Raw genomic sequence first — 57,671 nt, 5'->3', positions numbered from 1 at the left:
CCTGCCACATCGCCGCCACGTTGCTGTAGGCGTACGCCGACTGGGAGATCGGCCCCTCGTCGTCCCAGTCATCTAGAAAGTCCCCGGTACCGTGGACGACGCCGCCGCTCGCGCTTGCGTGGGCGGGCATGGCAGACAGGCCGAGACTGCCGAGGACGAGAAGTGCCGCCAGTGCGGCACTCTTCATACGCAGTGACATCCCTGATCCCCTCTCCGTGACGGTAGGCAACCGGCCAGCGGGGTCGCGGCTCGGTGATGACCAGGTTGCCGGCCGACGACCAGGGAGTCATTGACGTTGGGTGCGCCGAACATGACGATGCGTGCACGACGACGGACGGTCAGAGGCGGGTGATCCGTACGGCGTCGGCGATGACGTAGCCGGTGGTGGCGGTCCAGCGGCTCACCCCGACCACCTGGCGGGTGCCGGCGGCCAGGGAGTAGTCGCCCAGCGTCCGCCACTGGCCGCCGCCGCTGCGCTGGTCGACGGTGACCGTGACGTTGCCGGTGCTGGTGGCCACCAGGTGCGGGGTGGCGCTGTTGTAGCCGGGGTCGGCCGGGTACCAGACCTCGACCCGGTAGGTGCCGGTGGCCGGGATCGTCGCGCTGAACCAGGCCACGTCGCTGACCGACTGCGGGTTGGCGAACCGGTAGTTCGTGCCGTGCCGGCTGGTCAGGAAGGTCGAGGTGCCCCAGTTGGCGCTGGCGGTGAAGCCGCCCGTGGTGGCGTTGTCGACGATCACACTGAACGTGCCGCTGCCGTCGCCGGGCACCGTGCGGGCCGCGCTCGGCGTGCTCTCGTGGTGCAGGCGGTGCAGCGCGGTGACCAGGTAGCGGTAGGTGTTGCCGGTCGCCGCCGTGGTGTCGAGCCAGGTGCCGGTGGCTCCGGAGGCGCGGACGGTCGCGATCAGGTGCCGGCCGTCAGTCAGGGCGCAGGCGTCCACCGGGCCGTCGCCGGGGAGCCGGTACACCGCGTATCCGGTGGTGGTGCCGGCGGTCGGGCGCTGCCAGGTCAGGGTGACCCCGCCACCGGCCCGCGTCGCGGAGGTCAGGGTGGGCGTGCCGGGCGCGGATCCGCCCCGGGCCGGCGGTACGGGCAGCAGCGCCGGTCGGCTGTAGTGGTCGGCGGCCACCCGGGCCATCGCGCCGATCCGGTTGGCGCGGACGTCCTTGGCGCTGAAGTGGATGTCCCCGACCACCTGCGGGTGGCTGCGGTTGAGGGTGAGGTGGCTGGTCAGTTCGTCGGCGTCCTGCCAGGCCGCGTCCTGGCCGGACGCGCCGGAGCGGTAGGTGGCCTGCCCGACGACGAGTTGCACGTTGGTCCCGGTGGTCACCTGCGACCACCAGCGGACGAGTTCGGCGTAGTCGGCGGCGGGGTGCCCGATGTGCCAGTAGATCTGCGGGGCGATGTAGTCGACCCAGTTCTGCTTGACCCAGCGCCGGGTGTCGGCGTAGATCGCGTCGTAGGACTGGAGGCCGCTGGTGCGGGAGCCGAGCGGGTCGGTGCCGGCGTTGCGCCAGATGCCGAACGGGCTGATCCCGAAGCTGACCCAGGACTTCGCGGCGTGGATCTTCTGGCTCATCTCCTGCACCAGCAGGTTCACGTTGTTGCGCCGCCAGTCGTGGATGTTGCCGAATCCGGCGCCGTACTGGGCGAAGGTGTCCTGGTCGGGGAAGCTCACCCCGCTGACCGGGTACGGGTAGAAGTAGTCGTCCCAGTGCACGCCGTCGATGTCGTAGCGGCGGACGGCGTCCATCATGGCGTCCTGCACGAAGGCCCGTACCGCAGGGATGCCGGGGTTGTAGTAGAGCTGGCCGCCGTAGCTCTCCACCCAGCTCGGGTTGCGCCGGGCCGGGTGGGTGCTCACCAGCCGGCTCAGGTCGGCGTGGTTGGCGACCCGGTACGGGTTGAACCAGGCGTGGAACTCCAGGTTGCGGGCGTGCGCCTCGGCGACCATGAACGCGAGGGGGTCATAGCCCGGGTCCCGACCCTGGATGCCGGTGAGCCAGTGCGACCACGGCTCGTGCGGCGACGGCCAGAACGCGTCGGCGGTGGGCCGGATCTGCACGACGACCGCGTTCATCCGGTTGCGGACCGCCAGGTCGAGCCAGGACCGGTACTCGGCCTTCTGGTCGGCGACGGTGAGGCCGGTGCGGCTGGGCCAGTCCACGTTGGCGACGCTGGCGATCCACATGCCCCGGAACTGCCGCTTCGGGGTGGCCGGGTCGACGGGGCAGGCCGCCTGCGCGGCCACCGGGACGACGGGGGTCGGCGTGGACGACGGCTGGGGTGCCTGCGCGAGCAGACCCGCGCCGACGAGCAGCGCCGCCACCAGCGCGGTACGGACGAGGGTCGGGATGCGCGGAGCCACCATGAAGAAGATGTTCATCTATGCCGCACGGTTGCGCAAGTATCCTTCAGTCCCTCTCGCAAACGCACACGTCCTGCGCGCTCCCACGACCCGACTACATCCGGCCCGCTTCGTGAGCGTCGTCCCGAGCGAACATCACGACGAAGATGGCCGCAAATCCGTAATTCATCACGGCACGTCGCTTCTCCCGGCTCAGTCCTCTCCGTCTGGCCACGAGCCAGGCGAGGAGCATCCCGAGGGGCCAGCCCAGCAACACGGTCCAGAGGTTGCTCCGATCGATGACCACCAGAAACGGAAATACGATCTCGCAAGCCATTCCGGTAACCGCGAGCAGCCAGGTCACCGCGTGAGACGCCCGTAGGCCATCAACCGTGACGGCGTCTCCACCCACGGACATGTGTCGTCCTTCTTCGAAGTCAGACCAGGCCGGTCTCGCGGAGCAGCTTCCACAGCCCCGCGCCGTCCGGCGCGGAGAGCCACTTCTGCCCCACCGGCCCGGACGACGACTCATGCCCGGCCAGCGGCGCCGGGAGCGTACCGGCGAGCACCGACTGGGTGGGCGAGAGGCGGCGGATCGCCACGCCCGCCACGTTGGCCGGGTGCCCGGCGGCGAACTCCCGGTAGATCTCCGGGTCGTGCTGGCCGTCGTCGCCGACCAGCAGCCACTGCACGTCGGGGAACTCGCTCGCCAGCCGGGCCAGGGTGGCCCGCTTGTGCTCCATGCCGCTGCGGAACCACCGGTCGTGGGTGGGCCCCCAGTCGGTCAGCAGCAGCGGTCCGGCCGGGTAGAGGTGCCGGGAGAGGAACCGGGTCAGCGTCGGCGCGACGTTCCACGCGCCGGTGGAGAGGTAGAAGACCGGCGCGCCGGGATGCGCGGTGACCAGGCGTTCGTAGAGCACCGCCATGCCGGGCACGGCGGTGCGGGCGTGCTCGTCGAGGACGAAGGTGTTCCACGCGGCGAGCAGCGGTCGGGGCAGCGCGGTGACCATCACCGTGTCGTCGATGTCGGAGATGATGCCGAACCGGACCTGCGGGTCGAGGATGCGCACCGGTGCCTCCACCGGCTCGGCGTCGGGCATGCTCAGCCGCACCGAACCCCACCCCGGGGGCAGGTCGGCCTTGACCACCGTGTTGACGAAGCCGCTGCGGTCGGCACACGTCTCGTGACGGACTCCCCCGGCCTCGATCGTGACGGTCACCCGCTTCGCCGGCAGGGTGGCGAAGCTGCGCCAACCGCGCACCTTCTCCAGCCGTCCCCGCTTGCGGTTGTCCGCCCGGCCGAGCAGCACCCGGCACATCACCCGCACCCAGCCCGGGGCGCCGTACCCGGTGTAGGCGATGATGTTGGTCTGCCAGCCGGTGCGACGCAGCCGGCGTTCCACCAACCGGTGCACGGCGTCTTCGATCCGGGCGGCACGGTGCAGGGCGGGTACGGCGAGCTGGCCGGCGGGTGGCGTGGACACGCTGCCACCCTGCCACACCCGCCGGGACACGGCCACGCGAGCGATCAACAACTCTGCCACCTGCGCCGATCCGCCTCCCCCGCCCCGGCGGGCGTGAAACACTTTCCGTCGCAGGGCGGCGACGGGGGCGTTCGGCGATGGCGCGAGGCGTACGACGGTGGGTTCCGGCGCTGGACCGGCCGGCGCTGGTCGCCCTCCTGCTCGGTGCCGCCGGGGTGGTCTACCGACTGGTGCTGACCCTGCACACCGTCCCCGCCGGCAACAGCGACGAGGCGACCTTCGGTCTGGTCGCGTTGCACGTCGCACAGGGCCGCGCGCACCCGGTCTTCCTCTACGGGCAGCGGTACATGGGGGTGCTGGAGTCGTACCTGGCCGCGCCCCTGGTCGCCGTGGCCGGGCCGTCCTGGACGGCGCTGCGGCTGCCCCTGCTGGCGCTCTACGCCGTGTTCGTCTGGCTGATGTACCGGTTGACCCGGCGGGCCTTCTCGCCCTGGTTCGCGGTGCTGGTGGTCGGTCTGCTGGCGCTCGGCACGGAACGGGTGGTCCGGGACCAGATGACCGCGGTGGGTGGACGGCCCGAGGTGAAGGTGGCGGTGGCGGCGATGCTGCTGGTCGCGGTCGGGCTCGCCGAGCGCACGGTCCGCCACCGCCGGCTCGCCGTGGGCCTGTTCGGGCTGCTGGCCGGGGTGGCCACCTGGTCGGACTGGTTGATCGTGCCGTACCTGGCGGTGGCCGGCCTGACCCTGGTGTACGCGCTGCGCCGGGAGCTGTTCGGGTGGGCGGCGGTGCTGCTGGCGGCCGGGTTCGCCGTCGGGGTGTTCCCGATGCTCTGGGACAACCTCACCGCCCCGCCGGGGCAGGACTCGCTCTCGGTGTTCCGCCAGGTCGACGCGACCGGCGGTCCCCCCGGCCCGCTGGTCGGCCGCATCGTCGGCGGGTTCACCGAGGGGGTGCCGCTGGCCGGTGGGCTCTGCCCGGCGGGGGGCTGCGCCCGCTGGCAGGAGTGGTTCGGCCTGCTCTACCCGGTGCTGCTCGCGCTCGCCGCCGGGCTCGCGCTGGTCGCGCTGCGCCGCCGGGCCGCCCATCCGGTCCGGCCGGTCGTGCAGCTCGCCCTGGTCGCCGGGGCGGCGTTGACCCTCGTCGGGTACGTGCGCAGTCCGCTGGCCGCCGCCGACCCCCTGGCCAGCGCCCGGTACCTGTCGGTGCTCCAACTGTCGCTGCCGGCCGTGCTCTGGCCGCTGTGGGTGGCGGCGGTGGGCTGCTGGCGGGGCACGGCGGGGGCCCTCGGGCGGCTCGCCGGGGCCACCGCCACCGCCGTGCTGGCCGCGCTGACCGCCACCGCGATGGTGGCGACCGGCCTGTTCGCGGTCGGCACCGCCGACATCCGCGCCGAGGAACGGCAGGCCCGCCGGATCGCCGAGGTGCTGCGCGGCAGCGGCCCCCGCCACGTGTACGGCGACTACTGGACCTGCCACCGGCTGACCTTCACCACCGCCGAGGAGGTGCTCTGCGGGGTGCTCGACGACCGGCTGCACCCGGGGCAGAACCGCTACCCGGCGTACTGGCGGGCGGTGGGGCAGGCCGAGCGGCCCGGGTACGTGCTGCGGGCCGGCTCGGCGGCCGAGCGGCGGCTGACCGAGCTGCTCGCCGGGAACGCCATCCCGGCCACGGTCACCGAGGTCGGCGACTACCGGGTGTACCACCCGGCCACTGCGGTGCGTCCCTGGCGATGAGCGCCCGGGTGGTCGCCGCGCCGGTGCGCTGCCACGCAGAGGTGCCCCGGTGCGCCGCTGTCCGTCGCCGCCGGCGAGCGCCCGGATAGGCTCGCCCGGCCAGCGTCCCACCGGCCCGCAAGGGGTGCCTTCCGATGCTCATCCTGTTGCCGCCCTCCGAGCGCAAGGCCGACGTCCGTGCCGGGCGGCGGCTCGACCTGACCCGGCTCAGCCTGCCCGAGCTGAACCCGGCCCGGGAGAGGGTGCTGGACGCGCTGGTCGCCGTCGCCGGCACGCCGGACACCGACGTCGTGCGGGAGGTGCTGCTCACCAGCGCACAGCGGGACGACATCGCCCGGAACGCGCGACTGCGCCGGGCCGCCACCGCCCCGGCGGCGGCGCTCTACACCGGGGTGCTCTACGAGGCGCTGGACCTGGCCACGCTCCCCGCGCCGGCGCTGCGGGCGGCCCGCCGGCAGGTGCTGGTCTCGTCCGGGCTCTGGGGCGCGGTACGCCTCACCGACCGCATCCCGCCGTACAAGTGCCCGCTGCCGCTGACCCTGCCGGGCCCGGGGGCGCTGGGCGCGTACTGGAAGCGGGCGCTGGCGCCGGTGCTGGAGCCGGCGGCGGCCGACGGCCCGATCCTCGACCTGCGCTCCGCCGCGTACGCCGCGACCTGGACGCCCCGGGGCGACCTGGCCGGACGGACGGTGACCGTGCGGGTGCTGCACGAGCGGGAGGTCGGCGGGGTGGTGACCCGTTCCGTGGTGAGCCACTTCAACAAGGCGACCAAGGGCCGGCTGGTCCGTGACCTGCTCACCGCCGGCATCCGGCCGAGGAACGCGGACGACCTGGTGACCGCCTTGCGCGACCTGAAGTACACGGTGCTGGAGGAGGAGCCGGGGGCCGCCGGACGGCCGCGCCGCCTGGACGTGGTGGTCACCGCCCTCTAGCGACGCGGCCGTCCTCCGGGTCAGTGGGCTACTCCCGGGCGCCGGGGCGTCAGCCGACCCGGATCAACTGCCACTGCTGGTTCGTCCCGTTCCAGTCGGTGTACTGCACGACGGCGCCCCCGTCCGCGGTCGACGCGCCCTGGATCTCCATGGCCTTGCCACTGTTACGGTTGATCAACTTGACGTAGCCGGTGACGTCGACCACCCGGAACTGCTGGTTCGTCCCGTTGAGGTCGCTCCACTGCACGATCGCGGCGCTGTCGGCGGTCGAGAAGTTGTGCACGTCCAGCACCTTGTTGGAGTGCCGGGCCCGCAGCCGGTAGTAGCCCCCGCCGGAGTCGACGAACTGCCACTGCTGGTTCGTCCCGCCCGACCGGGCGTACTGCTGGACGCAGGTGCCGTCGGCCGTCGAGAGCCCGCACACGTCCAGCCGCTTGCCGCTGTTGCGGTTGACCACCTCGTACCACGCGGTCGTGTCGATGGGACCGGAGGTGGGCGGCGGCGTGGTGGGCGTGGCCGTGGGGGACGGCGCGACGCTGTTCAGCGCGCTCAGGGTCGCGTCGTACGCCTGCTTCTTGTTGCCGTTGCCGTCGAAGAGCAGCGGGGTGCCGCTGGCCCGCCAGGAGTCGGTGTCCCGGATGCCCCAGACGGTGATGCCGGTGCACCGGGCGACGGCGAGGCAGTCGTTGACCACGTTGCGGTAGGTGGTGGCCTGGCTGCTGCCGGAGCCCTCGATGTCCAGCTCGGTGATCTGGACGTCGACGCCGAGCGCGGCGAAGCTCGACAGCGTGGTGCGGTAGTTGCTCGGGTACGGCGAGCCGCTGTTGAAGTGCGACTGGAGACCGACGCAGTCGATCGGCACGCCACGGTTCTTGAAGTCCTGGACCAGCCGGTAGACGGCCTGGGTCTTGGCGTGCGTCCAGTTGTCGGTGTTGTAGTCGTTGTAGCAGAGCTTGGCGGTCGGGTCGGCGGCCCGGGCGGCCCGGAACGCCGCCTCGATCCAGTCGTTGCCGGTGCGCTGGAGGTTGGAGTTGCGGCGGGCGCCGCTGGACCCGTCCTCGAACGCCTCGTTCACCACGTCCCAGGCGACGACCTTGCCCCGGTAGTAGGTGGCCACCCGGGTGACGTGGTTGAGCATCGCCTGGCGCAGCGCGCTGCCCTCCATGGCCTGCATCCAGCCGGGCTGCTGGGAGTGCCAGGCCAGGGTGTGGCCGCGTACCTTCATGCCCCGGTTCAGGGCGTGGTTGACGATCCGGTCCGCGTTGCCGAAGGTGAACTGGTTCTGCTGCGGCTCGGTCGCGTCGATCTTCATCTCGTTCTCGGGGGTGACCGAGGTGAACTCGCGGTTGAGGATGGTGGTGTACACGCCGTCGCTCAGCTTGTTCGCGGCCACGGCCGCTCCGAAGTAGCGGCCGGACTGGGCGGCGGCCGCACCGAGGGTGCTCTCGGCGGCGTGGGCGGAGTTCGGCAGCAACGACATGAGGAGGGCTGCCGAGACGGCAGCGGCTCCGGTGGCCACGAGGGCGGCCAGCCGACGTCTGACGGGACGGTGCTGGGAGATCATCCGATCCTCCAACGGTTGGGGGCGGGTGGCATCACGGTTCGGGGTGGGATGTCGTCCGGCCGACCAGCCGGCAGGGCCGGGCACCGGACGCGGAGGTCGAGGTCGGCGTGGCGCCACGCCGGGATTCGCATCGACCGACATAGATTCACAAAAGATTCCGGACAAGGCAAGCGATAGTTTCGACCGATAGTTTCGGAACCGCTGCGGCCCGCCGTCGGCCCATTGCCCTCCGGCCCGCCCCGTCGCCCCGGTCGGCCGGACCGACGGCCCACGGGTCGGCCGGCAACGCAAATTTTGCTCAAGGCTTGCGCCGATCGGTACCGCGCGGGCCCCGCACCGTCCACGGTAGGGATACCCCGACGAGTGGAGGAGCGGTCCCCGATGGAAACCACCCTGCTCGACCGGCCCCGGACCACGGCGCACCCGCCGCCGCTGGACTGGCCGACCGTGGCCGACGCCTTCGAGGTCGCCTGCCTGCTGCGCTGCATGCCCCTGCCGGCGGGCCCCCGGGGCCGGCATCCCGGTGAGCCGTACCGGAGCACCGTCGAGTTCAACCGTGAGGACGCCGCGCTGCGCATGCGGCAGTTGCTCGGCCGGCTCGGCGTCCCGGTCGAACACGAGATCACCGTCGGCGGGTTGCGCCGCCGCTTCGAGCTGCACCGGCTGCGGGTGCCCGCGTCGGGCCGGACCGCGTACCTGACGCTGCTCGACAGCGGCTGGCGGCAGGGCCGGCGGGAACTGCTCGGCGGGCTGGTGCCCGGCGCCTCGGCGGCCCGGCGGGTGTGGCGGTCCCGGCTGGCCACCGCCGCCTGGCGGTCCGCCCTGCTGGCCGGTGGCCGGCACGTCCGCCGGCACATCCTCGGGGTGCGTCTCACCGACCGGGAGCTGGCCGCCGTCCTGGTCCGGGGCGCCGCCCTGCTGGAGGTTCCGGCCACGCTCCGCCCCGGCGCCGGCTGCTTCGTGGTGAGCGTCGCCGACGGGGCGGACCGCAACCGGATCCTGGAGAGCGCCAGCCTGAACCCCGCCCCGACCGGGGAGGCCTCCTAGCGGCCCGGCCCCGGCCCCGCCGGTCGCCGTCGCGGTGGCGCCCGACGCCCTGGAGCCGCCCTGACGGGAGTGGTGTGTGCGGCGGCGGGTTGCCAACCGGGGGTGCCCGGGCGCAGAGTTCAGCCTGTGAACGGCGTGCCCTCCACCTCCGGTCGACGGCCGGCCGTCGCCCTCGCGCTGCTGGCCGTGCTGGTCGGAGCGGCCATGCCGGCGTTGGTCGCCTGCCGCGACGAGAAGGTCGAGCCGATCCGCATCCGGATCGCCACCGGCAGCCCCACCGCCGTCTACCACGCCTTCGGCGAGTCGCTGGCGACCATCCTGAACCGGGAACTGCCCGGGGTGCAGGCCAGCGTGGTGGTGACCGCCGCGTCGGCGGAGAACGTCCACCTGGTCGCGACGGGCTCGGCAGAACTCGGTTTCACCCAGGCCGACGTCCTCTCCGGGGCTCCGAACGCCCACCCCGGCGTGGTGGCGGTGGCCCGGGTCTACGACGACCTGCTGCACCTGGTCACCACCGCCGGCTCGCCGGTCCGGACCCTGGCCGACCTGCGCGGCCGGCGGGTGTCGGTGGGTGCCCCCGGCTCCGGCACCGGGATCACCGCCGGCCGGCTGCTCGACGTGGCGGGGCTGGACGGCGGCGTGGTGCAGCGGGAACGGCTCGGCCTGGACGACTCGGTGGCCGCCCTGCGGGAGGGACGGCTCGACGCGTTCTTCTTCTCCGGCGGCCTGCCGGTACGGGCGATCGAGCAGCTCGCCGGCGCCACCGGCATCCGCCTGGTGGACCTGGGCGAGTGGACCGAGCCGCTGCGCCGCAGCCACCGGGAGGTCTACGTATCCCGGGACATCCCCAGTTCGGCGTACGGCGCGGACCCGGTGACCACGGTGGCGAACCCGAACTACCTGGTGGTCGGGGCGGACGTGCCGGAGGCGCTGGTACGGGAGGTGACCCGGCTGCTGATGGAACGCCGGGAGGAACTGGCCGCCGCGCATCCGGCCGCCGGCCGGATGAGTGCCCGTTCGGCCATCGCCACCGTCCCGCTGCCCCTGCACCCGGGCGCGGCCGCCTGGTACCGCGAGAACAAGCCCTGACCGGGCCGCAGCCGGGTCCGGAGGGCAGGCTCAGGTCGCCGCCGGTTTCCGGAGGCCCGGTCGGCCCTCGACGTCCGGCAGGCGGTCCCCAGCCGGCGGGCCTTCCCCAGCCGGGTGGTCGTCCCCCGCCGGGTGGCCGTCGCCGGACGGCGCGGCCGGGAACCACAGTTCCGCGACCAGGCCCCGGGGATCGCCCCGACGCATGGTGAGATGCCCACCGGAGGCGTCCACCAGCACGGCCACGATGGTCAGCCCGAGCCCGGCCCCCTCGACGTTCTGGGCGTCCGGGGCCCGCCAGAACCGTTCGGTCGCCTGTTCGAGCTGGCTGTCGGTCATGCCCGGACCGGTGTCGCCGACCACCACGGTCACCCCGTCCTCGTCCGGCTCGACGTCCACCGTCACCGCGCCGCCGGGACCGCTGAACTTCACCGCGTTGTCGATCAACGCGTCCAGGGCCTGGTCGATGGCGGTCGGCACGGTGAGGGCGTACCGGGGCGCGGAGGCGGCGGTCAGGCGCAGCGTGACCGCCCGGCGGCGGGCCAGCGGCTCCCACGCGGTCACCCGGGAGGCGGCCACCGCCACCGCGTCGACGGTGACCAGGCGGTTCTCCTCCCGCTCGGCGCGGGCCAGGGTGAGCAGCGCGTCGAGCACCTGGGCCAGCCGGTCGGTCTCCTCCAGGGCGAGCCGGTGCTCGGCCCGCCCCTCCGGGTCGGTCAGGCTCGGCCCCAGCTCCTCCACCCGCAGCCGCAGCGCGGTGAGCGGGTTGCGGAGCTGGTGGCTGGCGTGCGCGACGAAGGCCCGCTGGCGGTCCATCACGTCGGAGACCACGTCGGCCATGTGGTTGAAACCGGCGGCGAGACGACGCAGCTCCGGCGGGCCGAGCCGGTGCTGCACCCGGGCGGTGCGGTCCCCCTCGGCGATCTCGTGGGTCACCGCGTCCAACTCGGTGACCGGACGCAGCACCCAACCGGCCAGCCCGAACGCGGTCAGCACGCAGGCCAGCACGGCGAGCAGCCCGATCACCGCGAGCGCGAGCCACCAGGTGGTGACCGCACGGCGTACCGCGTCGACCGGACTGGTGGTGACCACCGCGCCCAGCACCTCGCCGCCGTCGTTGATCGGCACCGCCACCACGATCGGCCCGTCCACCCAGGGCCAGACCGACTCGGTGCCGGTGAACTGCTGACCGGAGAGCGCCACCCGCAACGCCAGCTCGGTGTCCGGCGACGACCGGTAGCCGGCGGAGACCGCCACCGTCCGCTGTTCCCGGTCGACCACGGCCGCGTTGATGCCGTACAGCTTCTCGTAGCTGGCGAGTTCGCCGTCGAGCTGCCCGGTGCCGCCGCCCCGCAGGGCCGGACCGGCGAGCGAGGCGAACCGGGTGGCGTCGGCGAGCCGGTCCGCGCGGACCCGGTCGGTCTCCCGGTTCGCCAGGGTCACCGCGAGCGGGGTCTCCAGCGCCACCAGCACCAACGCCATCAGCAGCAGGTAACTGATGACCAGCCGACGGCGCACCGGAACCTCACTCGCCCCGGAGCCGGTAGCCGACCCCGCGCACGGTCTCCACCAGGCGCGAGTCGCCCAACTTGCTCCGCAACGACCCGACGTGCACCTCGACGGTGTGCCGGTCGGCCCAGGTGGTGCCCCAGACGTCGAGCAGGATCCGCTCGCGTGGCACCACCGTGCCGGGCTGGCGGGCCAGCGAGACGAGGATGTCGAACTCCTTGCGGGTCAGGGCGACCGGCCGGTCGTCGACGGTGACCGTACGGGCGGCCACGTCGATCCGGAGCCCACCGGCGGTGATCCGGTCCGGTTCCGGGGCGGCCCGGGCGGCCCGGCGCAGCACCGCCTCGATGCGCGCCTGCAACTCGACCATGGAGAAGGGCTTCACCACGTAGTCGTCCGCGCCGAGGCGGAGCCCGAGCACCCGGTCCCGCTCCTCGCCCCGGGCGGTGACCGCGATGATGCCGATCTGCGCGCTGCGCCGCCGCAGTTCCCGGCACAGTTCGGTGCCGTCCCCGTCCGGCAGGGTCAGGTCGAGCAGCACCAGGTCGCACGGCGCGGCGGCCAGGGCCGCCGCCACGGTCGCGGCGTGCTCGACCTGGTAGCCCCGCCGGCCCAACGCCGACGACAGGGCCGCCGCCACCCGGCGGTCGTCCTCCACCAGCAGGACCCGCACCCGCACCCCCTCCGCCGTTGAGCCCCCGGTCAGCGAATGGTGCCAGACCGGCTGGCCCGGCGACACCCCTGGCCGGGAGGGCACCGGGCCGGTGGTCGGCGAGCGGGCCGCACCGGCGGTGGTGGCACGGCCGGTGGGGCCGCACCGGCGGTGGTGGCACGGCCGGTGAGGCCGCACCGATGGTGGAGGAACGGCCGGCGGGGCGGCCGGTCGCCCGCGTACCGCCGGGACACTCCGCCGGGGCGGCCGTGCGGGTAAGCGTCCGGAGTGGGCGGGGCCGCCGGTTATGCTTCCGGCTGCCGTGGTGCTCCCTGGCGTCCCGCCGGGACCGCGGTGACCGAGCACGCGCGACGACGCCGGGCGGGGTCCGTCCCGCCGGCCGCCGGACGTGCGTCACACCGGCGCGCCCCGCGCCCTGCGAACACTGTGAGTGGAGCTCATGAGCCAAGGAACCGACCAGGTCTTCGTGCACCCGTCCGCCGACGTCGAGGAGGGCGCCCGGATCGGGGACGGCACGAAGGTCTGGCACCTGGCGCACGTCCGGTCCACCGCCCGGATCGGCGGCGGCTGCGTGATCGGCCGCAACGTCTACGTCGACAGCAACGTGGTGATCGGGGACCTCTGCAAGGTCCAGAACAACGTCTCGGTGTACCAGGGGGTGACCCTGGAGGACGAGGTCTTCGTCGGCCCGTGCGCCGTGTTCACCAACGACTTCCGGCCCCGGGCGCAGAACCCGGACTGGCAGATCACCCCGACCCTGGTGCGTCGGGGCGCCTCCATCGGCGCGAACGCGACCCTGGTCTGCGGGATCGAGGTCGGCGAGTACGCGATGATCGCCGCCGGCTCGGTGGTGACCCGGGACGTCGCCCCGTACCAGCTCGTCGCCGGCAACCCGGCCCGGCCGAAGGGCTGGGTGAACGAGAAGGGCGAGGTCGTCTCCCGCGACCCGGCCAATCCGCCCGCCCGCGCCTGAGGTGGTAGCAGGGGCCCCCTGTTACCGCTTTTTGTCGTGCAGGGGGCCCCTGCTACCACCCGGCGCGAGCGTGCACCGGCGAGCAGTGGGCACGTGAGCGTCGTGCGGTACGTGGCGGCTGACGCGTGCGGGCCGCAGACGACACGGACGGACCCCGACCGGAATCGGTCGGGGTCCGTGTCGACCTCGGGCGCGGCGCGGCGGGCCGCTGCGGCTCAGCCGCCGATGACGACGCGCCGGACGTCGGCCCAGCGGGCCGGGTCGGTCACCCGCCGGCCGTCGACCAGCACCCGCACGTCGGGCAGGTCGCTGGCGGCCAGCGAACGGTACTCGGCGTGGTCGGCCTGCACGACCGCGGCGGTGACCCGCTCACCGTTGTAGGCGGGCAGCCCGTGCGCGGTCAGCTCCTCGGCGGTGTACATCGGGTCCGAGACGTACGGCCGGGCACCCCGGGCGCGCAGCGCCTCCACCGTCGGGAAGACCCCGGAGAAGGCGGTCTCCTTCACCCCGCCCCGGTAGGCGGCACCGAGCACCAGCACCTCCGCGCCGGTGAGGTCGCCGTACGCGGCGGCGAGCAGGTCGACGGCGTAGTCCGGCATCGCCGCGTTCGCCTCACGGGCGGACCGGACCACGGTGGCGGCCGGGTCGTTCCAGAGGTACATCCGGGGGTAGATCGGGATGCAGTGCCCGCCGACGGCGATGCCCGGCGAGTGGATGTGGCTGTACGGCTGGCTGTTGCAGGCCGCGATGACCTTGAGCACGTCCACGCCGACGGTGTCGGCGAAGCGGGCGAACTGGTTGGCCAGCCCGATGTTGACGTCCCGGTAGGTGGTCTCGGCGAGCTTGGCCAGCTCGGACGCCTCGGCGGAGCCGAGGTCCCAGACGCCGTTGGGCTGGTCGAGGTCGGCGCGCTCGTCGAAGTCGAGGACCGACTCGTAGAAGCTCACGCCGTGCGCCGCGGACGCCTCGTCGATGCCGCCGACCAGCTTCGGGTAGCGGCGCAGGTCGGCGAAGACCCGGCCGGTGAGCACCCGCTCGGGGCTGAACACCAGGTGGAAGTCCTTGCCGGCGGTGAGCCCGGAGCCCTGCTCCAGCATGGGCGCCCAGCGGTTGCGGGTGGTGCCGACCGGCAGAGTGGTCTCGTAGCTGACCAGGGTGCCCGGCTTCAGTCCGGCGGCGATGGCCCGGGTGGCGTCGTCCATCCAGCCGAAGTCCGGCACGCCCTCGGCGTCGACGAACAGCGGTACGACCACCACGACGGCCTCGCTGTCGGCCACCGCGGCGGCGGTGTCGGTGGTGGCCGAGAGGAGACCGGCCGAGACCACCTCCTTGAGCTTGACGTCCAGATCGGTTTCCCCGGGGAACGGCACCGCACCGTCGTTGACCAGGCTGACCACCCGCTCGGAGACGTCGGCACCGAGAACCCGGTGCCCCTTCGTCGCGAACTGCACGGCCAGCGGCAGTCCGATCTTCCCGAGGGCGACGACGCAGATGTTCATGTCTACTACTTTCCTCCTAGTGGGAGCCTGCGCCGCAGGCGGGCCATCACCCGGCGTGGCGTCACAGGTGCTACGGCGACGATCAGTTGACCCTTGTGGTTGATGGTGGCGGTCAGGACGTGCAGACGCGCGCCCCGGCGGACCACCACACGCTGGGGCACCGCCCGACGGGGACCGCGCAGGGGGGCCGTCCCGGTCGTACCGAACGCGTCGATCCGCGCCTGGATGAGTCGAAGCTTACCGCCGGGGGCCAGGTCGGTGAGGAGAGCGGGCAACAGAATGCGGGCCCGGATGGTGGTGCCGGTGATGTCCGGAACCAGTTCGGTCGTCTCCGCCGGCACCTCGCCCGCCATCACCTTCAACGCGGAGGCCAGGTGCGGCAGGTCGGGACGGGGGCTGCGGGCGGTCACCAGGAGGGTGCGGGAGCCCTCGAAGGCGACCTGGACGGTGTCGAGCCGGGCGATCCACTCCGCGGCGTTGCCGGTGATCTCGAACCAGTGGTCCGAGATGCCGAGGCGGGGGTCACGGAAGCCGGGGTAGTCGGCGTACCACCGGTCGTCCTCGACCACCGTCGGCGGGTTGCCCTGGTCGGCGTCCAGCCGGATCACCGCGAGCAGGTCGTCCAGCTCGCCGTGCCAGGCCAGGGCGAGCCGGACCCGGGTTTCGATGCCGAGCTGGTCGCGGATGGTGTCGGTGAGGTACCGCTCGGCCAACGACCGCACCCCGGCCTGGACGCTGGCCTGGGTGGGCCGGTCCAACCCCAGGAAGTCGTTCTCCAGCAGCCGGGCGACCTCCCAGGCGAAGTGGCGCAGCAGCACGGCGTCCCGGCGTGGGCCGGCCTCGATCAGCCCGCCCACGAAGTCCATGATCGACTCGGCGCAGTGCAGCCGTTCCAGGTGCCGGCTCTTGTAGGTGATGTTGTGCGCGTTGAACCGGCGCACCGCGAAGTAGTAGTCGTAGTCGGCGAGCACGGAGACCCGCCGGGCCCGGTAGCAGGCCTCGATGGTGAACGGCTGGTCGCTGCCGACCGGCATGTCCTCCGGGTAGCGCAGCTTGTGCCGCTCGACCAGGTCACGCCGGAACAGTTTGGTGTTCGACAGCGAGAACGGCAGCGGCGAGGTGAACAGGTCGACGTCCGACTGGGTCGACTCGAAGATCGCCTGGTGGATGTACCGGCTGTTCACCCCGACCATCCGCCCGAGCACCACGTCGGCGTCCTGCCGGTCGGCGGCGGCGACGAGCCGTTCCAGCGCCTCCGGGCCGAGGTAGTCGTCCGATCCGATGAAGAAGACGTACCGGCCGGTGGCGATCTCCAACGCGCGGTTGCTCGGGTTCGCCGGGCCACCGGAGTTCGCCTGGTGGATCACCTTCACCGTGCCCGGGTACGCCTTGGCGAACCGGTCCAGCTCCCGGCCGCTGCCGTCGGTGGAGCCGTCGTCCACCGCGACGACCTCCAGCCGGTCGAGCCCGATCGTCTGCTCCAGCACCGACGTCAGACACCGGGTGAGGTAGGGCATGGTGTTGTAGACGGCGGTGATGACGGTCACGTCGGGGACGGTCACGCGCCGGCCCCCACCGCCGGCCAGTCGGCCGCTGGGTCCACGGCCGGGGCCGGGTGCGTCCCGGGCGGTGTCGGGCCGGGCCGGCCCGGCAGGAGCCGGCGGTAGACGGCGTCCAGCACCTCGGCCTGCGCCTCCCAGGTCCAGCTCTCCAGCAGGCCGGGACGGTCGTAGGCGGCCCGGTAGCGCTCGGGGTCGGCGAGCACCGCTCTGACGGCCCGGACGTAGTCGGCCACGTCCTCGGCGCGGAACACCTCGCCCTGGCCGGTGGAGCGCACCGTACCGGCCATCGTCTTCACGTCGCTGACCACCATCGGCAACCGGGCGTGCGAGTACTCGAAGAACTTCGTGATCAGCGCGATCTCGTGGTTGGGCCAGTGGTGGATCGGGATCACCCCGGCGTCCGCCCCGGAGAGGAAGGGCACCACCTGCCAGTGCGCCACGTACGGCAGGGCGTGCACCCGGTCGGCGACGCCGAGCCGCGCCGCGCGGGCGAGCACCCCGGTCACGTACGGACCGGCGGGCTTGTTGACCACCAGCGCGACGTGCACGCCGGGCAGTTGCGGCAGCGCGTCGACCATGACGTCGAGGCCACGCTGCTTCGCCGCCGCCCCGCTGTACACCAGCAACGGCACGTCCGGGCCGACTCCACAGAGGGCACGCAGGTCGGGCGCGGGCGCGTCCGGGACCAACTCGCCGTGGTCCGCCGCCGGGGCGTTGAGCACCACGTCCGGCATGGACGCCAGTCCGTGTTCGCGGCGCAGCAGCTCGGCCAGGCCGTCGGAGACGGTCATCACCGCGTCGGCGTAGGGGGCGTACTCCCGCTCGTGGGCCCGGTGCGCGGGCAGCCACCGGGCGTTGTCCTGCCACGGCTTCAGTCCGGGCAGGAACTCGTGCGCGTCCCAGACCACCTTGATCTCACGCCCCTGGGCGGCGGCACGGATCTTGGCACGGGCGGCGACCCCGAGCATCCGGAAGTCGTTGGCGTGGATCAGGTCGGGCCGCAGTTCGTCGATCACCGGCCCGTAGGCCAGCTCGTAGTCCCACAGGCCCGGCTCCAGCCGCCGCCACGCGCCGTCGCCCTTCACCGTCTGCCAGAACTTGGTGTACGCGCGGTCCCAGGGGTTACGGAAGCGGCGCCGGGTACGGGCCTGGGTCAGCATCCAGTACCGCCCCGAGACCCAGGTGCGGGTCAGCTTCGCCGCGAACTCCTCGGCCTTCAGCGCCCGGCGGCGCAGCGCCAGGCGGGGCGTGGCCGGATCGGCGACGGCGAGCTGCGCGGCCCGGACGGTCAGATCGGCACGCCACGCCTTCACGGCCTGTGCGCGGTGGGCGGCGATCCCGCTCGGCGGGTACGCCAGCGGCCAGCGCAGCCAGGCCCGGCGGAACTCGTGCCGGCGGCGGGCCAGCGGGGCCGGCATGGCGAGCAGGCGGACCTGCGCGTCGCCCAGCAGCCAGGTGCGCTCCTGGTCCACCGGGGAACGGCCGAGCAGGATGACCTCCCAGCCGGCCTCGGCGGCCGAGCGGGCGGCCTTTTGCACCCGCGAGTCACCATTGACACCGTTGTCCACGAGCATGACAACCCGTCCACGGAACTGCGTGGCACCGTCGAATGCCATTCTGCCGTTCTCTGCCTCTCTGCGGACTGCATGGTGGGCGAAGGGCCCGCGCGGCGAGCACGGCCGGCCGGCACGCCGGGAATCCGCCCATTGGCCCTGGCGAGTCTACGGTAGGCCGTCCGGCTCCGACCGCCACCTCGCCTCGGGTCGGACCGCCCGCCAGCGCCCCTGTTCCGAGCTGGGCATCTGTCCGTCGGCGGGCGATCGGACCGGTCAGGGAAGGTCCCGGGGTGCCTTCTCCGCCGAGCGGTTGAGCGCCGCGTCCACCACGGCGGCGACCAGCAGCACCAGAACGATCCGGAGGTAGATCGCCTCCTGGATGCCGAAGCGGCTGTACTCGCCGGCCGAGAACATCAGGCTGGCCAGGACGCTGACCAGACTGACCGGAATGAGGACGACCCCCGCGACCATGAGCCAGCGCCGACGCCGCCAGGCCCCGCCCCACAGGCCCAGGACGACCGCCAGCAGAGCCACCGCCGCGCCCAACGGGAGCACCAGGTCCCGGGCCGGGAAGTAGACCGCCCGTACGGGCGCGGGGAGCAGCGGCACGGTCGTGCCGTAGGCGTTCGGGAGCGGGCCGTTGAGCGCCTCGGGCAGGATCCGGCCGGTGATGGCGAGGTAGTGCCCGGGGTCGGCCAGGACGTACCGGTACCCCGAGGAGAACTTGTACTTGTCCGCCCAGGCCACGAGGTCCGGGCAGTTCTCGTAGGCGTTCCTCATCGAGGAGATCTGGTAGCGGACCCGGGAGCCCACCATCTCGGCGCCCGGGCAGACCGGCATGCCGAGTTCCTCGTAGTAGGTCGCGCGCATCTTGGGGTCGTCCATGATCTGGGCCGTCAACCGGTAGAGGAAGGTCTCCTCGGTCTGCGGCAGGCCCGAGGCGCTCCACTTCTGGAAGGCCCCGTCGGTGCGGTCCAAAATCACGGCGTTGCCGGCCAGCGCCACGAGCAGCACGGCCAGGCTGGCCAGCGCGAGCCGCCGACGTTCCCGGCTGCGCCAGGCCAACCCGGCGAGCACCAGCAGGAGGATCCCGACGAAGACCAGCACGTCCTGTCGAGTGAAGATCCACCACACCGTGCTCGCCGTCATCGCGACCAGGGCGATCCGGGACCCGGTCCGCAGCCAGAGCACCAGCAGACCGGCGGTGAGCAGCCCCAGGTTGATGGAGAGCGCTTCGGAGAGCAGCGCGTGGTCCCAGAGGTAGACCGGGGGCGTGAGCGCCAGCCCGAAGAGGGCGACAGCCATCACCACGCGGGGCAGCAGGCTGCGCAGACAGACCCAGAGCGCGACCACCAGCACCACCCACGCGACGATCGCCACCAGCGTCTGGAGGACGATCCGGGTCCGGTCCGAGTCGGCCAGCGAGTAGAGCAACGGCGTGCCCCAGAGTCTCGGCGACCTGCCGGTGAACGACAACGTGGCGGTCGGGTCCGACTGGTCCAGCCGGCCCGCGTAGGAGCCCGAGTCGTAGGCCCGGTAGGGGGCGCCGCGCGTCAGGAGGAACAGACGGGCGAGCACGTACGCGGCGACGAGAGAGGTGAGGACGATGCCCGAGGGGCGACGGAGGGCGGCCAGCCGGTGCCGGCGCGACGCCGTCGGGGCGTCTTCCTGGGGCTGATCGCTGACAAGCGGAGGACGCGTCGCCACGAGCTTCCTAAGTGGTTGTTTCCTCGGCGATTCGGCTGGTCCGAGGGCTGGGCTGGAGGAAGTTAGGGTCGATGGTAGACCGGCCGCGACCACCGGACCGGGTCAGGGAAGTTGCCGGGGCGTGACCAGAGGCAGGTCACGCCCCGACACCGGTCGTCAGCTCCGGGACTCCGGCGGTACGAGTGACGTGGTCACCGTCATGCCGGGTCGCCGCCGGGCCAACTGCCACCCGATGGTCACCCCGTAGACGCCGGCGACCACGACCCGTTCGGTGGCGGGCAGGTCGAGCTTCGGCAGCACGTCGCGCTGCACGATCCGCCACAGCACCTTGGGCCGTACCAGGCGGTAGCCGGCGTAGAAGACGGAGGTGTGGAACGACTTGGCCATCTTGCCGTGGGTGCGCTGGAGGTTGGAGACGACCAGCTCCGGCCAGAGGGTCTCGCTGCTGCGGGCCCGCTTCTTGGCCACCGAGAAGACCTTTCCGGGAACCCGGAAGACGACCAACCGCTCGGCCCGGAGCAGTGGCCGACGCCGCTCCGCGGCGTCCAACGGGAGGAGCCGCACCCGCTCGTCGACGTCGGACCGGCGCCACTGCTCCGGATCGTTGGTGATCACGTCGACGCCGTACCCCCGTTCGAGGACCCGGTCGACGTACTCGCGGACGAGCTTGAACTGCGGCGGACTGATCGCCACCAGCACCACCCGGGCCGCCTGCGCGTCGGTCACCCGGGCCGGCGCGGACGGGGTGGTGGCGACCAGAGCGGTGGCCGGGGCGGCCGGGGTGACGTCGCCCGCCGGCCCGGCCTCCGGAGCCGTGAACACCTCCTGGAGCCGGGCCCGGACGCTGGCCCGGCCGTACCGCTCGACCAGGACGGCCCGGGCGGCCGGCAGATCCAGCTCGTGCCGGCGTCCACGGAGCGTCCGGAAGCCGTCCACGAGGACCGCCGGGTCGTCGCTGACCTCGACGAGGAGGCCCGCCCGGCCGTTCAGCCCGCTCAGGGTCTCCTGTGGGCCCTGGCTCCCCGCCACCAGCACCGGCGTACCCGATGCCACGGCCTCCACCACCGTCATGCCGAACGTCTCCGCCGGACTGGCGTGCACCAGCAGGTCGTGCGTCCGCATGAGCGCGGGGACCTCGGCCGGTGGCACCGCGGCGCGCAGGTCGATCCGACCGGCGAGGTCGCTGCGCCCGGCGAGCTCACGCACCCGCTCCACCAGCGGCCCCGAGCCGACCAGGGTGAGCGTGGCGCGCGGTTCCTCGGCCGCGACCGCCGTGAACGCGGAGAGCAGGATGTGCACGCCCTTCTGCTCGCTCAACCGCCCCACGTAGAGCCAGCGGAGCAGGTCCTGCGGCGGGTCCGGGCGCATCGCGAAGCCGTCGAAGTCGATCGCGTTCGGCACCACGCGCACCTTGTGGGCGTGGTGCGGGAACTGGTCGCAGACCTCGTCGCGCAGGTGCTGGCTGACGCAGAGGAAGACGTCCGCGCGCTGCAACGCCTCCTCGTAGAGACGACGTGCCGCCGCCTGCTGGAAGATCGGTCGCAGGAAGCTGGCGTGCTCGGTGACGACGACCCGCGCCTCCGGCCGGGCGAGACGGGCGGCGACCACCCCGCCGTAGATGCCGGTGTGCGCGTGCACGACCGGAGCCTCGATCCGGCCGGTCGGCAGGGCCTGCCGCATCGCCGCGACGTGGGCGAGCGCCCACGTCGCGTACTCCCGGCGGGAGGAGATCGGCACCGGCACCCGGGTCAACTCACCAGCGGGGGTGTCACGCACCCCGGGTCCGGCCAGCCGGCCCGTCAGTCGCTCCGCCGCCACCCTGATCGCCTCGGCGGTCGGGACGTCGTAGCGGTAGGGCCAGTCCTCGGTGTGCAGGATGGAGATCCGTGGGTGGTCTCCGCGCACGGCGCCGATCGTGGCCTCGACGAACGCCCCGGCCAGGGGGTTGTTCGGCGACGGGTACCAGGGCGTGACGACGGCGAGGTCCGCGGGGGCGGGACGGCGTCCCGGCTCCGCCACCGGTTCGAGGGCGACGACGAGGTCCCGGCGGGCGGCCTCCCAGACCGCCGGGAAGGCGTAGGCGTCACCAGCGACCACGAGGTCCGCGTCCCGCAGCGGCCCGTCCGAGGCGCGCAGCAGGTGCCGGGCCGCCCGCGAGGTGGCACGCGCGTCCGCGCCGCCGACGCGGTGCACCGGCACGCCCGCCGGCAGGTCGACGTCGGCCCACTCGGGCAGGTCGGGGGCGACGAGCACGACCTGCGTACCGGCGGCCACGAGTTCGGCGGTCTGCCGTTCGGCCGCCCGCACCCGGTGCGGACCGAGCGCCACGTAGACGGCCTTGCGGGGGTTCGCGCTCAACGGGTCTCCTTCACCAGCGCCCGAAGGCGGGCCTCCCAGGGCCCGAGCGTCGCGCTCCGGGTGTATCTCTCGGCATGTTCCTGGGCGGCGGCGTGCCGGGACTCGTCGCCCTCCCGGGCCGCCTTGGCGGCGCGGACGAACGAGTCGGCCACGGAGTCCGCGTCCAACCGGGCGCCGGCGAACCAGAGCGGGTAACCCTCCAGCACCTCGGTCGCGGCGATGTCCGGCCGGTGCACGGAGACGATCGGCTTACCGGACGCCATGTACTCGAAGACCTTGCCCGACGTGACGTACTTCGCGCCGGGCACGCAGAAGACCAGCGCGTCGGTCTCCTCGTACACCCGGGCGACGTCGGCTTTGCCGAACGGGCCCCGGTACCGGACGCCGACGCTCTCGTGCCGCGTCAGCTGGTCCCGCAGCGACTCGGCGTACTGGGCGAAGAAGCCCAGGTGGCCGTGGATGTGCAGTTCCGCATCGGCCAGCAGGGGGTTGGTACGGGCCCGCCGCCAGCCCTCGAAGAGCACGTCCATCGGCAGGTAGGGGGTCACGGTGCCGAGGTAACCGAAGCGCAGCGGACGGTCCGGCTCCGGTGGCTGGAACGCGGGGCGGCCGACGAACTCCGGTTCCCACCCGTTGGGCACCACGGTCATCCGGTCCGCGGCGAAGGGGTACCGCTCGGCGTGCCACTGCCGCATGCCGTCGTTGACGAAGACCACCTCGGCCGCGTCCCGCAGCACCCGGGCCTCCCAGGCCGCCGTCCGGGTGCCCTCGCCGAACCGCACCTGTTCGGTGAACTGGTTGAACGTCCACGCGTCCCGGTAGTCGACCACGTACGGCACCCGCCACGCCCGGCCCAGCGCCCAGGCCGCGGCGAACGAGACGAACGGGTTGCCGGTGGCGACGACGAGGTCGAAGCGACGCCGGGCGTGCAGCTTGAACGCGCGACTCAGCAGCCCGGGAATCCACCCGACGTAGTGCTCGGGGAGGAACGTGCTCTGGATCCGGCGGTAGATCCGGTCGGTCAGCACCGGGAACGACCTGCGCAGCCGGTTGAACCGACGGACGTCGTTCTCCCAGTGGTAGGTGTTCATCGGCGGTCGCTCGACCCGTACCCGGGGGTCGACGGTCGCCTCCAGGGTCTCGTCACCGCCCCCCTCCAGGTGGTAGCTGAAGAACTCGCGGGGTGCGGTGATCACGGTCACGTCCCAGCCCGCCTCGGCGAAGTGGTTGGCCGTGGCCCGACCGCGGAAGACACCACTCGCCCGGCTCGGCGGGAAGAAGAACGACAGGTAGAGCACCCGCAGCGGCCGCCCGCCGGGCTTGTCGACGGCGGCCGCTCCGGCCGGGGATCCACTCGATCCGGTGGGGTCGGTCGACTTGATGTCTTGTCGCATCGTGCTTTCTTCTGTTGAGGGTCGCGGCCCCGCCCGATGCCGGGGCCGTTGGCGCCAGGGAGAAGCGTCCGGCCGCGACTCCCACCATCACCATCGTGACAGCAGGTCGGTCTCACCCGACCTGCGCGAAGGGTCCGGCGCCGACGGTGGGGCCGGCCGGCTCGGTCGGACCGGCGCCGCCGGACGGGCGGGCGGCACCGGGGAGGAGGCGGGTGTAGACGTCGTCCAGCACCTTCGCCTGCGCCTCCCAGGTCCAACTCTCCAGCAGACCCGGCCGGTCGTACGCCGCCCGGTGACGCTGCCGGTCGGCGAGCACCGCCCGGACGGCCCGGACGTAGTCCGCCACGTCCTCGGCCCGGAACACCTCGCCCTGTCCGGTCGAACGGACAGTCTCCGCCATGGTCCGGACGTCACTGACGACCAGCGGCAGTCGCGCATGCGAATACTCGAAGAACTTCGTGATCAGCGCGATCTCGTGGTTGGGCCAGTGGTGGATCGGGATCACCCCGACGTCCGCGCTCGCCAGGAACGGCACCACCTGCCAGTGCGCCACGTACGGCAGGACGTGCACCCGGTCGACGACGCCGAGTTCCGCGGCCCGGGCCCGCAGTCCCTGGAGGTAGGGGCTGTCCGGCTTGTTGACCACGAAGGCGACGTGCACACCGTCGAGCTGCGGCAACGCCTCCACCATCGTGGCGAGCCCGCGCTGTTCCGCCGCCGCCCCGCTGTAGACCAGCAACGGCGTCTCCGGTCGCACCCCGCAGCGGGCGCGCAGGTCGGGCGTGGACTCCGCCCCGACCGGCTCACCGTGGTCGGCCGCCGGGGCGTTCAACACGACGTCCGGCTGCTCGGCGAGACCGTGGGTCGTCCGCAGGAGGTCCGCCAGCGACTCCGAGACGGTCATCACCGCGTCGGCGTACGGGGCGTACTCGCGCTCGTGCGCGACGTGCGCCGGCAGCCACCGGGCGTTGTGCCGGACCGGGCGTACCCCCGGCAGGAACTCGTGCGCGTCCCAGACCACCTTCACCGGGCGGCCCCGCGCCGCGGCCCGCGTCTTCGCCCGCGCCGCCACGCCCAGCATGCGGAAGTCGTTGGCGTGGATCAGGTCGGGCTTCAACGCGTCGACCGTCGGCCCGAACGCGAGTTCCCAGTCCCACAGCCCCGGGGCCAGCCGCCGCCATGCGCGATCACCGAGCAGCCGCTGCCAGAACGCCGTGCACGCCCGGTCCCAGGGACCGTGCAGGGTGCGCGGCGAGCGGCCCTGCTGGGCCACCCGGAAGGCGACCCACCGCTCCAGCAGGCCCGCCGCGGTCTCCTCGGCCCGGAGCCGGGGTGACGATCCCCGTTGGGCGCTCCGTACGGCGAGGTCCGCCCGCCAGGCCCGCACCCACTGAGTCCGGTGTGCCGCCAGGCCGCCGGGCGGGTACGCCAACGGTGCCCGCAGCCAGCGCCGGCGGTACTGGTGACGGTGCTTGGCCAGGTTGGCGGGCACCGGAAGCAGCCGCACCTGGGCGTCCCCCAGCGACCAGCTCTCCGGCAGACCGGACGGTGACCGGCCGAGCAGGACCACGTCCCAGCCGGCGGCAGCGGCCGACCTTGCGGTCTTCTGCACCCGGGAGTCACCGTTGACGCCATTGTCCACCAGCATGACGATTCGTCCACGTGCGCGATGGACGTCGCCGGTAACCTCGGACACCATCTAGCTACGCGCCCCTCCGTCGTCTGCGCCTTCGCCGGGCCTGGCGAGTCTACGGTAGTGACCTGATGACACTGGCTAGACTCCCCTACGTCGGGTCTCGGCCGGCCAGGCCCCGGTCGGCCCGTCCACGCTGGCGGTCCGGTGCCCGACCCGGCATCCGGTCGGCGCCTCCCCCATCAACCTGGAGTACAGCCTCGTGAAGGTCGTTAGCATCGTCGGCGCCCGACCCCAGCTGGTGAAACTGGCCCCGATCGCCGGCGCCTTCGCCGGAACCGGACACCAGCACGTGATCGTGCACACCGGCCAGCACTACGACGCCGACCTCTCCGACGTCTTCTTCACCGGGCTGGGCATCCCGGCCCCCGACGTGCACCTGGGCATCGGCTCGGGCAGTCACGGGGCACAGACCGGGCAGGCCCTCGCCGCGCTCGACCCGGTGCTGGCGGCCGAGCGCCCCGACTGGGTGCTGGTCTACGGCGACACCAACTCGACACTCGCCGGCGCCCTGTCGGCCGTGAAGCAGCACCTCCGGGTGGCGCACCTGGAGGCCGGCCTCCGTTCCTACAACCGGCGGATGCCCGAGGAGCACAACCGGGTCCTCACCGACCACGCCGCCGACCTGCTCCTCGCGCCGACCGAGGAGGCCATGCGGCACCTGGCCGGTGAAGGGCTGGCCGACCGGTCGGTGCTGGTCGGCGATGTCATGGTCGACGTCTGCCGGACCGTACGGGACACGGTGCTCGCCGGCGGGCAGCCGCCGCCGGACCTTCCCGAGGAGATCGACCGGGCCGAACCGTACCTGGTCGCCACCCTGCACCGGGCGGAGAACACCGACGACCCCGACCGGCTGGCCGCCCTGGTCGACGCGCTGGCCGGGCTCCCCCTCCCGGTGGCCCTGCTCGCCCATCCACGGCTGCGGGCCCGTGCCGAGGAGCACGGCGTCAAGCTGGACCGGGGCGCGCTGCGGGTGGGGCGGCCACTGCCGTACGCGGGAATGGTGGCGGCGGTGCTCGGCTCGGCGGGGGTGGTGACCGACTCGGGTGGCCTGCAGAAGGAGGCCTACCTGCTCGCCCGGCCGTGCACCACGGTGCGGGCGCAGACCGAGTGGCCCGAGACCCTCGACGGCGACTGGAACCGGCTCGTGCCCGACCCGCACGACCTCGGTGCCGCCAACTGGGCGGCCATCGCCACCCGGAGCGCGCCGACCGCGTCACGTGGCGAGCCGTACGGCGACGGACGCGCCGCGCAACGGGTGGTCCGCGTCCTGGCCGACGCTCTCGCCTGACCTGTCGGGGCACCGACACCGCAGTTCCCCCTCACCCTGCCGAAGAGGTCAGCAACAGGATGCAGAAACGACTCCCCCTCTCCCTCGCCCGCCTCGGGCGGGGCGGTCGTGGCCGGCCCCGCCGGGGCGCCCGTCCGCACGTGATCTACCTGGCCATCGGCTTCCCACCGGCGGCGAAGAGTTCGGCCTACCGGATGCGGGAGACCGCCAACCAGTTCGCCGCCCGGGGCTGGGACGTCACCGTCATCACCCTCGCCGACGAGTCCTGGGAACGCGAGTACGGTCTCGACCGGACCCTCTCCGCCGGGGTCGATCCGCGGATCCGGATCGTCGGACTGCCCCTGGCCCGGACCGACCTGGAGACCGACATCCGGGCCTTCTCCGAGGCGCGGTCGCTGCGGCCCCAGCAGTGGATCGACGAGCAGCGCAGGCAGGAGCTGAAGGTCTTCCCGGAGCCGGTCTTCGGCGGCTGGCGTCCGGAGCTGGAGAAGGCGGTGCTGCGGGTGCACCAGGAACACGCCGCCGACCTGCTGATGACCACCTGCGCCCCCTACGTCAACCTCGCCGCGACCTGGCGGTTGTGGCAGGAACACCGGGTGCCGTACGTGGTGGACTTCCGGGACGGCTGGTCCGTGGACGTGATCGGCGGCGGGGCCGCGTTCGCGCCGGACTCCCCGGCCGGCCGTTGGGAGCAGCGGGTGCTGGCCGAGGCGCGGGCGGTCTGGTGTGTCAACGAGCCGATCGCCCAGTTCTACCGGGAACGCCATCCGGCGGTGGCCGACCGGGTCCGGGTGGTGCGCAACGGTTACGACGAGGACTGCGTGCCGGCCACGGCGCACCGGCCGGATCCGGAGGCGGGGCTCACCTTCGGCTACCTTGGCTCGATCAACTTCGCGCCGGCGCTGCTGGACTCGGTGCTCACCGCCTGGCGGATGGCCCGGCGGGAGGAGCCGCTGCTCGCCCGGAGCCGGTTCGAGGTGCGGGGCCACATCGGCGCGGGTGCGCTGCGGGAGGCGAACGCCCACATGGAGCTGCTGCGGGCCGCCGCGGCCGACGACGTGGTCTTCGGCGGGCCGGTGCCGAAGGCCGAGGTCGCGGCCACCTACGGCCGGTGGGACGCGCTGGTGCTGATGCTGGTCGGCGGCCGGTTCGTCACCTCCGGGAAGGTGTACGAGTACGCGGCGAGCGGGCTGCCCGTGCTCTCCGCGCACGAGGTGGACCACGACGCGAGCACGGTGCTCGCCGGCCACCCGCTCTGGACCGGGGCGGTGGGACTGGCCCCGCGTCGGCTCGCGGCCTCGTTCACGGAGGCCGCCCGGTTGGCAGTCAAGGCCACCGACGCGGACCGGGCCGAGGCCCGGGCGAACGCCCGACGGTACGCCCGGGGCGCGCAGCTCGCCCCGGCCGTCGCCGAGGCGATCGAGACGACCGTCGGCACGGCGACCACGGCCGGACCGAACGACAACTCCAGCACCGAGGGCGGGCAGGCATGATCAACGTGCTCATCGTGGTCGGTGACCGGCCGCAGCAGGAAGCGGTACTCGTCGAGGCGTTGCACCGCTTCCACGGGTGGGGTGCCACCGTCGGCGTGGTCGGCGACTTCCCGGCGGACGCGCTCCGGGTCGACCCCGGGATCGCCGAGGTGCGTCCGCTGGCCACCGATGCGCAGGACCCCCGGCTGCGCCGGGCGCTGGCCCGGACCCCGCAACCGTCCCGGGCCCTCTGGCTACGCGCCTGGCGCGACCCCTGGGTGCGCCGCCGGGTGCGGCAGGCCGACGTCCTCGTCGCGGTGGACGGCACGGCGGTGCACACGGTGTGGGAGATGGCCCAGCGGCAGCCCCGGGCGGACGCCTGCCACGGCCTCGGCGCGGCGAGCAAGGTGGTGCGTGCGCGGCACGAGGGCACGTACCGTCCCGCCTCCCGGGCCGCCTGGAGCGGGGTGTCGGCCCGGGCCGGCATCCTGACCCGGAGTGCCCGTCGGGCGGCGGTGACCGGCGTGAAGGAGTCCCTGGAGGCGACCATGGCCCCGGCGGTGCTGCGCAGCCGGGCCGGCGGGCACCTCTGGCGCTCGGTGGTCGGCGCTCCCGCGCTGCCCGAGCGGGTGCGCGGCGCGCTCGCCTACCGGGTGCACGTACGCTCGGTGCAGGCCGGCCGGCCGGGCCTGGCGGTGGCCGCGTCCACCGCGGCCGCGGCACGGATGGACCGTCGCAACCGGGCGTCGTTGCTGACCCGTGAGGCGAACGGTGAGCTGGACCTGGGCCGGGTGCCGGTCTGCCTGACCGAGGCGGTCACCGCCGAACTGGCGGTCGCCGACGACTTCCTGGCCCGGAAGAACACCCGCAAGTCCGCCCAGTCGCTCTACCGCGCGATGCGCCTGCTGTTCCACCGCGTCATCCACTTCGACCAGCTCACGTCGCCGCTGGCCGACCGGCCGGCGGAGTTCCTGGCACCGTTGCGGGCCAGCGCGGCCGCACAGCGGGTGACCGCGCCCCGGGGCCGGGTCACCCCCGCCGCCGCGCCACCGGCGGACCGGCCGCTGCGGCTGCTGATCATGACGAACGGCAGCGCGCACTTCCTCACCGAGATCCGGCAGCGGTACGCCGACCTGCCCGGGGTGGAGCTGCGCTACCTGCACCTGGCCGACGACCCGGTGGCGGCCCCGCTGACCCGCAACGCCGGCGGCATCGTCGAGCACCTCCTGGCCGGCCAGAGCGAGTACGGCAACCGGGTCGAGGAGTGGCTGCGACCGCACCTGGACTGGGCGGACACGCTCTTCGTGGACTGGTGCGTGGCCGCCGCGGCGATCACGACCTGCGTCGATCCCGGGGACACCCGGGTGGTGATGCGGCTGCACAGCTTCGAGACGTTCAGCTTCTGGCCGCACCTGATCGACTTCTCCCGGGTCGACGAGCTGGTCTTCGTCTCCGACCACCTGCGCGAGTTGACCTGCGAGGTGGTCCCGACGTTGACCGGGGAGCAGGCGCCCCGGCTCCGGGTCGTCCCGAACGCGATGGGCCTGTCCGGTTACCGGCGTCCGAAGGACCCCGAGGCGCGGTTCACGCTGGGCCTGGTCGGCGTCAGCGCGGTCGCCAAGGATCCCCGGTGGGCCATCGAGGTGCTGCGGCGGCTCCGCGTCGAGGACGAACGGTACCGGTTGCTCCTGGTCGGCGGCGGGCTCGACGCCCAGGCCAGCGAATCGGTCCGCCAGTACCAGAAGGCGCTCACGGCCGATCTGGCGGAGCTGGAACCCACCGGCGCGGTGACCCGGGTCGGCCAGACCGACGACGTTCCCGGGATGCTGACCAGGATCGGGGTCATCCTGAGCACCTCGGTCCGGGAGAGTTTCCACTGCGCGCTGGTCGAGGGGGCCGCCAGCGGCGCCGTCCCGGTGGTCCGGGACTGGCCCTTCTTCGCCCGTCGCGCCACCGGGGCCAGGACGCTCTTCCCGGCCGAGTGGGTCGTCGGCACCCCGGAGGAGGCGGCGGCCCGGATCCGGGCCGCCACGGCCGACGAGGAGACCTGGCGGGCGGCGGGGGCGGCGGCGGCCACCCACGCGACGGAGACCTGGGACTGGCCGGTCGTCCAGCACGGCTTCGACGAGGTCTTCCTGCCGCACCCCCGCTGAACTAGACGACGGGGCCGGTCCACCTCCGTGCGGAGGTGGACCGGCCCCGTCGTCGGCAGGAACCTGCCGGGCCGCGCGGCGGCGACGTGGGACGGCAGCCGCCGAAGCGGCCGCCCCGGTCAGCCGGAGACGGCGGCGACGGCGGCGCGGTCGCCCGGAGAGACGGAGAGGTCGGGGCGGAGCCGCCGGTAGACGCCCTCCAACACCTCGGCCTGCGCCTCCCAGGTCCAGCTCTCCAACAGTCCCGGCCGGTCGTACGCGGCGCGGTACCGGCCCGGGTCGGCGAGCACCGCCCGGACCGCGCGCACGTAGTCGGCGACGTCCTCGGCGCGGAACACCTCGCCCTGGCCGGTCTCCCGCACGGTCTCCGCCATGGTGCGTACGTCGCTGACCACGATCGGCAACCGGGCGTGCGAGTACTCCAGGAACTTGGTGATCAGGGCGAGCTCGTGGTTGGGCTTGTGGTGGATCGGGATGACCCCGGCGTCCGCGCTGGCCAGGAACGCCGCGACCTGCCAGTGCGGCACGTACGGCAGCAGGTGCACCCGGTCGGCGACGCCGGCGGCGGCCGCGCGGGCCCGCAGCGCCTCGGAGGCCGCGTTGTTGGCGGTCGGGTGCAACGTCACCAGCGCGACGTGCACGTCGGTCAGGTGTGCCAGGGCGTCGATCATCAGGTCGACGCCACGGGACGGGTTCACCCCACCGCAGTAGACGAGCAGCGGGGTCGTCGGCCCGACGCCGCACCGCGCGCGGACGTCCAGCGAGCCGTCGGCCGGGTCGACCACCGGTCGGGGCGGGGCGTTGAGCACCACCTCCGGGCGTACCGGCAGTCGGTGCGTGCGCTGGAGCAGCTCGGCCAGGGTCGCGGAGACCGTGACGACCGCGTCGGCCGCGCCGACGTACTCCTCGACGTGGGCGATCTGGGCGGGGAGCCAACGGGGGTTGTCCGCCCGGCCGAGCACGCCCGCGACGAACTCGTGGGCGTCCCAGACCAGCCGGGTGTTCCGCCCACGGGCCCGGGCCCGGCGGGTGGCGCGTACGCCGACCCCGATCATCCGGAAGTCGTTGGCGTGGATGATGTCCGGCCGCAACTCGTCGATGACCGGACCGAAGGCGAGCTCGTAGTCCCACAGTCCACGGTCCAGCCGGCGCCAGCTACGCGGCCCGAGGAGCCGCTGCCAGAACCGGATGGAGGCCCGGGTGAGGAGGGCGTCCGGATTCTGCTGGTGCTTGTGCAGCCGGCGCAGTTCGCCGGCCCGGAACCTCGTCCACAGCCCGAGCGCCCGCGCGGTGAGCTGGGCGGGCGTCAGCAGCAGCCCGCCGACCCGCTGGCTCAGGGACCCGCCACGGCGGACGGCCGCCGCCGTCCGCCGCTCGGCGATGTCGGCCTGCCAGGCCTTCATCCGCTGCACCCGGTAGCCGGCGTGCCGCCCCGGCGGGTACGCGAGCGGACGGCGCAGCGACCGGTGGAACTGGGTCGGATGCTGGCCCAGTGGACGGGGCACCCGGACCAGGCGCACCGTGGCGTCCCCGATCGACCAGGTGTCGGGCCCGCCGGTGGCGCCGAGGATGCCGAGCAGGACCACGTCCCAGCCGGCGGCCGCGGCCGAACGGGCCGTCTTCTGGACCCGCGAGTCGCCGTGCACCCCGTTGTCCACCAGCATGACGATCCGCCCCCGGGTGGCCCGGGGAGAGGTGTTGCCAGGATCCATGACTGTTCTCTCCAGTCGGGGGAACGCCGGTCAGGACGGAACTGCGGCCTGCCGGGGGCTGCCGGTCCCGGTCGGCACGTCGGTGACGTTGACGGTGACGCCCGCAGCGGCCGATTCGAGCAGCGCGGCCGCGACCTGGACGGTGCGCAGGCCCTGCCGGAGGGTGACGATGTCGCTCTCCTTCCCCTCGACCGCGTCCCGGAAGCGCTCGTGCTCGACCAGCAGCGGCTCGCGCTTCGGGATGGCGTACCGGACCATGTCGCCGGTGGCGACGCCCCGGAAGGTACGCAGCGCCTCCCACTCCATGTCGATGGCGGCGTTGGCGTAGAAGGTCAGGTCGGCGGTGAGCGTGTCGGCGATGAAACAGCCCCGGTCACCGGTGATCACCGTGGACCGTTCCTTGAGCGGGCTGAGCCAGTTGACCAGGTGGTTGACCATCGTGCCGTCCTGGAGCTGCCCGATCGCCGAGACCATGTCCTCGTGCAGCCGGCCGCTCCGGGAGACCGTCCGGGCCGAGACCGAGGTGTACTCCTGACCGGTCACCCAACTGGTCAGGTCGATGTCGTGGGTGGCCAGGTCCATCACCACGCCGACGTCGGCGATCCGGTGCGGGAACGGCCCCTGCCGCCGGGTGACCACCTGGAACACCTCGCCCAGCTCGCCGGCCTCCAGCCGGACGCGGAGGTTCTGCAGGGCCGGGTTGTACCGCTCGATGTGGCCGACGCCGGCGACCAGGCCGGCCGACTCGAACGCCTCGACCAGGCGCAGCGCGGCCGCCTCCGACTGGGCCAGCGGCTTCTCGATCAGCGCGCAGACGCCGTGCGCGGCGAGCTCCAGACCGATGCCCTCGTGCAGGGCGGTGGGGCAGGCGACCACGGCGTAGTCGACCTTGAGGGCGAGAAGCTCCTCCAGGGTGGGGAGCACCGGGGCGCGCAGCTGCCCGGTCGGGTCGCCGGCCGGGTCGACGATGCCGACCAGCTCCACGCCGTCCAGGGTGGAGAGTACGCGGGCGTGGTTACGCCCCATCGCGCCCAGCCCGATCAGCCCGGCGCGGAGCTGCTTACCGGCGCCCATCAGAGACCACCGGCCAGGTTCGCGCCCTCGGCGATGCGCTCCAGGTCGCCCTCGGAGAGCGACGGGTGCACCGGCAGGGAGAGCACCTCGGCGGCGGCCCGCTCGGTCTCCGGCAGGTCCCACGGTCCGGGGGTGCCGTCCTCGGAGAGGTAGGGCGTGAGCCGGTGGATCGGGGTCGGGTAGTAGACGGCGTTGCCGATGCCCAGCTCGGTGAGGCGACGCTGGGCGGCGTCCCGGTCACCGGTCACCCGCACCGTGTACTGGTGGTAGACGTGCCGGGCGTCGTCGGCGACCGGCGGTACGACCATGCCGGTGATCCGGGAGTCGAGGAACTTGGCGTTGGCGCGACGCTGTTCGGTCCACTCCGCCAACTGGCCCAGCTGCACCCGGCCGATGGCGGCGGCGACGTCGGTCATCCGCATGTTCGCCCCGACGATCTCGTTGGCGTACCGCTGCTCCATGCCCTGGTTCCGCAGCAGCCGCAGGGTGCGCGCGAGCTGCGGGTCACCGGTGGTGATCATGCCGCCTTCGAGGCTGTGCATGTTCTTGGTCGGGTAGAAGCTGAAGCAACCGGCGGTGCCGAAGGAGCCGACCGGCCGGCCGGCCAGGGCGGCGCCGTGCGCCTGCGCGGCGTCCTCGACGACGGCGAGCTGGTGCCGCTCGGCGATCTCCATGATCCGGTCCATGGCCGCCGGGTGACCGTAGAGGTGCACCGGCATGATGCCGACGGTGCGCGGTCCGATCGCGGCTTCCACGGCGGCCGGGTCCACGCAGAAGCTGCCCGGCTCGATGTCGACGAAGACCGGCTCGGCGCCGACCAGGCGGACCGCGTTGGCGCTGGCCGCGAAGGAGAAGGACGGCACGATGACCTGGTCGCCGGGGCCGAAGCCGAGCGCCATCAGGGTGAGCTGCAGAGCCGACGTCCCGGAGTTGACGGCGACACAGTGCCGCCCGGCGACGAGGTCGGCGAACTCCTGCTCGAAGGCGGCCACCTCGGGGCCCTGGACCACCATGCCGCTGCGCAACACCCGCACAGCCGCCTCGATCTCGGCCTCACCGATCACCGGTCGGGCTGGGGGGATGAACTCTGCACTGGGCCCAGACATGGGCTTCCTCCTGTCGGTTGGAGCTCGTCCGGCCGCGATGCTAGCCGGTATGGATACGGGTGGTTCGTGCGGTATCGAGATCACACTCGTCCGTTTGGTCGTTTACGCCTTCGTAACGAGGTCGACGCCCCGTTCATCCGATACCGGCGCGCCGCACGCCACCCGGAGGGCGCTCTCCACCGCGGCGGCCAGCCGGGGCAGCTCCGCGGGGTGGAACGGGGCCCGCGCGACGGCCAACCGCCAGTAGAGTGGGCCCACGATCAGATCGACCGCCGTCTCGGCGGCGGCCGTGGCGGGCAACTCGCCGCGTTCCACCGCCCGGCCGATGAGCACGTCGCTCATCGCCTGCTGGTTGACGCGGAGCACGCCCTGGAGCGTCTGCGCGATCTGCGGGTTCCGGGCCGCCTCGGCGAGCAGATCGGGGATGATTTGGGAGGCGAGCTTGTGTCGCAACGCTCGTGACATGATCAGGAAGAGCGCTTCGAGGTCGCTGCGGAGACCTCCGGTGTCGGGCAGGAGGAGGCGCTGCCCGGCGACCGCCGCGACGATCTCCAGAACCAGGTCGAGCTTGGAGTTCCACCGACGGTAGACCGCGGCCTTGCTCACGCCCGCCCGACGGGCGACCGCCTCGATCGACATCCGGCTGTAGCCCACCGCGGCGAGCTCGTGCATGACGGCCCCACGGATCGCGGTGGTTATCTCGTCACGGAGCACCGCCGCGCCCGCGGGAGCACGCCTCTTCTCGGTGGTCACGTGGAACAATGTAGCGCAACGACGGGACGGTTGCGTCGCGACGTGGTTTGCACTACCTTCCTCGCCAGCGAGGAGGCTGGCGGCGCACGACGGGCGCCCCTACTCCGCAGTCGCGCGCATCCCGTAACAGTTGGAAGATCGGAGCGCCTACTCATGGCCAACACGGCGGTGGCCGATCCGGATTCAGGACTGACGCAGGCGCAGCTCGCCGCGCGTTACGGCCTGAGCGTCGCCGGAGCGAGGCCCACCCTGCCGGCGTACACCCGGCAGTTGTGGTCCTACCGGCACTTCATCACGGCCTACGCGAACGCCAAGCTGGTGGCGTCGTTCAGCACCGCTCGGCTGGGCCGAATCTGGCAGGTGCTGACGCCGCTGACAAACGCGGCCGTCTACTACCTGATCTTCGGTGTCATCCTCGGCACCGAGAAGGGCGTCGACAACTTCATCGCCTACCTCTGCGTGGGCCTCTTCGTGTACAACTTCACCTCCTCCGCGGTCTCCGGCGGGGTGCAGGCGGTCAGCGGCAACCTGGGGCTGATCCGGGCCCTGCACTTCCCCCGCGCCTGCCTCCCGCTCGCGGTCACCCTGACCCAGCTCCAGCATCTGATCTCGGCGATGGTGGTGCTGGTCGGGATCGTCCTGGTCACCGGGGAACCGGTGACCCTGGAATGGCTGCTGGTGGTGCCCGCGGTGCTGCTCCAGTCGCTCTTCAACGCCGGGCTGGCGCTGGGCATGGCCCGACTCGGGGCCAAGATCACTGACCTCAAGCAGCTCGTGCCGTTCATCCTGCGCACCTGGATGTACGGGTCGGGCGTGCTCTACAGCGTGGACGTCTTCACCGAGAACGTCGACAACTCGGCGCTGGTCGCCGTGATCCACGCGAACCCCCTGCTGATCTACATCGAGCTGGTCCGGCACGCGCTGATGGAGAACGCTCCGCTCACCTCCTCGGCGCCTCAGCTGTGGCTGCTCGCCACCGCCTGGACCATCGTGATGGCCGTCGGCGGTTACCTCTACTTCTGGCGCGGCGAACAGGAGTACGGCCGTGGCTGACACCAGCACCGCACCCGTCTCGGCGGCGGTCACCGCCGACGGCGCCCGAATCCCCACCGTGGTCGTCGACGACGTGCACGTGGTCTACCGGGTCCACGGCGCCGGCGCCGCCGGCAGCCACAGTCCGGTCGCCGCCTTCAAGCGGCTGGTCTCCCGGACCCAGGCACCCACCGTGCGCGAGGTGCACGCGGTCAAGGGGGTCACCTTCACCGCGTACCGGGGCGAGGCGGTGGGCCTGATCGGCAGCAACGGCTCCGGCAAGTCCACCCTGCTGAGGACCATCGCCGGACTGCTCCCGGTCAACAAGGGCGCCGTCTACACGCAGGGCCAGCCCTCGCTCCTCGGGGTCAACGCGGCGCTGCTCAACGACCTCTCCGGCGAGCGCAACGTGACCCTCGGCTGCCTGGCGATGGGAATGCCACCGGAGGAGGTGCGCCGCCGCACCCCCGAGATCATCGAGTTCTCCGGGATCAACGAGCGCGGCGACTTCGCCTCGTTGCCGATGCGCACCTACTCCTCCGGCATGTCGGCCCGCCTGCGCTTCGCGATCTCGTCGGCGAAGAACCACGACGTCCTCCTCATCGACGAGGCGCTCGCGACCGGTGACCGGCGGTTCCGGCGGCGCAGCGAGCAGCGGGTCCGGGAGCTGCGCGCAGGCGCCGGGACGGTCTTCCTGGTCAGCCACCAGATCGGCACCATCCGGGAGACCTGTGAACGGACGATCTGGCTGGAGTCGGGCGTGATCCGCGCCGACGGCCCGACCGCCGACGTGGTCGCGGAGTACGAGGCACACATGGGCGGTAAGTGACCGGAGGCGGACTATCCGTCACCCAGCGGGGTCGTCCGCTGTCGGCTTCGGTCCGGCCGGGCGCTATGGTCTTTACGACCGTGCGCCCGGCCGTCAACCGTGCGGTACCCGGCCGTTCACCCGCACCGGCCCCGCGGCTTCCGACGCCCTATGACTTCCCGTGCCCCTAGTGAGGATTCGGCAATGACGCAGGACCACCCCAACGGAGCCGGCACCGGTACGGAGGCCCCGGCCCCGTGGCGCCCCTCGCGGACCGTGGCGGTGGTGCTGGCCGGCGGGACGGGCTCCCGGGTCGGCCTGGGCATCCCGAAGCAACTCGTCAAGATCGCCGGTAAGCCGATCATCGAACACACCGTCGCGGTCTTCGAGGCGGCTCCCGAGATCGACGACATCCTCGTGCTGATGGCTCCCGGCTACGTCGACGACGCCCGCGCCATCGTCGAAGCGGCCGGCTTCCGCAAGGTCCGCCAGGTCCTCCCCGGCGGTGGGACGCGCAGCGACACCACCCGGCTGGCGCTGGAGGCCATCGGCCCGGACGACTGCAACATCCTCTTCCACGACGCGGTCCGTCCCCTGCTCAGCGGGCGGATCGTCCGGGAGTGCGTGAACGCGCTCTGGACCTACCAGGCGGTGGACGTGGCGATCCCCTCGGCGGACACCATCGTCGAGGTGGGCGAGGACGAGTGCATCACCGGTATCCCGGTGCGGTCCCGGCTGCGGCGCGGGCAGACCCCGCAGGCGTTCCGCTCCGGCACCATCCGCGAGGCGTACCGGCGGGCGGCCGACGACCCGAACTTCGCCGCCACCGACGACTGCGGCGTGGTGCTGCGTTACCTGCCCGAGGTGCCGATCAGGGTGATCGACGGCTCGGACGAGAACATCAAGGTCACCCACCCGGTCGACGTGCACCTGGTGGACAAGCTCTTCCAGCTCGCCGCCGCGCGGGCTCCCCGTCCGGTGGACGAGCACCGGTACACCGAGGAGCTGACCGGCCGGACGCTGGTGGTCTTCGGCGGCAGCTACGGCATCGGTCACGAGCTGGCCGAACTGGCCCGCCGCTACGGCGCGCAGGTCTTCCCGGTCAGCCGCTCCACCACCGGCACCCACGTCGAGCGGGACGCCGACGTGCAGGCGGCGTTGCGGACCGCGTTCGAGGCCACCGGCCGGATCGACCACGTGGTGGTGACCGCCGGGATCCTGGAGAAGGGCGCCCTGGCCGAGATGGACGAGGCGACCATGGACCGCCTCCTCCAGGTCAACTTCGTCGGGCCGGTGACCGTCGCCCGGCACGCGCTGCCGTACCTGCGCCAGACCAAGGGGCAGCTGCTGCTCTACACCTCCAGCTCGTACACCCGGGGCCGGGCCCGGTACGCGCTCTACTCGGCGACCAAGGCTGCGCTGGTCAACCTCACCCAGGCCCTCGCCGACGAGTGGGCCGAGTTCGACGTCCGGGTCAACTGCGTCAACCCGGAACGCACCGCCACCCCGATGCGCACCCGCGCGTTCGGCGCGGAACCGGAACACACCCTGCTCGCCGCCACGACGGTGGCCCGGGCCTCGCTGGACGTGCTGTTGTCCGACCTCACCGGCCAGGTGATCGACGTCCGCCGCTCGGCCGACGATCCGGTGGTGCCGGCCCAGGCCGGACCGGCCCCCACTGCCGGACCCGCACCCTCCGCCGGACCGGCATCGTCGGCCGCGCCGTCGGCCCGCTGAATTCGCGCCCCCACACCCCACGCGACAGGCAGGAGAGTCAGCGAAATGCGTGGCACCCTGGTCCGGAAACTACTCGCCCGGTGCCTCACCGTGGGCCTGGCGGTGCTGGCCTTCCTCCTGGTCGCGCTCACCGGGGCGACCCTGCCCGGACTGGTGCTCGCGGTCGCCGCGCTGGCCGCCGGAGTGTGGGAGCGCCGGGTCCGTCCGGGCGCGGACGTGGTGGCCGAGTCCGTCCTGGTCGCCGCCGGCGTCCTGGTCGGGTACGCCCGCCGTCTCGACACCGGCTTCGACCCCGCCCTGGTGGCGACCGCGTTGGTGCTGCTCGCGCTCGTGCTGCTCGACGGCCCGCTGCGGGACGCCGGGGGGCTGGAGATCCGCACCGCCAACCTGCCGGTACGGCCCGGACTGACCACCACCCACGTCGGCACGGCGATCCCGGTGCTGCTCGGCGCGGTCGCGCTCGGCGCGCTGCTCGCCCTGCCGAGCTGGTACGCCCTGGTGGTCAGCCTGCTCGTCGGCGGACTGGCCGGGGTGGTCGGCCTGCGCCTGGCCCGACGGCGGTTCCGCCCGTCGACCGCGGCCAGCCCGGTGGCCCGCGCGCTGGCCCGGCACCAGCCGGAGTTCCTGCTCTACTTCTCCGCCCCGCCCGGCTCGGAGTACCAGGTCACCATGTGGCTGCCGTACCTGGAGCGGATCGGGCGGCCGTTCCTGGTGCTGCTGCGCGAGCCGGAGTTCCTGGCCCCGATCGCGGCGGCCACCCGCGCGCCGGTGGTGTACTGCCCCACGCTGAAGGCGATCGACGAGGCGCTGGTGCCCAGCCTGCGGGTGGCGTTCTACGTCAACCACGGGGCGAAGAACGCCCACTGCATCCGGTTCACCCAGCTCACCCACATCCAGATCCACCACGGCGACAGCGACAAGGCGCCGAGCGCCAACCCGGTCTCGGCGATCTTCGACCGGAACTTCGTGGCCGGGCAGGCGGCGATCGACCGGTACGCCCGCGCCGGGGTGCACATTCCGGCGGAGAAGTTCGTCGTCGTCGGCCGCCCCCAGGTGGAGGCGATCGGGGTACGCCGTCCGCCGGTGCCGATGCCGGCCCAGCCGACCGTGCTCTACACCCCCACCTGGACCGGGCACCACGCGGACGCGAACTACTGCTCGCTGCCGGTGGCCGAGGCGGTGGTGGGGCGGCTGCTGGCCCGGGGCGCGACGGTGATCCTGCGGGCCCACCCGTACACCGCGCAGAACCCGGAGTCGGCGCGGCAGCTCGCCCGGGTGGAGGAGTTGCTCGCGGCGGACCGTGCCCGCACCGGCCGGCAGCACGTCTGGGGCACCGACGCCAGCCGGGCGATGAGTCTCGTCGACTGCGTCAACCGCTCCGACGCGCTGATCTCGGACGTCTCCGGGGTGATCTCCGACTACCTCTACTCCGGCAAGCCGTACGTGGTGACGGACATGGGCGCGGACGGCGACGCGTTCACCGAGCGCTTCCCGCTGGCCCGCTCCGGCTACGTGCTGCGCCGGGACCTGGCCGACGTCGACACCGTGCTGGAGCAGCTGCTCGGCACCGACCCGCTGGCCGAGGCGCGCTGGGCGATGCGCACCCACTACCTGGGTGATTTCCCGGTCGAGTCGTACGCCGAGGGTTTCCTGTCGGCGGCCCGGGCGCACCTCGCGCCGGCTGCCGTTCCGGCCACCCGCCCCGGCCAGGCGGACCAGCCGGTCAGCGCGTAGCTGCGGTGGTAGCAGGGGTCCCCTGTTACTCAAAAAGGAGTAACAGGGGACCCCTGCTACCAACCACCCCAACCGGCGCGGCGGTTGCTCCCGCGCGAGGGCTCAGGCGGAGTAGCCCCGGGTGGCGGCCCAGTGCGCCAGGCCGATGGTGGTCATCCAGTACGAGCCCGCGGCGGCGTTCGCCGGGTCCGCGATCTTGACGGTCCGGCCGTCGTCCCGGTAGCCGACCACGGTCAGGTAGTGCCCGCCGGGGTAGGAGTGCCAGCCACCGGCGACGTCGGTGGCGGATCCGGCGATGTTGACGACGACGGCGTACCCGTTGCCGACGGCCCGCACCACGTCGGCCTGGAGCCGGTCCATCTGGGCCGGGGTGGCCGCGTTACCGGGGATCGTCCTGGTCCGGTAGACGTCCCGGCCGACCAGGTCGTTGAGGACCCGGGTGGTGTCCTCGGCGGAGTTGGTGCCGGCCTGGGTGGTGTTGAGCCGCTGGGCGAGGTCGTCCTGGCTGCGGACGACGTCCCGGGCGGTCAGCGCGATCCGGGTGGCGGCCGGGCCGCAGTAGTAGAAGGTGGTCTGCTCCTGGTACTGGATGTCGAGCACCTTCGACGCGGGCGGCTTCGGCGGGGTGGGGCTGGCCGTCAGGTCCGGGTTCGACGAGCCGGTGGCGGTGGGCGACGCGGACGGCTTGGCCGGCGGGGTGGTGGCGACGGCCGACGGGCTGGCCGGGGACGCGGTGGCACGGTCGTGCTGCCGGGACGCGGCGGTCGACCGGTCCGGCTCGGCCGCCGTGGCGACGGTGTCCTCGCGGTGCGTCGGCGTGCCGGGGTCGACGAGCAGGACGCCGGCGGTGGACGCCGCCACCAGCACCGCCGCCGAGGCGGCGACCTGGTACGACCGGCGGACGGGGAAAAGATTGAACGGTCGCGGGACCGGGTACTTCACGGATTCCTCCACGGAAGACAGGGGTGGAGAGCGGCGCACCCGGTCGACGCACGGTGGACCGTGCGTGGGGTCGACGTCGGTGTGGGGTGCCCGCCCGGACGGCGTCCGAGGGTGGACGACGGGGTCAGTGCCGGCGGCGCGGACGGACGGCCGGCGGCACCGGGGCACCGTGGAGGAGCCGGGTAACGGGGGCGAACGGCACGAGGTACTCCTTCCGATACCGCCTACCGGGTTAGCTGACGGATTCGGGCGGGAAGATCGCCCTACCACGGGTCGGCCCCGCGGATTCACCCCGGACGTACGTGGGTCCCCGGCTCGTTGCGCACGATTAGGCGGGCCGGCGCGGTGTCGCCCTTTGCGACCTACGACCGCACCAGACGGGCCGACACTACTGACGCCGCAATCCACTGCCAACCCCCGCGAGCTGGGCAAACAGCACAGCACACCCGGAAGTCGGGTACGTTCGTGCCGCTGACGTCGCTCAATGGGACGACCGGTTTTCCGAGTACCGTCGGGCGATTTCCGGACGGCATCGGCACAACCACCTCGGCGCAGTCGACGCGGAACGGGACGACCGGGGTCGAAGGTGCGGGGAGAACGGCCGTGGTCCGGGTCACGTCACGATCCGGTCACGCTCGCGGCGGGGGTGCGCATCCCGTGCGCCCCGGCGGTCATCCCACCCGCGCCGGCCGCCACCGGGAGGCGAGGCGAATCGCACCGGGCAGCCGCCGGGTCGCGACGACGGTCCGGGTGCTCGCCCGGAGACGTTCCGCCGCGAGGGACGCCTCCGCCGCCAGGGACCGGGCTGCCGTCGCCGCGACCTCCGCCTGCCGCCAGGCCACCCGTTCCCGCTCGGCCGCCGTCCGGTACTCCACCCGCCGCAGGTCACGGACCACCCGGTGCAGAATCGCCTCCTGCACGACGGGGTGCAGCCGCGGATCCCACCCGTTACGGCGGGCGAACACGTCGCTGAGCTGCCGCACCGACAGGTCGCCCCGCCAGTAGGCGGCCATCGCGGCCCGGTGCAGGAAGCGTTCCCGGGCGACGTACTCGGCCGGGGTGCGGGGGGTCCGGGGGGCGGGCAGGGCGGTGGCCCCGGCGAAGCGACGGGCGGTGGTCTCCGCCTCGTCGTACGCCCGCCAGGCCTGCTCGACCCGTTCCTGCGCGGTGAGCCACCGCTCCCGGCGACGGCGGGCGGTCTGGGCGGCACCGGCCGCCGCGACCGCCACCTCCTCGGCGTACCGGCGCAGGTCCGCCGGGTCGGGGGCGGCGGGGTCGGAGGTGGCGGCCGGCGGGGAGAGCGTCGCCTCCCGCTCGGGGCGGGCCACCAGGACGGTGAGCACGGTCAGGGCGAGCACGAGCAGGGCGGACCAGATGGCGGCCGCCCGGGGCACGTCGACCAGGAACTCGTAGAGAACGACGTCCACGTCGGCACCTCACGGGACACGGGAGCGGGTGGGGCCGCACGCCTCGGACGCCGGATCCGCTGGCGGTGGAGCCACCGGGACCGCCGTCGGCGGGTGCGGGGTGAGGTTCGTCGGATCAGCTTCGCCCCGAGGGCGGGACACCCGGGGTGGACGGATCAGCGATGTGGTGGGGCCCGGGAACCGCTCACGCCGGCGTCGGTCGCGGCCATCGGCCGGACCGGCCGGTGTCCGGTCGGCGCCGACCCGGCCGGCGGGGCATCGGTCGCGGCGACCGGACCGGTGGCGACGAGCGGCGTCTCGTGGCGGGTGTCCGGGCCGGCGGCGCGGACCGTGGTGCTGTCGGCGACCGGGCCGGAGAGCGGGGACGAAACCAACACGCCGTGGGCGAGCGGGGACGTGCCCGGCACGCTGTGGGCGACCTGCTCCGTGGCGACGGGTGCGCCCCGGTCGACGGGGAACCACTCGGCCGGGGCGGGCGGACTCCCGGTGGAGAGGCCCCCGGCGAGGCCGCCGCTCAGCGCGAGGGCGACCGCCACGGCGAGGCTGGTGAACACCCGCAACGCCCGGCGCACCGACCACCAACGGGGGCAGCCGAGCACGACGGGAGGCACGGAGAGCAGGTTACCCCGATCGTCGGGTACCCGCGTCGATGCCGGCCCGGTCGGATTCCCCGGCCTGGTCACCGGGCGGAACGTCGGCGTGTCCCGCCCGGTCGACGCCGGCGGCTCGCGGGCGCGGCGCGACGGTCGCCGGCCGTCCCCCGGTCGCGGAGGGTCGCCCGGCCGCCGTGTCGGGACTCCCGGTGGGGGCGCGCTTCCGGCTCGGGGCGAGCAGCCGCATCATCGGGGTCTCCACCCACCGGTACAGCAGCCAGGCCAGCAGCAGGTTCAGCAGCAGGAAACCGACCGCCACCAGGGGGCCCGTCCAGCCGGTGAAGCCCACGCCGTGGTCGCCGGTGAGCCGGAGAATGGTGACCATCACGAAGACGTGCACCAGGTAGAAGGCGAAGGAGACCTCGCCGAGCCAGACCAGCGGCCGGGAGCGCCACGGCGAGGGCAGGCCCCGCACGTCGGCCCGGGCCGCCGAGGTGATCACCAGGATGTACGCGGCGGACAGCAGCGCCGCCCAGAACTCGGCGCGGATCCACTCGCCGGCCACCGCCCAGGTGACCACGAAGATCAGGCTGGCCAGGGGCAGGCCGGGGCCGCGCCAGTGGCCGCGTCGCATCAGCTCTGCCGCGGCGACGCCCATCCAGAACTCGGTGGAACGCACCAGCGGGAAGATCTGGGTGAACCACCACCGGCTCTCCTCCGGCACCAGGAGCTGCCCCGGCCAGAGCGCAAGGATCACCAGTGGCACCGCCACGACGACGGCCCAGAGCGCCGCCGACGGCGTCCGGCGCAACGCCGGCAGCACGAACGGCAGGCAGAAGTAGAAGAACAGCTCGCAGGAGAGCGACCAGCTCACCGTGTTGACGCTGTAGAAGTAGCCGGGCGTGGGGTTCCAGGCCTGCACGAGCAGGAGGTTCTGCACCGCCGCCGAGGGGTTCACCGGGTCGGCGAACCAGAGCCCGACCAGCAGCACCACCCCCCACATCAGCAGGTGGTTCGGGTAGATCTTGGCCAGCCGGCGGCGCCAGAACGCCCACTTCGTGTCCTGCTCACGGGCCGACCAGACCAGCACGAACCCACTGAGCACGAAGAAGAACTGCACCCCGGAGAGACCCAGGGTGAACAACTGGTCCACCACGGCCTTGAACTCCGGCTCGACGATGATCCGCATCGTCCCGACGTGGAAGCCGAAGACCAGCATCGCCGCGATCCACCGCAGTCCGGTCAGGGACGGCAGGCGGGACAGGGACCGGTCGGCCCCGGGCGTCGGGGTGAGGCTGGTCATGACACCGCCCGCGGATACGGCTCGCGGATCGGCATGCGGGTTCTCCCGTCGGTCGGCCGGCGTACGCCGGGATTGGTCACATAGGGCGGAACCGGTCGTTGCCGCCCCGCCGGGCACCCTACCCCGACCACCCGCCTCTCGTACGTGTGTACGACAGGTGGGTAGGATCAGCCGCGTGGCCGACATCGTGTACCAGCCCTCGATGCTGGACCTCACGGACCAGGGCCCCGCCCTGGAGCCGCTCGCCGGACGGGTGCGTCGGCACGAGTTGGGCCGGGGCGCCTGGGTCGACCACCTGCCCGGCTGGGTACGGGGCTCCGACCCGGTCCTCGCCACGCTCCTGCAGGACGTGCCCTGGCGGGCCGAGCGCCGCCGGATGTACGACGCCGAGGTCGACGTACCCCGGCTGCTCTGCTGGTACGCCGCCGGCCGACCCCTGCCCCATCCCGTGCTGACCGAGGCCCTTGCGACGCTCAACCGGCACTACGCCGCCGAGCTCGGTGAGGAGTTCGTCACCGCCGGCATGTGCCTCTACCGCTCCGGCCGGGACAGCGTCGCCTGGCACGGCGACACCATCGGTCGGGGCGCGCACGCGGACACCATGGTGGCGATCGTCTCGTTCGGCACACCCCGCCCGCTGCTGCTGCGCCCGCGCGGCGGCGGAACCGGCCCGCGCTTCCCGCTCGGCCACGGCGACCTGGTCGTCATGGGCGGCTCCTGCCAGCGCACCTGGGAGCACGCCGTCCCGAAGACCAGCCGCCCGGTCGGCCCCCGGGTGAGCGTGCAGTTCCGTCCCACCGGCGTCGCCTGAGCCGCGTCCACGCGGGCGGACCCGTCGCGGAGACCACGGCTGGCAGGCGTCCGGCCCCCGCCGGCGAACCCGTCCGCGCCGCCCGGTTCCGGTCCGGCGGACCGGCCGCCACCGGCACTCTGTTAGAAACGTCCAGGGTCGCCACCGCCCCACCAGGTCCCACCGACGTGAAGGGCACGCCATGACCCCACCCCCCACCACCGCGACGCCGCGCCGGACACCCTGGCGGTTGCACGGCGACGGCCGCGCGGTACGCCCCGGCGACGTGGTCGCCCCGGACGAACGCCTCTCCTGGCCGCGCACCGTCGGGGTCGGCGTGCAGCACGTGGTGGCCATGTTCGGCGCGACCTTCACGGTGCCACTGATCACCGGCTTCCCGCCGGCCACCACGCTGTTCTTCTCCGGGCTGGGCACGCTGCTGTTCCTGGTGGTCACCGGTAACCGGCTGCCGTCGTACCTCGGCTCGTCGTTCGCCTTCATCGCGCCGGTGATGGCGGCGAAGGCCGGCGGTGACATCGGTCCGGCGCTCGGCGGCATCGTGGTCGCGGGCGCGGCGCTGGCCCTGGTCGGCCTGGTCGTCCAGGTGGCCGGGACACGGTGGATCGACGCGCTGATGCCGCCGGCGGTGACCGGCGCGATCGTCGCGCTGATCGGGCTCAACCTCGCCCCGGTGGCCTGGGACGGCAACGGCAGCGGCACCGGCGTCAAGGCGCAGCCGCTGGTCGCGGCGGTCACCCTGGCCGCCATCCTGCTCACCACGGTGGCCTTCCGGGGCTTCGCGGGCCGGCTGTCGATCCTGCTCGGCGTGGTGATCGGCTGGCTGTTCGCGGCCGCGACGAACGGGCTCGACCTGGCCACCCTCACCCGGCTGCGCGAGGCGGCCTGGGTGGGACTGCCCGAGTTCCACGCGCCCAGCTTCAGCGTCCAGGCGGCGGTCCTGGTCATCCCGGTGGTCCTGGTGCTGATCGCGGAGAACGCCGGCCACGTGAAGGCGGTGGCCGCGATGACCGGCCGCAACCTGGACCGGGACATGGGCCGGGCGTTCCTGGGCGACGGGATCGCCACCGCGCTCGCCGGCTCGGCCGGCGGCTCCGGCACCACCACGTACGCGGAGAACATCGGCGTGATGGCGGCGACCCGGGTCTACTCCACCGCCGCGTACTGGGTGGCCGGGGCGGCGGCGGTGCTGCTCGGGCTCAGCCCGAAGTTCGGAGCGTTGATCCTGACCGTGCCCGCGGGGGTGCTCGGCGGCGCGACCACCGTCCTGTACGGGCTGATCGCCGTCCTCGGCGCACGGATCTGGATCGAGAACCGGGTCGACTTCCACAACCCGGTGAACCTCTTCACCGCCGCGGTCGCCCTGATCATCGGAGCCGCCGACTACACCCTCACCGTCGGCGACCTCTCCTTCAACGGCATCGCCCTGGGCACCGCCGCCGCCCTGGTCACCTACCACGTCATGCGCGCCGTCGCGCGCCTGCGCTCCCCCCGCGTCCCGACCTGACACCGTCCGGTTCCTCCGGGGTCCGGCCGGCGTACGGTCGGCCCCCGGAGGAACGGTCACTCGCGGGTCTGGTGGTGGCCCAGCAGGGTGGGACCGAGCATCACCGCGAAGCCGGACCCGTCCCGGCGGGGATCCTCCGCCGGCAGCTCGACCGGCTCGCCGGTGGCGGTGGAACCCACCGGCCGGGAGCCGACCCAGGCCACCACCAGGTCCGTCTCCCCCTTGAGAAGACGCTGGGCCCGCACCCCGCCGGTCGCCCGTCCCTTGGCCGGGTACGCCGCGAAGGGCGTCACCTTGACCGTGGCGCCGGTCGAGGTCACCACCATCGGCTCCCCGTGCACCGGGTCGTCGGTGCGCACCGCGCCGAAGAAGACCACCCGTGCCCCGTCCGGCACGTTGATGCCGGCCATGCCGCCGCCCCGGATGCCCTGCGGCCGGACCAGACCGGCGGCGAAGCGCAGCAGCGACGCCTCCGAGGTGACGAAGGTCAGCGTCTCCGCCCCGTCGGTCAGCCAGGTCCCGCCGATCACCTCGTCCCCCTCCCGCAGGGAGATCACCTCGAACTCGTCCGAGCGGACCGGCCACTCCGGCGCGCAGACCTTGACCACGCCCTGCCGGGTGCCCAGGGCCAGGCCGGGCGACCCCTCGGCGGTCGGGCCGAGCGGGGCCAGCGTGACCACGGACTCCCCCGGCTCCAGCGGCACCAGCTCGGTGACGGACATCCCGCCGCTGAGCGACACCGTGCCGGACTGCTGTGGCAGGACGGGCAGCGGCAGCACGTCGACCTTGAACGCCCGCCCGGCGCTGGTCACCACCAGCACCCGCCCCCGGGCGGTGGAGTGCACCAGCGCGCGTACCGCGTCGTGCTTGACCCGGCCGCGCCGGCCGCGCCCCTCGGCGGCCTCCTCCGACTCGGCCGCGGTCCGGGCGATCAGCCCGGTGGCGGAGAGAATCACCTGGCACGGGTCGTCGGCGACCTCCAGCGGCCCGGCCGGCACGGACGCCGCCAGCACCTCCTTCAGGTCACCGTCGACCAGGGTGGTCCGGCGGGGAGCGCCGGACTGCTTCGCCACCGCGCCCAGCTCGTCGGAGACCAGCTTCTTCAGCACCTTCTCGTCGTCGAGGATCCGGGACAGCTCGGCGATCTCACCGCGCAGCTTCTCCTGCTCGGCTTCCAACTCCAGCCGGTCGTACTTCGTCAACCGGCGCAGCGGAGTGTCCAGGATGTAGGTGGCCTGGATCTCGGAGAGGCCGAACCGGCTCATCAGGCCGTCCTTGGCGGCCTGGGCGTCCTCGCTCTCCCGGATCAGCCGGACCACCCGGTCGATGTCGAGCAGGGCGATCAGCAGGCCGTCGACCAGGTGCAGCCGTTCCTCGCGCTTACGCCGCCGGTACGTGGTGCGCCGGGTGACCACGTCGTACCGGTGGGCGAGGAAGACCTCCAGCAGGGCCTTGAGCCCCAGGGTCCGCGGTTGCCCGTCGACCAGGACGAGGTTGTTGACGCCGAAGGACTGCTCCAGCGGGGTGAGCCGGTAGAGGTCGGCCAGGAGCGCCTGCGGGTTGACCCCGACCTTGCACTCGACGACCAGCCGGGTGCCGTTCTCCCGGTCGGTGAGGTCCTTGACGTCGGCGATGCCGGTCAGCCGCTTGGTCTTGGTCACCTCGTTGGTGATCGCGGCGATGACCTTCTCCGCGCCGACGCCGTACGGCAACTCGACCACGGTGATCGCCTGCCGGCCCCGGCTGCCCTCCACCGGGCCGATCTCCACCCGGCCGCGCATCCGCACCACGCCCCGGCCGGTCTCGTACGCCCGGCGGACCTCGTCCAGGCCGAGCAGCAGGCCGCCGGTGGGCAGGTCCGGACCGGGGACGAACTCCATCAGCTTGTCGAGGGTGGCGTCCGGATGCCGGATCAACCAGCGGGCCGCCGCGACCACCTCGCCGAGGTTGTGCGGGATCATGTTGGTGGCCATCCCGACGGCGATCCCGGACGCGCCGTTGACCAGCAGGTTCGGGAAGGCGGCCGGCAGCACGGTGGGCTGGGTCAGCGAGCCGTCGTAGTTCGGCTCGACGTCGACGGTCTCCTCGCCCAACTCGCCGACGAGCAGCATCGCCTCCCGGGACATCCGGGCCTCGGTGTAACGCGCGGCGGCCGGACCGTCGTCCGGGGAGCCGAAGTTGCCGTGCCCGTCGATGAGCGGGACGTTGAGCGAGAAGTCCTGGGCGAGCCGGACCATCGCGTCGTAGATCGCGGTGTCGCCGTGCGGGTGGTAACGCCCCATCACGTCGCCGACCACGCGGGCGGACTTGACGTGCGCCCGGTCCGGGCGGAACCCGGACTCGTGCATGGAGTAGAGGATGCGGCGGTGCACCGGCTTCAGGCCGTCCCGGGCGTCCGGCAGGGCCCGGGAGTGGATGACCGAGAACGCGTACTCCAGGTAGGAGTCGGAGACCTCGGTGACCAGCGGGTTGTCGAAGACCCGTGCACCGGCCCGGTCGAACGCGGACAGGTCGACCTTGTCGCGGGTTTCCTTACGGCGTGCCATGGTTGCGCTCTCTCCCGTGACAGGGGTGGTCAGGCGTCGATCGCGTCGCGGTCGACACGGTCGGCGGACTCGATCAGCCAGTTGCGGCGCGGTTCGACCTTCTCGCCCATGAGCAGCTCCAGGATCCGCTCGGCGGCGTCGACGTCCTCCAGGGTGATCCGCCGGACCGACCGGGTGGCCGGGTTCATGGTGGTCTCCCACAGCTCGTCGGCGTCCATCTCGCCGAGGCCCTTGAACCGGGGGATCGGGGTGACGATCTGCTTGCCGGCCTTCTCCAGCTTGCGGACCGTCGCCTCCATCTCGGCCTGGGTGTAGGTGTAGGTGGTCTGCGGGTTGCGCCCCCTCGTGGTGATCTTGTGGAGGGGCGGCATCGCGGCGTAGAGCCGACCGGCCTCGATCAGCGGACGCATGTAGCGGGCGAAGAGGGTGATCAGCAGGGTCCGGATGTGCGCGCCGTCCACGTCGGCGTCCGCCATGATCAGGACGCGGCCGTACCGCATGGTGGAGAGGTCGAACGTCCGCCCCGAGCCGGCGCCCAGCACCTGCACGATCGCCGCGCACTCGGCGTTGTCCAGCACCTGCTGGAGGTTCGCCTTCTGCACGTTGAGGATCTTGCCCCGGATGGGCAGGAGCGCCTGGTACTCGGCGGACCGGGCGAGTCTCCCGGTCCCGAGGGCGCTGTCCCCCTCCACGATGAACAACTCACTTCTTTCGATTCCTGCGGAGCGGCAGTCGACCAGCTTCGCCGGCATCGCCGCCCCTTCCAGGGCGGTCTTGCGGCGGGCGGCGTCCTTCTGCTGCTTCTGGGTCAGGCGCACCCGGGCCGCGTCGACGATCTTCTGGAGGACGGTCCGCGCCTCGGCCTTGGATCGGCGGTCCTCCAGCCACGCCTTGAGGTGCTGCTCCACCAGGGACTGGATGACCTTGGTGATGCCGGCGGTGGAGAGTTCGTCCTTGGTCTGCGAGGTGAACTGCGGTTCGGGGATCCGCACGTGCACCACGGCGGTCATGCCCTCCAGGACGTCGTCCAGGGTGGGCGGGTCCTCCTTGGCCCGCAGCAGGCCCCGGGTGTTGCGGACGGCCTCGGCGAGGGTGCGCGTCAGCGCCCGTTCGAAGCCCTTGCGGTGGGTGCCGCCGTGCGCGTTGCGGATGGTGTTGGTGAAGCACTCGACGGTGCGCTCGTAGCCGGTGCCCCAGCGGAAGGCCACCTCGACCTCGGCGCGACGCTGCACGTTGGACTGCATGACGCCGTTGGCGTCGGCGGCGTTCTCCCGGTAGGTGCCCTCGCCGGTGACCAGCAGCGTGCCGGAGACCGCCCGGTCGCCGGCCGGGGCGAGGAACTCCACCATGTCGGTGAGCCCGTTGGGGTAGTGGAACTCCTCCCGGGTCGGCTCCTCGCCGGTCTCGTCACGCAGCAGGTAGTTGACGCCGGGCACCAGGAAGGCGGTGTTGCGCAGTTTCATCCGGACCGCGTCGACGTCCAGCCGGGCGCCGGTCTCGAAGTAGCGCGCGTCGTGCCAGTACCGGATCGAGGTGCCGGTGCGCTGGCCGCGCCTGGTCGCGCCCACCACCTGGAGGCCGGGGCCGGGGGTGAAGGGGTCGTCCGGGCCGGGGCCGTCGAACACACCGGGCACCCCGTGCCGGAACGACATGGCGTGGACCTTGCCGCCCCGGCGGACGGTCACGTCGAAGCGGCGGGAGAGCGCGTTGACCGCCGAGGCGCCGACGCCGTGCAGGCCGCCGGAGGTCTTGTACCCCGAGCCGCCGAACTTGCCGCCGGCGTGCAGCCGGGTCAGCACCAGTTCGACGCCGGAGATGCCGGACTTGGCGTGCACGTCGGTGGGGATGCCCCGGCCGTCGTCGTCGACCTGCACCGAACCGTCGGCGTGCAGCACGACCTCGATCCGGGTGGCGTGGCCGGCGACCCCCTCGTCGGTGGAGTTGTCGAGGATCTCGTTGACGAGGTGACCCACGCCACGGCTGTCGGTCGAGCCGATGTACATGCCGGGGCGTTTGCGGACGGCGTCCAGCCCCTCCAGGTGGGTGAGGTCGTCGGCCCCGTAGAGAGGCTCAAGCTCAGCGGTCAACTTGGTCGTACTCCCAGGTCTCGACGGTGCGGGGCCACCTCCGGCGGAGATCGCCGGTGGACGGCACGCCGCAGCGAGCCTAGCCGGATGCGCCGACATGCCGACGACGCCCCGCGCCGGAGCCGTCCGCACGGACCGATCGTGAGCAGGGCCACGGGCCTGCGGGGCGGGGCCGGGGCGGGGCCGCCCATCCCCACAGAGCACGAAGTCCATCGATCGAAAGGGCGGCGAACCGTTGACGCCCGCGAGACGGGCGTGGTGTGATCGCGATCTCAAAGACTTTCTCACATTTCCATCGATGGATGGAGGTCCGATGTCCGTGTTCCGTCGTACCGCGCTCGCGGCGGCGCTGGTCGTGGCCGCAGCCGGGCTCACCGCCACGGTCGGCTCCCCCGCCCCGGCGACCGCCGCGCTCCCCACCGCCGCAGTGGCGCTCGGCGACAGCTTCATCAGCGGCGAAGGGGCCGGAGCGTACGCCCCGGTGGTGGACGTCAACGGGGTGTCCCAGGGCTTCCCGGGCTGGTCCGCGCCGAACAACAACGCCTACTTCTGCCACCGCTCGGCGAACGCGTCCCTGCACCGGGCCAGCCTCCCGGGCATCCAGGACCGGTTCAACCTGGCCTGCTCCGGCGGGCAGCCGTACGACATCGGCGCCGCCTCGGCCGCCCGCGCCAAGGGCCGGCAGGTGACGGCCCAGCTCGACCAGCTCCGCGCGGTCGCCCGCACCCACGACATCGACCTCGTCCTGATCGGGCTCGGCTCCAACAACAGCTCGTTCACCTTCGGCTCGGTGGCGGAGAAGTGCGCCAACCGGTTCATCGCCGACGCCTGGACCGGCTGGTGGGAGTTCTGGGCGTACCTCGGCGGTCCGGTCCCGCAGGAGCCGTGCGGCGACACCGACCTGGCCACCCCGGCGCAGCTGACCGCCGCCACCGGGGAGACCACCTCGGCGGTCCGCCAGATCCTCGCCACCCTCGCCCAGGTCGACGCCGACGGCCAGCACCGGGTGGTGTTCCAGGACTACACCAACCCGCTGCCGTTCGACCTGTACCCGACCTTCCACGAGCAGGACGGCCGGGCCGACGACCGGGACAAGTTCCGGGACCTCGGCGCCGAGCGGTACGCGGCCGGCTGCCCGATCCACCGGGCCAGCCTGGCCCCGGGACACCGCTTCTCGGCCAGCCTCGGCACCATGGTCCGGTCGACCCGGGACACCCTCGCCGCCGAGTTCCCCGGCGCGGACCTGGTCTACCTGAACGTGCAGCGGGCCTTCGACGGCGCCCGGCTCTGCGAGTCGCCGAGCAGCCCCGCCGGCACCCTGGCCACCCCGATCCGGCTCATGGACGGGCCGTCCGGGGTCTTCGTGACCAGCCTCGCCGGCAAGGACAAGCTGGATATCCAGGACATCGCGAACACCTGTGTCAGCTACTTCCAGACCTGCCAGGAGTCCTGGCACCCGAACGCCGCCGGGCACCAGGTGCTCGGGCAGTGCCTGACCGGGGCCGCCACCGCCGCCGCCCGCAGCGTGGCCTGCGTACGGTCGCCGGACGGCAGCGTCACCGTCTCCTGAGGCGCAGCGCCACCACCCCCGGGGACGTCGCCGTCCCCGCCGGACCACCGGGACCCCGCCCACCTCGGGCGGGGTCCCGTTCCGTGCCGGTACACCCGGTCAGGCCGACCGGCCGCCGAGGGTGAGCAGCACCGGGCCGGCCGAGCCGGACACCAGGTCACCGAGACGGACCTGGTCGAGCACGTCGAGGAACGCGTCCTGCGCGCGGCGCAGCTCGCCGCGCAGACGACACGCGGGCAGCAGCGGACAGGCCGGGCGGTCGCAGTCCACCACCTCGTCGTCACCCTCGAACGCCCGGACCATCGCGCCGACGGTCAGCGCGGTCGCCTCCTCGGCGAAGACCACCCCGCCGGCGCGTCCCCGGATGGTCACCAGCACACCGAGCCGCTGAAGGCGCTGGACGACCTTCGCCACGTGGTTGCGGGGCAGGGCGAGCTGGACGGCCAGCTCGTCCACGGTCGTCCGGCCCGGTGCCGCGGCGGTCAGCATGGCGATCCGCAGCGCCATGTCGGTGGACCGGTTGAGCTTCACGTCCCGACCCTAGCCAGCGGGCCGGGCCACCGGTCACGGCCGGAGGTCCCCCGGCGGCGTGATCCGGACGACCCTCGATCCGGGACCTTCGACCCTGAAGAAGTATTTGATCTACCTGTTTAGCTGAGCGCGCTCGACCGACCAGTGACCAGAAGGAGTGAGTCGTGCTCACGGAGACATCAGCAGCGATGGTCAAGGCGACCCTGCCGGCCGTACAGGCGCACGGAGAGGCGATCACCGGCCGGTTCTACCAGCGGATGTTCGAGGCCCACCCGGAGCTGCTCGACATCTTCAACCGGGGCAACCAGGCGACCGGACGGCAGCGGGCGGCGCTCGCCGCGGCCGTGGTCGCGTACGCCGAGCACCTGGTCGGGGTGAGCGACCTGCCGTGGGGACCGGGCCTGGACCGGATCGCGCACAAGCACGCCTCGCTCGGCATCGCCCCGGCGCAGTACACGATCGTCGGCCGGCACCTGATGGCCGCCGTCGGCGAGGTGCTCGGCGACGCGGTCACCGCCGAGGTCGCGGCGGCGTGGGACGAGACGTACTGGCTGCTCGCCTGCGAGCTGGTGGCCCGCGAGGCGCGGCTCCACCACGGCGCCGGGATCGGCGAGGGCGAGCCGGTGTGGCGCCCCTGGCGGGTCGACCGGCGGACCCCGGAGACCGCCGACGTGGTCTCCCTCACCCTCGTCCCGGCCGACGGCGGCCCGGTGCCCGACTTCGTCCCGGGGCGGTACGTGTCGGTCGCCGTCGACCTCGGCGAGGGGCGGGGCCGGCAGATCCGGCAGTACAGCCTCTCCGGCCGCCCCGGCGCGGACCACTGGCGGATCACCGTCAAGCGGGTACGCGGCACCGACGGCGCCCCGGACGGGGCGGTCTCCACCTTCCTGCACGACCGGGTGGCCGTCGGGGACACCCTGCGGCTCAGCCCGCCCTTCGGCGAGGTCGCCTCGGCCCCCGGGGAGGGTCCGCTGCTGCTGGTCAGCGCCGGGATCGGGGTGACCCCGGCGATGGCCGCGCTGGAGCACCTGGCCGTCACCGCGCCGCACCGGCCGGTGACCCTCGTGCACGCCGACCGGGCCGGCGGCACGCACGCCCTGCGCGACCAGCTCCCCCGGCTCCGTGCCGCCCTGCCCCACCTGCGCCTGCACCTGTGGTACGAGGAGGACGGCGACCTGCTCGACGGGCTGTCGGCGGAGGTCAGCGCCGGCCGGGTGGACCCGCGGCTGATCCCGCTCGCTCCCGACGCGCACGTCCACCTCTGTGGACCGTTGCCGTTCATGAACCTGGTCCGCAGCGGGCTGCTGCGCCGGGGCGTACCGGCCGGTCGGATCGCGTACGAGGTGTTCGGCCCGGGCATGCTCCGGGACGACGTCGGACCGGAAGTGCCGGACGTGACCCGATCGGTTGGTTAGGCCGCACGGCTCAGGGTACGGACCCTGCCATGCGGGTCGGGCGTCCGCTCCAGCCGGAACGTCACGGGCGCGTCCGGGTCGGCACCCGCCGACCGGGACGCGCTCCACCGGCCCGCGTCGAACGCGGAACGGCACACGGTTCGGCGCTCGACCGTTCCCGGGGCGACGGGACCGGCTGATGGAGGAGGAAGCATGCGCATCGCGATGATCTCGGAGCACGCCAGCCCGCTCGCCGTACCGGCCGAGCCGGACGTCGGTGGCCAGCACACGCACGTCGCGGAGCTGGCCGCCGCCCTCGTCGGCGCGGGCCACGACGTGCGTGTCTACACCCGCCGGGACTCCACCGCGATGCCCGACGCCGTGCCCACCGGGGACGGCTACCTGGTCTGTCACGTGCCCGCCGGCCCGCCCGAGCGGCTGCCCCGGGACGAGCTGCTGCCCTACCTCGGCGAGTTCGGGCGCTGGCTCGCCGGGGCGTGGCGGGACGGCGACTGGCTGCCCGACGTCGCGCACGCGCACTTCTGGATGAGCGGCCTGGCCACCCTGCACGCCGCCCGCCGGACCGGGGTGCCGGTCGTGCAGACGTACCACGGGCTCGGCACGGTGGCCCGGCGGCAGCTCGGCAACCAGGACACCAGCCCGCCGGGGCGGATCGGCTACGAACGCGCCATCGGCCGGGCCGTCGACCGGGTGGTCGTGCAGTGCCAGGACGAGGTCGCCGAACTGCTCCGGCTGGGGGTGCCCCGCTCCCGGATGACCCTGGTCCCCACCGGGGTCGACGAGGAGCTGTTCCGCCCCGAGGGACCGGTCGTGCCCCGGGATCCGGCCCGGCCCCGGATCCTCACCGTCGGCCCGCTGGTCGCCGCGCAGGGTCTGCCCGACCTGGTCCGGGCGCTGCCCGGCGTCCCGGACACGGAGTGCGTCGTGGTCGGTGGTCCCCCCGCCGACCTGCTGCCGAGCGACGGCACGGCGCGCCGACTGCTGGCTCTCGCCACGGCCTGCGGCGTGGCCGAGCGGATCCGCCTCGTCGGCGCGGTCCCCCGTACGGAGCTGGGCCGGTGGTACCGCTCCGCCGACATCCTCGTCGCCGCCCCCTGGTACGGACCGTCGGGCCTCACGCCCCTGGAGGGCATGGCCTGCGGGGTGCCCGTGGTCGGCACCACCGTCGGCGGGATCACCGACACCGTGGTCGACGGACTCACCGGGGACCTCGTCCCGCCCCGCGACCCCCGGGCCCTCGGCACGGCGGTCCGCCGGCTGCTGCGGGACAACGTCCGCCGCTTCTCGTACGCCACCGCGGCGCTGGACCGGATCCGCAGCCGGTACTCCTGGAAGCGGGCCGTGGAACAGCTCGGCGCGGTGTACGAGACGGTCGCCGGCATCGGTCGGGCCGCCCCGGCGGTCGCCTGACCCGCGCGGCGAACGGTCGCGCGGGAATAGCCGTCCGGGGGGTGGGTATGCCGCAGCGCCCACACGGCGGAAGGGGATCAGATGTCCGAACGGCACACCGTCCTGCGCTCGATGCACGACCTCGGCCTCGCGGCCTGGTTCGGCGGCTCGTTGATGGGCGCCACCGGGGTCAACGGCGCGGCGGCGCAGATCAGCGACAGGACCCAACGACTGCCGATGGCCTCGGCGGGCTGGGCCCGGTGGACCCCGGTGAACGCGGCGGCCATCGGGGCGCACCTGGCCGGCGCGGTCGGTGAACTGGTGACCGAGAGCCCCCGGGTGCTCACCCAGTCCGGGGTCGGCCGGATGAGCGCGGTCAAGACCGCGCTGACCGTCGCCGCCCTGGCCGTCACCGGGTACAGCCGGATGCTCGGTATGCGGTTGGAGAAGGCGGGTCAGCCGCCGGTCGCCGGGGTCACCGAACCCCAGCACGACACGCCCCGCGCGGTCGCCGCCTCACAACGGCAGATGAAGGTGCTCCAGTGGGCCGTCCCGGCCATCACCGGGGCGCTGATCGTGGTCACCAGCTACGCCGGCGAACAGCAGAAACCCGGTCAGGTGCTGCGGGGCATCCTCGGGCGTGCCGGCGGCATGATGAACGGGGCCCGGGGGATGGGCATGGGCATGCTCGGTGCGAACGGCAACGGCCGGATGCACCGGATGATGGCCCACCACTGACGGCGGGCCGCGCGACCCGCGACCGGTCCGGTCGCGGGTCGACGCGTACGGTTCACTCCTCGTCGGCGCGTTCCTGGTTGCCGGTCGCCTCGAAGTGCCAACCCTGGTCGGTGTCGCGGGTGCGCCGGTACTCGACGTACCAGACCCCGCCGTCCCCCCGGTGGTCGAACTCGATCCGCTCGGCGGGTCGCCCGTCGTCCTCCATCGGGGCCGGGCGCACCGTCCCGTCGAGCGGTCCGCCGTGCAGGTGGGCCTGGACGCTGCGGTTCATGTCGACTCCCGTCCTCGCGGCCGCCCGGCGTACGGCCGGCGACCGGTCGCTGCTGACCTCCGCTGCGGTTACCCGGACCGGGCGACGGGTAACGGTCCGGCGCACCCGAGGGGGCGGGACGGGCATGCGGAGGCTCCCGACGGGGACTCCAGGTCGGCAGACGCAGCCGACCAGCGAGGTGACCATGACGGAGCGGGACACCGGGGGACGCGGGCCCCAACGACCGGGACCGTGGGGCAGCACCGGCGAGTACGAGGGAGAGCTGCCCTGGGGGGTCGGCGAGGACTCGCCGATGGACGAGGGCAGCGAGGTGGCCGGCGTGCCACCCGGACGACGGGGCGATCGGCGCGCGGGCGAGCCCGCGCGGGTGTCCCCGCCGGCCGGCCGGCACGGGTTCGGCCCGGTCGAGCCGGGCCGCCACGTCGAGGCCGGGCCGGGAGCGCCCCCGGACCCGGCGCCGTCGGGCCGCACCTTCCCCGACGACCGGGCCGGCGGCGACCTGCCGGACAACGCGCTGGAGGAGGCGACCGGCATGCATCCGGAGACCCGGCCGC

General features: G+C 73.1%; 45 protein-coding genes and 1 riboswitch (2 of these 46 only partly in view). Of the genes, 19 read left to right on the top strand and 26 right to left on the bottom strand.

The window, feature by feature from the left end; all coding sequences use genetic code 11:
- The 4 genes from QSK20_RS06590 to QSK20_RS06575 all read right to left on the bottom strand — a co-directional run.
- On the bottom strand, nt 1–199 hold the beginning of the coding sequence (locus QSK20_RS06590; protein WP_285787643.1) for a peptidoglycan-binding domain-containing protein. Its footprint begins 323 nt before the window's first position; 199 of the gene's 522 nt are visible here — the first part of the coding sequence; the start codon lies at nt 197–199; the stop codon falls past the left edge of the window.
- 139 nt (nt 200–338) lie between these two features.
- On the bottom strand, nt 339–2,387 hold the full coding sequence (locus tag QSK20_RS06585; protein ID WP_285787642.1) for a family 10 glycosylhydrolase: 2,049 nt from the start codon (nt 2,385–2,387) through the stop codon (nt 339–341).
- A gap of 76 nt (nt 2,388–2,463) precedes the next feature.
- On the bottom strand, nt 2,464–2,766 hold the full coding sequence (locus QSK20_RS06580; RefSeq protein WP_285787641.1) for a hypothetical protein: 303 nt from the start codon (nt 2,764–2,766) through the stop codon (nt 2,464–2,466).
- A gap of 19 nt (nt 2,767–2,785) precedes the next feature.
- Nucleotides 2,786–3,832: an App1 family protein phosphatidate phosphatase gene (locus tag QSK20_RS06575; RefSeq protein ID WP_285787640.1), complete on the bottom strand. Its 1,047-nt coding sequence runs from the start codon at nt 3,830–3,832 to the stop codon at nt 2,786–2,788.
- Between the two features lie 137 nt (nt 3,833–3,969).
- On the opposite strand from QSK20_RS06575, the gene QSK20_RS06570 reads away from it, so the two are divergent.
- Both QSK20_RS06570 and yaaA read left to right on the top strand, forming a co-directional pair.
- The gene (locus QSK20_RS06570) at nt 3,970–5,565 is read left to right on the top strand and encodes an ArnT family glycosyltransferase (RefSeq protein WP_285787639.1); all 1,596 of its coding nucleotides are present in this window, start codon (nt 3,970–3,972) and stop codon (nt 5,563–5,565) included.
- A 134-nt stretch (nt 5,566–5,699) separates the two neighbouring features.
- On the top strand, nt 5,700–6,497 hold the full coding sequence (yaaA, locus tag QSK20_RS06565; RefSeq protein WP_285787638.1) for a peroxide stress protein YaaA: 798 nt from the start codon (nt 5,700–5,702) through the stop codon (nt 6,495–6,497).
- A 49-nt stretch (nt 6,498–6,546) separates the two neighbouring features.
- Here yaaA and QSK20_RS06560 read toward each other — a convergent pair whose 3' ends face one another.
- Nucleotides 6,547–8,061 (bottom strand): glycoside hydrolase family 10 protein, encoded by a 1,515-nt coding sequence (locus tag QSK20_RS06560; RefSeq protein WP_285787637.1) that lies wholly within the window; start codon nt 8,059–8,061, stop codon nt 6,547–6,549.
- A gap of 381 nt (nt 8,062–8,442) precedes the next feature.
- Here QSK20_RS06560 and QSK20_RS06555 point away from each other — a divergent pair, with 381 nt between their 5' ends.
- Together QSK20_RS06555 and QSK20_RS06550 are read left to right on the top strand one after the other, a co-directional pair.
- A complete protein-coding gene (locus QSK20_RS06555) occupies nt 8,443–9,108 on the top strand; it encodes a hypothetical protein (RefSeq protein ID WP_285787636.1) in 666 nt (221 codons plus the stop codon).
- 135 nt (nt 9,109–9,243) lie between these two features.
- The gene (locus QSK20_RS06550; RefSeq protein WP_502888866.1) at nt 9,244–10,197 is read left to right on the top strand and encodes a TAXI family TRAP transporter solute-binding subunit; all 954 of its coding nucleotides are present in this window, start codon (nt 9,244–9,246) and stop codon (nt 10,195–10,197) included.
- A gap of 30 nt (nt 10,198–10,227) precedes the next feature.
- Here the strand turns inward: QSK20_RS06550 and QSK20_RS06545 are convergent, their stop codons facing one another.
- A complete protein-coding gene (locus QSK20_RS06545) occupies nt 10,228–11,712 on the bottom strand; it encodes a sensor histidine kinase (RefSeq protein WP_285787634.1) in 1,485 nt (494 codons plus the stop codon).
- A 7-nt stretch (nt 11,713–11,719) separates the two neighbouring features.
- Entirely contained in the window at nt 11,720–12,376 is a 657-nt protein-coding gene (locus tag QSK20_RS06540) for a response regulator transcription factor (protein ID WP_285787633.1), read from the bottom strand.
- 439 nt (nt 12,377–12,815) lie between these two features.
- Here QSK20_RS06540 and QSK20_RS06535 point away from each other — a divergent pair, with 439 nt between their 5' ends.
- Complete coding sequence (locus tag QSK20_RS06535; RefSeq protein ID WP_285787632.1) at nt 12,816–13,349, top strand: acyltransferase; 534 nt, start codon at nt 12,816–12,818, stop codon at nt 13,347–13,349.
- Nucleotides 13,350–13,564: 215 nt separating this feature from the next.
- On the opposite strand, the gene QSK20_RS06530 is transcribed toward QSK20_RS06535, so the two are convergent.
- The 7 genes from QSK20_RS06530 to QSK20_RS06500 all read right to left on the bottom strand — a co-directional run bounded on the left by QSK20_RS06530 (nt 13,565) and on the right by QSK20_RS06500 (nt 25,073).
- Nucleotides 13,565–14,848 carry a nucleotide sugar dehydrogenase gene (locus QSK20_RS06530; protein ID WP_285787631.1) on the bottom strand — a complete coding sequence of 428 codons (1,284 nt, stop codon included), beginning with the start codon at nt 14,846–14,848 and terminating at the stop codon, nt 13,565–13,567.
- Nucleotides 14,849–14,853: 5 nt separating this feature from the next.
- Nucleotides 14,854–16,410, bottom strand: coding sequence for a glycosyltransferase family 2 protein (locus tag QSK20_RS06525; RefSeq protein ID WP_285787630.1), 1,557 nt, complete (start codon nt 16,408–16,410; stop codon nt 14,854–14,856).
- Nucleotides 16,407–17,984, bottom strand: a complete 1,578-nt coding sequence (locus QSK20_RS06520; RefSeq protein WP_285787682.1) for a glycosyltransferase family 4 protein — start codon at nt 17,982–17,984, stop codon at nt 16,407–16,409. The genes QSK20_RS06525 and QSK20_RS06520 overlap by 4 nt, the downstream gene beginning before the upstream one ends.
- 255 nt (nt 17,985–18,239) lie before the next feature.
- Complete coding sequence (locus QSK20_RS06515; protein WP_285787629.1) at nt 18,240–19,673, bottom strand: hypothetical protein; 1,434 nt, start codon at nt 19,671–19,673, stop codon at nt 18,240–18,242.
- A gap of 156 nt (nt 19,674–19,829) precedes the next feature.
- Entirely contained in the window at nt 19,830–22,031 is a 2,202-nt protein-coding gene (locus QSK20_RS06510) for a glycosyltransferase family 4 protein (protein ID WP_285787628.1), read from the bottom strand.
- The gene (locus QSK20_RS06505; RefSeq protein WP_285787627.1) at nt 22,028–23,425 is read right to left on the bottom strand and encodes a glycosyltransferase; all 1,398 of its coding nucleotides are present in this window, start codon (nt 23,423–23,425) and stop codon (nt 22,028–22,030) included. The genes QSK20_RS06510 and QSK20_RS06505 overlap by 4 nt, the downstream gene beginning before the upstream one ends.
- A gap of 112 nt (nt 23,426–23,537) precedes the next feature.
- Nucleotides 23,538–25,073, bottom strand: a complete 1,536-nt coding sequence (locus QSK20_RS06500; protein WP_285787626.1) for a glycosyltransferase family 4 protein — start codon at nt 25,071–25,073, stop codon at nt 23,538–23,540.
- A gap of 247 nt (nt 25,074–25,320) precedes the next feature.
- Between QSK20_RS06500 and wecB the strand changes: the two genes are divergently transcribed.
- The 3 genes from wecB to QSK20_RS06485 are packed head-to-tail and all read left to right on the top strand — an operon-like array spanning nt 25,321 to nt 30,034.
- Nucleotides 25,321–26,409, top strand: coding sequence for a non-hydrolyzing UDP-N-acetylglucosamine 2-epimerase (gene wecB / locus QSK20_RS06495; RefSeq protein ID WP_285787625.1), 1,089 nt, complete (start codon nt 25,321–25,323; stop codon nt 26,407–26,409).
- A gap of 59 nt (nt 26,410–26,468) precedes the next feature.
- The gene (locus QSK20_RS06490) at nt 26,469–27,902 is read left to right on the top strand and encodes a glycosyltransferase (RefSeq protein WP_285787624.1); all 1,434 of its coding nucleotides are present in this window, start codon (nt 26,469–26,471) and stop codon (nt 27,900–27,902) included.
- Nucleotides 27,899–30,034: a glycosyltransferase gene (locus QSK20_RS06485; protein WP_285787623.1), complete on the top strand. Its 2,136-nt coding sequence runs from the start codon at nt 27,899–27,901 to the stop codon at nt 30,032–30,034. The genes QSK20_RS06490 and QSK20_RS06485 overlap by 4 nt, the downstream gene beginning before the upstream one ends.
- Nucleotides 30,035–30,153: 119 nt before the next feature.
- On the opposite strand, the gene QSK20_RS06480 is transcribed toward QSK20_RS06485, so the two are convergent.
- The 4 genes from QSK20_RS06480 to QSK20_RS06465 all read right to left on the bottom strand — a co-directional run bounded on the left by QSK20_RS06480 (nt 30,154) and on the right by QSK20_RS06465 (nt 34,640).
- Nucleotides 30,154–31,746, bottom strand: coding sequence for a glycosyltransferase family 4 protein (locus tag QSK20_RS06480; protein WP_285787622.1), 1,593 nt, complete (start codon nt 31,744–31,746; stop codon nt 30,154–30,156).
- Between the two features lie 30 nt (nt 31,747–31,776).
- Nucleotides 31,777–32,820, bottom strand: coding sequence for a Gfo/Idh/MocA family protein (locus tag QSK20_RS06475; RefSeq protein ID WP_285787621.1), 1,044 nt, complete (start codon nt 32,818–32,820; stop codon nt 31,777–31,779).
- Entirely contained in the window at nt 32,820–33,926 is a 1,107-nt protein-coding gene (locus QSK20_RS06470; protein ID WP_285787620.1) for a DegT/DnrJ/EryC1/StrS family aminotransferase, read from the bottom strand. The genes QSK20_RS06475 and QSK20_RS06470 overlap by 1 nt, the downstream gene beginning before the upstream one ends.
- A 102-nt stretch (nt 33,927–34,028) precedes the next feature.
- Entirely contained in the window at nt 34,029–34,640 is a 612-nt protein-coding gene (locus QSK20_RS06465; RefSeq protein ID WP_285787681.1) for a TetR/AcrR family transcriptional regulator, read from the bottom strand.
- A 192-nt stretch (nt 34,641–34,832) separates the two neighbouring features.
- On the opposite strand from QSK20_RS06465, the gene QSK20_RS06460 reads away from it, so the two are divergent.
- The 4 genes from QSK20_RS06460 to QSK20_RS06445 all read left to right on the top strand — a co-directional run bounded on the left by QSK20_RS06460 (nt 34,833) and on the right by QSK20_RS06445 (nt 39,990).
- Nucleotides 34,833–35,732: an ABC transporter permease gene (locus QSK20_RS06460; RefSeq protein ID WP_285787619.1), complete on the top strand. Its 900-nt coding sequence runs from the start codon at nt 34,833–34,835 to the stop codon at nt 35,730–35,732.
- Nucleotides 35,725–36,540 (top strand): ABC transporter ATP-binding protein, encoded by an 816-nt coding sequence (locus QSK20_RS06455; protein WP_285787618.1) that lies wholly within the window; start codon nt 35,725–35,727, stop codon nt 36,538–36,540. The genes QSK20_RS06460 and QSK20_RS06455 overlap by 8 nt, the downstream gene beginning before the upstream one ends.
- Before the next feature lie 183 nt (nt 36,541–36,723).
- Entirely contained in the window at nt 36,724–38,256 is a 1,533-nt protein-coding gene (locus QSK20_RS06450) for a bifunctional cytidylyltransferase/SDR family oxidoreductase (RefSeq protein WP_285787617.1), read from the top strand.
- A 45-nt stretch (nt 38,257–38,301) separates the two neighbouring features.
- On the top strand, nt 38,302–39,990 hold the full coding sequence (locus QSK20_RS06445) for a CDP-glycerol glycerophosphotransferase family protein (RefSeq protein ID WP_285787616.1): 1,689 nt from the start codon (nt 38,302–38,304) through the stop codon (nt 39,988–39,990).
- A gap of 102 nt (nt 39,991–40,092) precedes the next feature.
- On the opposite strand, the gene QSK20_RS06440 is transcribed toward QSK20_RS06445, so the two are convergent.
- The 4 genes from QSK20_RS06440 to QSK20_RS06425 form a co-directional block, all read right to left on the bottom strand.
- Nucleotides 40,093–40,944: a C39 family peptidase gene (locus QSK20_RS06440; RefSeq protein WP_502888852.1), complete on the bottom strand. Its 852-nt coding sequence runs from the start codon at nt 40,942–40,944 to the stop codon at nt 40,093–40,095.
- A 194-nt stretch (nt 40,945–41,138) separates the two neighbouring features.
- Nucleotides 41,139–41,277: riboswitch (cyclic di-AMP (ydaO/yuaA leader) on the bottom strand.
- A 326-nt stretch (nt 41,278–41,603) separates the two neighbouring features.
- Nucleotides 41,604–42,359, bottom strand: coding sequence for a hypothetical protein (locus QSK20_RS06435; protein WP_285787614.1), 756 nt, complete (start codon nt 42,357–42,359; stop codon nt 41,604–41,606).
- Nucleotides 42,360–42,514: 155 nt separating this feature from the next.
- On the bottom strand, nt 42,515–42,970 hold the full coding sequence (locus tag QSK20_RS06430) for a hypothetical protein (RefSeq protein ID WP_285787613.1): 456 nt from the start codon (nt 42,968–42,970) through the stop codon (nt 42,515–42,517).
- Nucleotides 42,971–42,980: 10 nt separating this feature from the next.
- Complete coding sequence (locus QSK20_RS06425) at nt 42,981–44,255, bottom strand: acyltransferase family protein (RefSeq protein ID WP_285787612.1); 1,275 nt, start codon at nt 44,253–44,255, stop codon at nt 42,981–42,983.
- 202 nt (nt 44,256–44,457) lie between these two features.
- Between QSK20_RS06425 and QSK20_RS06420 the strand changes: the two genes are divergently transcribed.
- Together QSK20_RS06420 and QSK20_RS06415 are read left to right on the top strand one after the other, a co-directional pair.
- Complete coding sequence (locus tag QSK20_RS06420; protein ID WP_502888865.1) at nt 44,458–45,066, top strand: alpha-ketoglutarate-dependent dioxygenase AlkB; 609 nt, start codon at nt 44,458–44,460, stop codon at nt 45,064–45,066.
- A 181-nt stretch (nt 45,067–45,247) separates the two neighbouring features.
- On the top strand, nt 45,248–46,570 hold the full coding sequence (locus QSK20_RS06415) for a uracil-xanthine permease family protein (RefSeq protein WP_285787610.1): 1,323 nt from the start codon (nt 45,248–45,250) through the stop codon (nt 46,568–46,570).
- A gap of 56 nt (nt 46,571–46,626) precedes the next feature.
- On the opposite strand, the gene QSK20_RS06410 is transcribed toward QSK20_RS06415, so the two are convergent.
- Both QSK20_RS06410 and QSK20_RS06405 read right to left on the bottom strand, forming a co-directional pair.
- Nucleotides 46,627–49,116, bottom strand: a complete 2,490-nt coding sequence (locus QSK20_RS06410) for a DNA gyrase/topoisomerase IV subunit A (RefSeq protein WP_285787609.1) — start codon at nt 49,114–49,116, stop codon at nt 46,627–46,629.
- A gap of 29 nt (nt 49,117–49,145) precedes the next feature.
- Nucleotides 49,146–51,203: a DNA gyrase/topoisomerase IV subunit B gene (locus QSK20_RS06405; RefSeq protein ID WP_502888851.1), complete on the bottom strand. Its 2,058-nt coding sequence runs from the start codon at nt 51,201–51,203 to the stop codon at nt 49,146–49,148.
- Nucleotides 51,204–51,516: 313 nt separating this feature from the next.
- Between QSK20_RS06405 and QSK20_RS06400 the strand changes: the two genes are divergently transcribed.
- Nucleotides 51,517–52,773 (top strand): SGNH/GDSL hydrolase family protein, encoded by a 1,257-nt coding sequence (locus QSK20_RS06400; protein ID WP_285787608.1) that lies wholly within the window; start codon nt 51,517–51,519, stop codon nt 52,771–52,773.
- 99 nt (nt 52,774–52,872) lie between these two features.
- Here the strand turns inward: QSK20_RS06400 and QSK20_RS06395 are convergent, their stop codons facing one another.
- Nucleotides 52,873–53,304: an RrF2 family transcriptional regulator gene (locus tag QSK20_RS06395; RefSeq protein ID WP_285787607.1), complete on the bottom strand. Its 432-nt coding sequence runs from the start codon at nt 53,302–53,304 to the stop codon at nt 52,873–52,875.
- A 164-nt stretch (nt 53,305–53,468) separates the two neighbouring features.
- On the opposite strand from QSK20_RS06395, the gene QSK20_RS06390 reads away from it, so the two are divergent.
- The 3 genes from QSK20_RS06390 (at nt 53,469) to QSK20_RS06380 (ending at nt 56,846) form a co-directional block, all read left to right on the top strand.
- Nucleotides 53,469–54,719, top strand: coding sequence for a globin domain-containing protein (locus QSK20_RS06390; protein ID WP_285787606.1), 1,251 nt, complete (start codon nt 53,469–53,471; stop codon nt 54,717–54,719).
- 192 nt (nt 54,720–54,911) lie between these two features.
- A complete protein-coding gene (locus QSK20_RS06385) occupies nt 54,912–56,129 on the top strand; it encodes a glycosyltransferase (protein WP_285787605.1) in 1,218 nt (405 codons plus the stop codon).
- An 81-nt stretch (nt 56,130–56,210) separates the two neighbouring features.
- Nucleotides 56,211–56,846, top strand: coding sequence for a hypothetical protein (locus tag QSK20_RS06380; protein WP_285787604.1), 636 nt, complete (start codon nt 56,211–56,213; stop codon nt 56,844–56,846).
- Nucleotides 56,847–56,898: 52 nt separating this feature from the next.
- Here the strand turns inward: QSK20_RS06380 and QSK20_RS06375 are convergent, their stop codons facing one another.
- On the bottom strand, nt 56,899–57,117 hold the full coding sequence (locus QSK20_RS06375) for a DUF8847 domain-containing protein (protein ID WP_285787603.1): 219 nt from the start codon (nt 57,115–57,117) through the stop codon (nt 56,899–56,901).
- Nucleotides 57,118–57,301: 184 nt separating this feature from the next.
- Here QSK20_RS06375 and QSK20_RS06370 point away from each other — a divergent pair, with 184 nt between their 5' ends.
- Nucleotides 57,302–57,671: the 5' portion of a hypothetical protein gene (locus tag QSK20_RS06370; protein WP_285787602.1), read on the top strand. Its footprint extends 11 nt past the window's final position; only the first 370 of its 381 coding nucleotides appear in the window; its start codon is at nt 57,302–57,304; the stop codon falls past the right edge of the window.

Source organism: Micromonospora sp. NBRC 101691 (assembly GCF_030269285.1).
In the GTDB taxonomy this organism is placed as follows: Bacteria; Actinomycetota; Actinomycetes; order Mycobacteriales; family Micromonosporaceae; genus Micromonospora; species Micromonospora echinospora.
The sequence above is the reverse complement of the archived record's forward strand: the minus strand, read 5'-3'. Positions and strand labels throughout refer to the sequence as shown.

Excerpts from the sequence above, each read along its gene's own strand:
- QSK20_RS06585 (WP_285787642.1), bottom strand. The coding sequence starts at position 2,387 with ATGAACATCTTCTTCATGGTGGCTCCGCGCATCCCGACCCTCGTCCGT.
- QSK20_RS06580 (WP_285787641.1), bottom strand. The coding sequence starts at position 2,766 with ATGTCCGTGGGTGGAGACGCCGTCACGGTTGATGGCCTACGGGCGTCT.
- QSK20_RS06570 (WP_285787639.1), top strand. The coding sequence starts at position 3,970 with ATGGCGCGAGGCGTACGACGGTGGGTTCCGGCGCTGGACCGGCCGGCG.
- yaaA (WP_285787638.1), top strand. The coding sequence starts at position 5,700 with ATGCTCATCCTGTTGCCGCCCTCCGAGCGCAAGGCCGACGTCCGTGCC.
- QSK20_RS06560 (WP_285787637.1), bottom strand. The coding sequence starts at position 8,061 with ATGATCTCCCAGCACCGTCCCGTCAGACGTCGGCTGGCCGCCCTCGTG.
- QSK20_RS06555 (WP_285787636.1), top strand. The coding sequence starts at position 8,443 with ATGGAAACCACCCTGCTCGACCGGCCCCGGACCACGGCGCACCCGCCG.
- QSK20_RS06535 (WP_285787632.1), top strand. The coding sequence starts at position 12,816 with ATGAGCCAAGGAACCGACCAGGTCTTCGTGCACCCGTCCGCCGACGTC.
- QSK20_RS06530 (WP_285787631.1), bottom strand. The coding sequence starts at position 14,848 with ATGAACATCTGCGTCGTCGCCCTCGGGAAGATCGGACTGCCGCTGGCC.
- QSK20_RS06520 (WP_285787682.1), bottom strand. The coding sequence starts at position 17,984 with ATGCTCGTGGACAACGGTGTCAATGGTGACTCGCGGGTGCAAAAGGCC.
- QSK20_RS06505 (WP_285787627.1), bottom strand. The coding sequence starts at position 23,425 with ATGCGACAAGACATCAAGTCGACCGACCCCACCGGATCGAGTGGATCC.
- QSK20_RS06500 (WP_285787626.1), bottom strand. The coding sequence starts at position 25,073 with ATGCTGGTGGACAATGGCGTCAACGGTGACTCCCGGGTGCAGAAGACC.
- QSK20_RS06490 (WP_285787624.1), top strand. The coding sequence starts at position 26,469 with ATGCAGAAACGACTCCCCCTCTCCCTCGCCCGCCTCGGGCGGGGCGGT.
- QSK20_RS06485 (WP_285787623.1), top strand. The coding sequence starts at position 27,899 with ATGATCAACGTGCTCATCGTGGTCGGTGACCGGCCGCAGCAGGAAGCG.
- QSK20_RS06480 (WP_285787622.1), bottom strand. The coding sequence starts at position 31,746 with ATGGATCCTGGCAACACCTCTCCCCGGGCCACCCGGGGGCGGATCGTC.
- QSK20_RS06475 (WP_285787621.1), bottom strand. The coding sequence starts at position 32,820 with ATGGGCGCCGGTAAGCAGCTCCGCGCCGGGCTGATCGGGCTGGGCGCG.
- QSK20_RS06470 (WP_285787620.1), bottom strand. The coding sequence starts at position 33,926 with ATGTCTGGGCCCAGTGCAGAGTTCATCCCCCCAGCCCGACCGGTGATC.
- QSK20_RS06460 (WP_285787619.1), top strand. The coding sequence starts at position 34,833 with ATGGCCAACACGGCGGTGGCCGATCCGGATTCAGGACTGACGCAGGCG.
- QSK20_RS06450 (WP_285787617.1), top strand. The coding sequence starts at position 36,724 with ATGACGCAGGACCACCCCAACGGAGCCGGCACCGGTACGGAGGCCCCG.
- QSK20_RS06445 (WP_285787616.1), top strand. The coding sequence starts at position 38,302 with ATGCGTGGCACCCTGGTCCGGAAACTACTCGCCCGGTGCCTCACCGTG.
- QSK20_RS06425 (WP_285787612.1), bottom strand. The coding sequence starts at position 44,255 with ATGACCAGCCTCACCCCGACGCCCGGGGCCGACCGGTCCCTGTCCCGC.
- QSK20_RS06420 (WP_502888865.1), top strand. The coding sequence starts at position 44,458 with ATGCTGGACCTCACGGACCAGGGCCCCGCCCTGGAGCCGCTCGCCGGA.
- QSK20_RS06415 (WP_285787610.1), top strand. The coding sequence starts at position 45,248 with ATGACCCCACCCCCCACCACCGCGACGCCGCGCCGGACACCCTGGCGG.
- QSK20_RS06410 (WP_285787609.1), bottom strand. The coding sequence starts at position 49,116 with ATGGCACGCCGTAAGGAAACCCGCGACAAGGTCGACCTGTCCGCGTTC.
- QSK20_RS06400 (WP_285787608.1), top strand. The coding sequence starts at position 51,517 with ATGTCCGTGTTCCGTCGTACCGCGCTCGCGGCGGCGCTGGTCGTGGCC.
- QSK20_RS06385 (WP_285787605.1), top strand. The coding sequence starts at position 54,912 with ATGCGCATCGCGATGATCTCGGAGCACGCCAGCCCGCTCGCCGTACCG.
- QSK20_RS06380 (WP_285787604.1), top strand. The coding sequence starts at position 56,211 with ATGTCCGAACGGCACACCGTCCTGCGCTCGATGCACGACCTCGGCCTC.
- QSK20_RS06375 (WP_285787603.1), bottom strand. The coding sequence starts at position 57,117 with ATGAACCGCAGCGTCCAGGCCCACCTGCACGGCGGACCGCTCGACGGG.